52 protein-coding genes and 4 pseudogenes (1 of these 56 cut by a window edge) are annotated in these 55546 nt (G+C 68.6%); 26 read left to right on the top strand and 30 right to left on the bottom strand.

Annotated elements, in window-relative coordinates; all coding sequences use genetic code 11:
• The 4 genes in view from EJK15_RS29295 to EJK15_RS29280 are tightly spaced (at most 17 nt apart) and all read left to right on the top strand, a layout consistent with a single transcriptional unit that may run on beyond the window.
• On the top strand, positions 1-782 hold the 3' portion of the coding sequence (locus tag EJK15_RS29295) for an AAA family ATPase (protein ID WP_138713699.1). The gene continues 208 nt to the left of window position 1, outside the view; only the last 782 of its 990 coding nucleotides appear in the window; its start codon lies off the left edge, out of view; its stop codon occupies positions 780-782.
• Positions 783-785: 3 nt separating this feature from the next.
• Positions 786-1670 (top strand): DUF58 domain-containing protein, encoded by an 885-nt coding sequence (locus tag EJK15_RS29290; protein ID WP_138713698.1) that lies wholly within the window; start codon positions 786-788, stop codon positions 1668-1670.
• 17 nt (positions 1671-1687) lie between these two features.
• Complete coding sequence (locus tag EJK15_RS29285; protein ID WP_240777281.1) at positions 1688-2617, top strand: VWA domain-containing protein; 930 nt, start codon at positions 1688-1690, stop codon at positions 2615-2617.
• Positions 2618-3658 (top strand): vWA domain-containing protein, encoded by a 1041-nt coding sequence (locus tag EJK15_RS29280; RefSeq protein WP_138713696.1) that lies wholly within the window; start codon positions 2618-2620, stop codon positions 3656-3658.
• A 268-nt stretch (positions 3659-3926) separates the two neighbouring features.
• Here the strand turns inward: EJK15_RS29280 and EJK15_RS29275 are convergent, their stop codons facing one another.
• Positions 3927-4970, bottom strand: coding sequence for a saccharopine dehydrogenase family protein (locus EJK15_RS29275; protein ID WP_138713695.1), 1044 nt, complete (start codon positions 4968-4970; stop codon positions 3927-3929).
• 101 nt (positions 4971-5071) lie between these two features.
• Between EJK15_RS29275 and EJK15_RS29270 the strand changes: the two genes are divergently transcribed.
• The 3 genes from EJK15_RS29270 (at position 5072) to EJK15_RS74880 (ending at position 7976) form a co-directional block, all read left to right on the top strand.
• Positions 5072-6019, top strand: a complete 948-nt coding sequence (locus EJK15_RS29270; RefSeq protein WP_138713694.1) for a helix-turn-helix domain-containing protein — start codon at positions 5072-5074, stop codon at positions 6017-6019.
• A 98-nt stretch (positions 6020-6117) separates the two neighbouring features.
• Positions 6118-7143 (top strand): ATP-binding cassette domain-containing protein, encoded by a 1026-nt coding sequence (locus tag EJK15_RS29265; protein ID WP_138713693.1) that lies wholly within the window; start codon positions 6118-6120, stop codon positions 7141-7143.
• Positions 7140-7976 (top strand): ABC transporter permease, encoded by an 837-nt coding sequence (locus EJK15_RS74880; RefSeq protein WP_138713692.1) that lies wholly within the window; start codon positions 7140-7142, stop codon positions 7974-7976. The genes EJK15_RS29265 and EJK15_RS74880 overlap by 4 nt, the downstream gene beginning before the upstream one ends.
• A 2010-nt stretch (positions 7977-9986) precedes the next feature.
• On the opposite strand, the pseudogene EJK15_RS74875 reads toward EJK15_RS74880, so the two are convergent.
• From EJK15_RS74875 to EJK15_RS29235, 4 genes and pseudogenes are all read right to left on the bottom strand, one after another.
• Positions 9987-10889: pseudogene (locus tag EJK15_RS74875) on the bottom strand (BTAD domain-containing putative transcriptional regulator); the annotation flags it as partial.
• Positions 10890-11325: 436 nt separating this feature from the next.
• Positions 11326-11493: pseudogene (locus EJK15_RS29250) on the bottom strand (SbtR family transcriptional regulator); the annotation flags it as partial.
• A 424-nt stretch (positions 11494-11917) separates the two neighbouring features.
• On the bottom strand, positions 11918-12544 hold the full coding sequence (locus EJK15_RS29240) for a TetR/AcrR family transcriptional regulator (protein WP_171074597.1): 627 nt from the start codon (positions 12542-12544) through the stop codon (positions 11918-11920).
• Positions 12545-12588: 44 nt separating this feature from the next.
• Complete coding sequence (locus EJK15_RS29235; protein ID WP_138713690.1) at positions 12589-13785, bottom strand: cytochrome P450; 1197 nt, start codon at positions 13783-13785, stop codon at positions 12589-12591.
• A 497-nt stretch (positions 13786-14282) separates the two neighbouring features.
• On the opposite strand from EJK15_RS29235, the gene EJK15_RS29230 reads away from it, so the two are divergent.
• Positions 14283-14702 (top strand): group I truncated hemoglobin, encoded by a 420-nt coding sequence (locus tag EJK15_RS29230; protein ID WP_138713689.1) that lies wholly within the window; start codon positions 14283-14285, stop codon positions 14700-14702.
• An 81-nt stretch (positions 14703-14783) separates the two neighbouring features.
• On the opposite strand, the gene EJK15_RS29225 is transcribed toward EJK15_RS29230, so the two are convergent.
• On the bottom strand, positions 14784-15473 hold the full coding sequence (locus tag EJK15_RS29225; RefSeq protein WP_138713688.1) for a DUF899 domain-containing protein: 690 nt from the start codon (positions 15471-15473) through the stop codon (positions 14784-14786).
• A 641-nt stretch (positions 15474-16114) separates the two neighbouring features.
• Between EJK15_RS29225 and EJK15_RS29220 the strand changes: the two genes are divergently transcribed.
• Complete coding sequence (locus EJK15_RS29220) at positions 16115-16591, top strand: SRPBCC family protein (RefSeq protein ID WP_138713687.1); 477 nt, start codon at positions 16115-16117, stop codon at positions 16589-16591.
• A gap of 72 nt (positions 16592-16663) precedes the next feature.
• Here EJK15_RS29220 and EJK15_RS29215 read toward each other — a convergent pair whose 3' ends face one another.
• Together EJK15_RS29215 and EJK15_RS29210 are read right to left on the bottom strand one after the other, a co-directional pair.
• On the bottom strand, positions 16664-16921 hold the full coding sequence (locus EJK15_RS29215) for an SET domain-containing protein (protein WP_138713686.1): 258 nt from the start codon (positions 16919-16921) through the stop codon (positions 16664-16666).
• Positions 16922-17318: 397 nt separating this feature from the next.
• Complete coding sequence (locus EJK15_RS29210; RefSeq protein WP_138713685.1) at positions 17319-18359, bottom strand: LacI family DNA-binding transcriptional regulator; 1041 nt, start codon at positions 18357-18359, stop codon at positions 17319-17321.
• A 212-nt stretch (positions 18360-18571) separates the two neighbouring features.
• Here EJK15_RS29210 and EJK15_RS29205 point away from each other — a divergent pair, with 212 nt between their 5' ends.
• The 4 genes from EJK15_RS29205 to EJK15_RS29190 are packed head-to-tail and all read left to right on the top strand — an operon-like array spanning position 18572 to position 23571.
• A complete protein-coding gene (locus tag EJK15_RS29205; protein WP_138713684.1) occupies positions 18572-19894 on the top strand; it encodes an ABC transporter substrate-binding protein in 1323 nt (440 codons plus the stop codon).
• Between the two features lie 12 nt (positions 19895-19906).
• Positions 19907-20890, top strand: coding sequence for a carbohydrate ABC transporter permease (locus EJK15_RS29200; protein ID WP_138713683.1), 984 nt, complete (start codon positions 19907-19909; stop codon positions 20888-20890).
• Positions 20887-21801, top strand: a complete 915-nt coding sequence (locus EJK15_RS29195; protein WP_138713682.1) for a carbohydrate ABC transporter permease — start codon at positions 20887-20889, stop codon at positions 21799-21801. The genes EJK15_RS29200 and EJK15_RS29195 overlap by 4 nt, the downstream gene beginning before the upstream one ends.
• Positions 21802-21843: 42 nt before the next feature.
• Positions 21844-23571 (top strand): glycoside hydrolase family 13 protein, encoded by a 1728-nt coding sequence (locus EJK15_RS29190; RefSeq protein WP_138713681.1) that lies wholly within the window; start codon positions 21844-21846, stop codon positions 23569-23571.
• A gap of 48 nt (positions 23572-23619) precedes the next feature.
• On the opposite strand, the gene EJK15_RS70940 is transcribed toward EJK15_RS29190, so the two are convergent.
• Positions 23620-23790 (bottom strand): hypothetical protein, encoded by a 171-nt coding sequence (locus EJK15_RS70940; protein WP_171074596.1) that lies wholly within the window; start codon positions 23788-23790, stop codon positions 23620-23622.
• Between the two features lie 284 nt (positions 23791-24074).
• Positions 24075-25439: an ankyrin repeat domain-containing protein gene (locus EJK15_RS29185; RefSeq protein ID WP_138713680.1), complete on the bottom strand. Its 1365-nt coding sequence runs from the start codon at positions 25437-25439 to the stop codon at positions 24075-24077.
• 304 nt (positions 25440-25743) lie between these two features.
• Between EJK15_RS29185 and EJK15_RS77730 the strand changes: the two are divergent.
• A pseudogene (locus EJK15_RS77730) lies at positions 25744-26076 on the top strand (hypothetical protein); the annotation flags it as partial.
• Here EJK15_RS77730 and EJK15_RS29175 read toward each other — a convergent pair.
• Entirely contained in the window at positions 26029-27006 is a 978-nt protein-coding gene (locus EJK15_RS29175; RefSeq protein WP_240777280.1) for a TetR/AcrR family transcriptional regulator C-terminal domain-containing protein, read from the bottom strand. The pseudogene EJK15_RS77730 and the gene EJK15_RS29175 overlap by 48 nt on opposite strands.
• Positions 27007-27092: 86 nt before the next feature.
• On the opposite strand from EJK15_RS29175, the gene EJK15_RS29170 reads away from it, so the two are divergent.
• The 3 genes from EJK15_RS29170 to EJK15_RS29160 are packed head-to-tail and all read left to right on the top strand — an operon-like array spanning position 27093 to position 29400.
• Positions 27093-28037, top strand: a complete 945-nt coding sequence (locus EJK15_RS29170) for an ATP-binding cassette domain-containing protein (RefSeq protein ID WP_206061159.1) — start codon at positions 27093-27095, stop codon at positions 28035-28037.
• Positions 28034-28852 (top strand): ABC transporter permease, encoded by an 819-nt coding sequence (locus EJK15_RS29165; protein ID WP_138713677.1) that lies wholly within the window; start codon positions 28034-28036, stop codon positions 28850-28852. Before EJK15_RS29170 ends, EJK15_RS29165 begins: the two co-directional genes overlap by 4 nt.
• The gene (locus tag EJK15_RS29160) at positions 28849-29400 is read left to right on the top strand and encodes a DUF1707 SHOCT-like domain-containing protein (RefSeq protein ID WP_138713676.1); all 552 of its coding nucleotides are present in this window, start codon (positions 28849-28851) and stop codon (positions 29398-29400) included. Before EJK15_RS29165 ends, EJK15_RS29160 begins: the two co-directional genes overlap by 4 nt.
• Before the next feature lie 94 nt (positions 29401-29494).
• Here the strand turns inward: EJK15_RS29160 and EJK15_RS29155 are convergent, their stop codons facing one another.
• The 3 genes from EJK15_RS29155 to EJK15_RS29140 form a co-directional block, all read right to left on the bottom strand.
• Positions 29495-29959 carry a hypothetical protein gene (locus EJK15_RS29155; protein ID WP_138713675.1) on the bottom strand — a complete coding sequence of 155 codons (465 nt, stop codon included), beginning with the start codon at positions 29957-29959 and terminating at the stop codon, positions 29495-29497.
• 318 nt (positions 29960-30277) lie between these two features.
• A complete protein-coding gene (locus tag EJK15_RS29145) occupies positions 30278-30718 on the bottom strand; it encodes a YybH family protein (protein ID WP_138713674.1) in 441 nt (146 codons plus the stop codon).
• 120 nt (positions 30719-30838) lie between these two features.
• On the bottom strand, positions 30839-31468 hold the full coding sequence (locus tag EJK15_RS29140; RefSeq protein WP_138713673.1) for an LUD domain-containing protein: 630 nt from the start codon (positions 31466-31468) through the stop codon (positions 30839-30841).
• Between the two features lie 156 nt (positions 31469-31624).
• On the opposite strand from EJK15_RS29140, the gene sigJ reads away from it, so the two are divergent.
• Entirely contained in the window at positions 31625-32563 is a 939-nt protein-coding gene (gene sigJ / locus EJK15_RS29135) for an RNA polymerase sigma factor SigJ (protein ID WP_138713672.1), read from the top strand.
• Between the two features lie 56 nt (positions 32564-32619).
• Here sigJ and EJK15_RS76460 read toward each other — a convergent pair whose 3' ends face one another.
• Positions 32620-32754 carry a hypothetical protein gene (locus EJK15_RS76460; RefSeq protein WP_276615439.1) on the bottom strand — a complete coding sequence of 45 codons (135 nt, stop codon included), beginning with the start codon at positions 32752-32754 and terminating at the stop codon, positions 32620-32622.
• Positions 32755-33172: 418 nt separating this feature from the next.
• Between EJK15_RS76460 and EJK15_RS29130 the strand changes: the two genes are divergently transcribed.
• Positions 33173-35860, top strand: a complete 2688-nt coding sequence (locus tag EJK15_RS29130; protein WP_138713671.1) for an ATP-binding protein — start codon at positions 33173-33175, stop codon at positions 35858-35860.
• On the opposite strand, the gene EJK15_RS29125 is transcribed toward EJK15_RS29130, so the two are convergent.
• Complete coding sequence (locus tag EJK15_RS29125) at positions 35853-36851, bottom strand: nuclear transport factor 2 family protein (RefSeq protein WP_171074595.1); 999 nt, start codon at positions 36849-36851, stop codon at positions 35853-35855. The two genes, EJK15_RS29130 and EJK15_RS29125, sit on opposite strands and share 8 nt — an antisense overlap.
• 278 nt (positions 36852-37129) lie before the next feature.
• Here EJK15_RS29125 and EJK15_RS29120 point away from each other — a divergent pair, with 278 nt between their 5' ends.
• Positions 37130-37330 carry a DUF6891 domain-containing protein gene (locus EJK15_RS29120; RefSeq protein ID WP_138713669.1) on the top strand — a complete coding sequence of 67 codons (201 nt, stop codon included), beginning with the start codon at positions 37130-37132 and terminating at the stop codon, positions 37328-37330.
• Between the two features lie 45 nt (positions 37331-37375).
• Here EJK15_RS29120 and EJK15_RS29115 read toward each other — a convergent pair whose 3' ends face one another.
• From EJK15_RS29115 to EJK15_RS29100, 4 genes are all read right to left on the bottom strand, one after another.
• The gene (locus EJK15_RS29115) at positions 37376-37714 is read right to left on the bottom strand and encodes an arginase family protein (RefSeq protein ID WP_138713668.1); all 339 of its coding nucleotides are present in this window, start codon (positions 37712-37714) and stop codon (positions 37376-37378) included.
• A 541-nt stretch (positions 37715-38255) separates the two neighbouring features.
• Complete coding sequence (locus EJK15_RS29110; protein ID WP_138713667.1) at positions 38256-39539, bottom strand: hypothetical protein; 1284 nt, start codon at positions 39537-39539, stop codon at positions 38256-38258.
• Positions 39518-40540 (bottom strand): ThiF family adenylyltransferase, encoded by a 1023-nt coding sequence (locus tag EJK15_RS29105; protein WP_171074594.1) that lies wholly within the window; start codon positions 40538-40540, stop codon positions 39518-39520. The genes EJK15_RS29110 and EJK15_RS29105 overlap by 22 nt, the downstream gene beginning before the upstream one ends.
• A 698-nt stretch (positions 40541-41238) precedes the next feature.
• Positions 41239-42027 carry an SDR family NAD(P)-dependent oxidoreductase gene (locus EJK15_RS29100; protein ID WP_138713665.1) on the bottom strand — a complete coding sequence of 263 codons (789 nt, stop codon included), beginning with the start codon at positions 42025-42027 and terminating at the stop codon, positions 41239-41241.
• 72 nt (positions 42028-42099) lie between these two features.
• On the opposite strand from EJK15_RS29100, the gene EJK15_RS29095 reads away from it, so the two are divergent.
• Positions 42100-42714 carry a TetR/AcrR family transcriptional regulator gene (locus EJK15_RS29095; RefSeq protein ID WP_171074593.1) on the top strand — a complete coding sequence of 205 codons (615 nt, stop codon included), beginning with the start codon at positions 42100-42102 and terminating at the stop codon, positions 42712-42714.
• Positions 42711-43514, top strand: a complete 804-nt coding sequence (locus EJK15_RS29090) for a maleylpyruvate isomerase family mycothiol-dependent enzyme (protein ID WP_138713663.1) — start codon at positions 42711-42713, stop codon at positions 43512-43514. Before EJK15_RS29095 ends, EJK15_RS29090 begins: the two co-directional genes overlap by 4 nt.
• Before the next feature lie 194 nt (positions 43515-43708).
• Here the strand turns inward: EJK15_RS29090 and EJK15_RS29085 are convergent.
• The 5 genes and pseudogenes from EJK15_RS29085 to EJK15_RS29065 form a co-directional block, all read right to left on the bottom strand.
• Positions 43709-44101, bottom strand: a pseudogene (locus EJK15_RS29085) (SDR family oxidoreductase); the annotation flags it as partial.
• A 90-nt stretch (positions 44102-44191) separates the two neighbouring features.
• Complete coding sequence (locus EJK15_RS29080) at positions 44192-44866, bottom strand: antibiotic biosynthesis monooxygenase (RefSeq protein WP_138713662.1); 675 nt, start codon at positions 44864-44866, stop codon at positions 44192-44194.
• 259 nt (positions 44867-45125) lie between these two features.
• Positions 45126-45875 carry an SDR family NAD(P)-dependent oxidoreductase gene (locus tag EJK15_RS29075; RefSeq protein WP_138713661.1) on the bottom strand — a complete coding sequence of 250 codons (750 nt, stop codon included), beginning with the start codon at positions 45873-45875 and terminating at the stop codon, positions 45126-45128.
• 19 nt (positions 45876-45894) lie between these two features.
• Positions 45895-46485: an NADPH-dependent FMN reductase gene (locus tag EJK15_RS29070; protein ID WP_138713660.1), complete on the bottom strand. Its 591-nt coding sequence runs from the start codon at positions 46483-46485 to the stop codon at positions 45895-45897.
• Complete coding sequence (locus EJK15_RS29065; protein ID WP_138713659.1) at positions 46475-46861, bottom strand: hypothetical protein; 387 nt, start codon at positions 46859-46861, stop codon at positions 46475-46477. Before EJK15_RS29065 ends, EJK15_RS29070 begins: the two co-directional genes overlap by 11 nt.
• 85 nt (positions 46862-46946) lie before the next feature.
• On the opposite strand from EJK15_RS29065, the gene EJK15_RS29060 reads away from it, so the two are divergent.
• Together EJK15_RS29060 and EJK15_RS29055 are read left to right on the top strand one after the other, a co-directional pair.
• Entirely contained in the window at positions 46947-47690 is a 744-nt protein-coding gene (locus EJK15_RS29060) for a TetR/AcrR family transcriptional regulator (protein WP_138713658.1), read from the top strand.
• A gap of 34 nt (positions 47691-47724) precedes the next feature.
• Positions 47725-47943 (top strand): multidrug efflux MFS transporter, encoded by a 219-nt coding sequence (locus EJK15_RS29055; protein WP_138713657.1) that lies wholly within the window; start codon positions 47725-47727, stop codon positions 47941-47943.
• On the opposite strand, the gene EJK15_RS29050 is transcribed toward EJK15_RS29055, so the two are convergent.
• From EJK15_RS29050 to EJK15_RS29040, 3 genes are all read right to left on the bottom strand, one after another.
• Positions 47918-48178, bottom strand: a complete 261-nt coding sequence (locus tag EJK15_RS29050; RefSeq protein ID WP_171074592.1) for an AAA family ATPase — start codon at positions 48176-48178, stop codon at positions 47918-47920. The two genes, EJK15_RS29055 and EJK15_RS29050, sit on opposite strands and share 26 nt — an antisense overlap.
• Positions 48179-48224: 46 nt before the next feature.
• Complete coding sequence (locus EJK15_RS29045) at positions 48225-49454, bottom strand: Kelch repeat-containing protein (protein ID WP_138713655.1); 1230 nt, start codon at positions 49452-49454, stop codon at positions 48225-48227.
• A gap of 237 nt (positions 49455-49691) precedes the next feature.
• The gene (locus EJK15_RS29040) at positions 49692-50549 is read right to left on the bottom strand and encodes a helix-turn-helix transcriptional regulator (protein WP_138713654.1); all 858 of its coding nucleotides are present in this window, start codon (positions 50547-50549) and stop codon (positions 49692-49694) included.
• Between the two features lie 86 nt (positions 50550-50635).
• On the opposite strand from EJK15_RS29040, the gene EJK15_RS29035 reads away from it, so the two are divergent.
• Positions 50636-51418 (top strand): SDR family NAD(P)-dependent oxidoreductase, encoded by a 783-nt coding sequence (locus EJK15_RS29035; protein ID WP_138713653.1) that lies wholly within the window; start codon positions 50636-50638, stop codon positions 51416-51418.
• A gap of 36 nt (positions 51419-51454) precedes the next feature.
• Here the strand turns inward: EJK15_RS29035 and EJK15_RS29030 are convergent, their stop codons facing one another.
• Positions 51455-52462, bottom strand: a complete 1008-nt coding sequence (locus tag EJK15_RS29030) for a phosphotransferase (protein ID WP_171074591.1) — start codon at positions 52460-52462, stop codon at positions 51455-51457.
• 1545 nt (positions 52463-54007) lie between these two features.
• Here EJK15_RS29030 and EJK15_RS29025 point away from each other — a divergent pair.
• Entirely contained in the window at positions 54008-54808 is an 801-nt protein-coding gene (locus EJK15_RS29025) for a helix-turn-helix domain-containing protein (RefSeq protein WP_138713705.1), read from the top strand.
• Positions 54809-55078: 270 nt separating this feature from the next.
• Here the strand turns inward: EJK15_RS29025 and EJK15_RS73010 are convergent, their stop codons facing one another.
• Entirely contained in the window at positions 55079-55333 is a 255-nt protein-coding gene (locus EJK15_RS73010) for a thioredoxin family protein (protein ID WP_206061157.1), read from the bottom strand.
• Between the last annotated feature and the right edge of the window lie 213 nt (positions 55334-55546).

Raw genomic sequence — 55546 nt, 5'->3', positions numbered from 1 at the left:
AGCGCGTCCAGTTCACCCCCGACCTGGTGCCCGCCGACCTCGTGGGCACGCGGGTCTACCACCAGCACTCCGGGGAGTTCAAAACCGAGCTCGGCCCGGTGTTCGCGAACCTGCTGCTGGCCGACGAGATCAACCGCGCCCCCGCCAAGGTGCAGAGCGCTCTGCTGGAAGTGATGCAGGAACATCAGGTGACGATCGGACGTGAGACGTTCCGGGTGCCCGAGCCGTTCCTGGTCATGGCGACGGAGAACCCGATCGAGTCGGAGGGCACCTACCCGCTGCCCGAAGCGCAGGTCGACCGTTTCATGATGAAGGTGGTCGTCGACTATCCGACGCAGGCCGAAGAGCAAGCGATCGTCGAACGAGCGCTGCGTCCGCCCGAGCCGCCACAGCCGATGGTGACGGCCGAGGACCTGATCGCGATGCGGGCCCGCGCTCAGAAGGTGTACGTCGATCCGGCGATCGTCGACTACGCGGTACGGCTGGTCGCCGTGACGCGTTCCCCCGCGACGGCAGGGCTCGGCGAGCTGGAACGGTACGTCACCTACGGGGCGAGCCCGCGGGCGTCCATCGCGCTCGTCACGGGCGCCCGGGCGGTGGCGTTCCTGCGCGGCCGCGACTACGTCCTGCCGCGCGACCTGTCCGAGCTCGCGCTCGACGTGCTGCGCCACCGCCTCGTGCTGTCCTACGAGGCCCTCGCGGACGACGTCGACGCCGACACGATCATCACCAGGGTGCTCGGGGCCGTCCGGGCGCCCGACGTCGTCCTGCAGAATCGCTGAGCCATGGCCACCGCCCCCGAGAGACTCCTGCTCCGCCTGGAGTGGAAGGTCGTCCGCAGGCTCGACGGCCGGCTCCAGGGCATGCACCGCACCGCGCACCGCGGCTCCGGGATCGACTTCACCGGGTTGCGCGCCTACAGCGACGGCGATGACGCCCGGCACATCGACTGGAACGTGACCGCACGGCTGGACGAGCCGCACCTGCGAGTGTTCACCGAGGAACGCGAGCTGACGGTGTGGCTCGTGTGCGACCGGTCGGCGTCGATGGCGGCCGGTCGGCCGGGGCGCGGCAAGCACGACGTGCTCGCCGAGCTCGCGCTCGTCCTGACTCGGCTGTTCGGCCGGGGCGGCAACCGCGTCGGCGCCCTGCTGTTCGACAGCGGGATGCTGCGCGTCGTGCCGCCCGGCACCTCCCGGCGGCACGCGCTGCGGATCGGCGCCGAGCTGGAACGTACCGCCGAGGCGCGGGGCGGCGTCACCACCGACCTGGCGGAGATGCTCGATGCAGCCGGACGGCTCGCGCGCCGCCGCGCACTCGTCGTCGTGCTGTCGGACTTCATCGGCGACGGCGACTGGGAACGCTCGCTTCAGCGCCTGGCCCGGCGGCACGAGGTGGTCGCCCTGCGGATCGTGGACACCGCCGACGATGTGCTGCCCGAAGCCGGGCTGATCGTGGTCGAGGACGCCGAGACCGGCGAGCAGCTCGTCGTCGACTCCGCCGACCCCCTGTTGCGGGTACGCTTCCGCGCCGCTGTCGACGCCCGCGACGCCCGGCTCGCGGCGGGCATGCGCCGGGCCGGGGTGCCCGTCCACCGCATCGACACCGACCGCGATCTGGCCGAGGCGCTCGTCGAGGTCGTCGCCCGAACCCGGGACCGGTCGGCATGACCCTGTCGTCCCCGCTGGTGTTAATTGTTGGACTGCTCGTCACAGCGGCGCTCACCTGGGCGGCCGTCGTCTCGGCGCGCCGCCGGACGGCCGCGCTCGCCGCGGCCGGTGTCGCCGTGCCGGGCGGACGCCGGGCGTACCTCGGAATCGGCCTGACGATCGCCGGCGTCGGGGTACTCGCGATCGCCACCGCCGGACCGGCGGCCATGGTGCCGGTCCCGCGGACCGGGGGCACCGTCATCCTCGCCATCGACGTCTCCAACAGCATGGGTGCCGACGACGTCGCGCCCACCCGGATGGCGGCCGCGCAGCGGGCGGCCCGTGCGTTCGTGGCGGCGCAGCCCGACAGCGTCGACATCGGAGTCGTCGCGTTCGGGCGGGGCGGGTTCACCACCGCACGGCCCGACGCCGACCACTCCATCGCGCTCGCGGCCATCGACCGGCTGAAGATCACCGGTGGCACCTCGCTGGGGGCGGCCATCATGGCCTCGCTGACGGCGATCACCGGCAAGCCGGTGGCCGTCGGCGACGACGGCGCCGCGCCCGACATCGGCTACTGGCCGTCGGCGACGATCGTGATGTTCTCCGACGGCCAGAACACGAGCGGGGACGTCGAACAGGCCGCCACCGTGGCCCAGCAGGCGGGCGTCCACATCCACACCGTCGGGGTCGGCACCACGGCCGGGGCGACGGTGAAGGTCGACGGCTACCACCTGCAGACCTCGCTCGAGGAGGACACCCTCACCGTGATCGCGCAGACCACCGGCGGCGCCTACCACCCCGCCTCCGACGCCGCGCGGCTCGACGGGATCGCCGACACGATCGATCTGCGGCTCACCGTCTCCGACGAGCCGCTGCCCCTCGCCGGCGGGCTGATCGGGCTCGCCCTCGCACTGCTCACCGCAGGAGCGGCGCTCACCGTGCTCCGGTCTGGACGGGTGATCTGAATGTCGTTCTCATGGCCGTGGGCGCTGCTGTCGGTCCTGATCATCCCGCTGATCTTCGCCATCCGCGAGTGGGCGCGGCGCCGCCGCCGGCGGGCCACCGTGCGCGTCACCTCGATCGCGCTCGTACGGAGCGCCCTGCCGGGCGGTACGCGCTGGACGCGGAAGATCCCCGCGGCACTGCTCATAGCCGGGCTCGCGCTGCTCGCGGTCGGGGCCGCGCGACCGCAGGCGTCGGTGCCGGTGCCGCAGACGTCGGCGACGATCCTGCTCGCGCTCGACACCTCCGGCTCCATGTGCTCCACGGACGTCGACCCCAACCGCATCACCGCCGCGAAGAAGGCCGCCGCGGAGTTCATCGAGTCGCAGCGGGGTGGGCCGCGCATCGGCTTGGTCACCTTCGCGGGCACCGCGGGTCTGCTCGTCCCTCCCACCGACGACACCGACTCGCTGATCGAGGCGCTGGACAACCTCACCGTGTCCCGCGGCACCGCGATCGGGCAGGCCATGCTCACCTCGATCGACGCGATCGCGGAGGTCGACCCCTCGGTCGCCCCCACCGGGGCGAACCCCGGCGGCGGCGAAGGCTACGCCGGTGCCGCGATCATCGTGCTCACCGACGGCGCCAACACTCAGGGCGTCGACCCCCAGACCGCCGCCCAGGAGGCAGCCCTGCGCCGCGTCCGCGTCTTCCCCATCGGCTTCGGCACCACGAACCCGGCTCCGATGGTGTGCGACAACTCACAGTTCGACGGCGGCTTCGGCGGCTGGGGTGGCCGCGGCAGATTCGACAGCGGCCGCAACCCCCGCACCATCGACGAGCCGGCACTCAAACAGATAGCCCAGACCACCGGCGGCTCCTACCACCGCGCTGAGAACGCCGACCAGCTCCAAAGCGCCCTCAACGCCCTCCCCGGCAGCTTCACCGTCATCCGCCAGCGGGTCGACACAGCCGCCGCCTTCGCCGCAGGCGGCGCCATCCTCATTACCGCGGCCCTGTCCCTCTCCCTCTGGTGGAACCGCCCCCGGACCCCGGCCCGCTGACGGTACCTGTGGCCGGAACGCCTCGGCGGTCACCGCCGGTTCGCGGCCGTCCACGTCCGCTGGTGGGGCCTGGACCACACGACAGGACACGTCGGCCTCGGCCCCAGGAGGCCGGCGGGCACACAGCGCTCAGCAGCCGATCTCCTCGGCACCGGCCCTGCGGACGAGGCGCAAGCAGCTCCTCGGCGTGGACGGCCGCCCCGCACGGGTGGTCGGCCTGCTCATCGACCGCACGGGCCACGGTCTGGATCCCGGCACGGGTCGCCGGTCAGCCGCGTGTGCCGAGCGGGACGTGCAGCGACAGATGCGAGGACAGGGCGCGGAGGAAGTCCGGGGCGTCGAAGACCGCGCCCGCGGAGGCGACGCCGGTCGTCCTGGTCCGGCCGGTGAGGATGCGGTCGACGGCCTCCACCGCGAGCGGCGCACTGATGGCGTAGATGTCCTGACCGGCGGCGACCACGCGGCGTTCCGTGCCGCCGGAGCGGACGAGGACGTCGATGACGAAGGTCTGCGCGGAGCGGCCGCGCTCGTCGACGGCGGTCGGTGCCGAGGCGTCAGGAGCGGACAGGTCTGCGGCCGCCTTGGCGGTCATGTAGGTGCGCACCTCCGGGACGGCCAGGTGGCTGGGAACGGTGACGACGTCGGCCATGGTGAACTCTGCGATGACGCTCTGGAGGCCGAGCGGAGCCGGGAAGGGCCACTCCAGGGTCGGCAGAGCGTCGTCGTGGTACTCCAGCCGTCCGCCGGTGTAGCGGACACGGCGGCCACCCCGTCGCTGCCCCGAGACCGCGCCCGCAGCGAGCGTTCCGGCAGTGGGGTGCCAACTGCTCAGGCCATAGGCGATGTGCGCCTCGTCCGCCGCCGTCCAGTCGCCCATCGCGGTGGTGACCAACAGGTCGCCGAGGCCGCCGTAGAAGGCCATCGCCGGGACCACCACGGTGCCCGCGGCGCGGGCGCGCTCCGCGAAGTGCGCGAACGTGTCAAGGTTCGCCTCGATCTCGGCCGCCACGTCGACATACGGGATGCCGGCGCGCAGCGCCGCCTCGACCAGCGGGGCGGCGGTCGTGGCAAAGGGCCCGGCGCAGTTGATCACGGCGGCCGCGCCGTTCAGCGCGCGGTCGAGCGAGGCCGGATCGTCGACCGACGCCTGCCGCGCCTCCAGCCCGGGGTGGGCCTCCACCAGCGCCAGCAGCTTGTCCTGGTCGCGGCCGAGAAGCAACGGGACGTATCCGCGCTCGCGCAACTCCGCGACCACGAACCGCCCGGTGTGCCCGTAGGCGCCGAACACCGCCACGTTCTGACCCGATCCCATGCCTGCTCCCTCGTGCTCGAAGTGCTTCACTGCGTGAATCCTGTCCCCGTTGCCCATCGGCGCCCAGTGTCCGGAACGACACGACCCGTACAATTCCGGACATGAGCTCTTTCCCACGCTCCGTCGCGGTCGCCGCTACCGACGGGATGCTGCACTTCGAGCTGGCCCTGGCCTACGAGGTCTTCGGCTCCGCCCCGGACGCCGTGCCAAGTCCCTGGTACGACGTCAGGGTGTGCGGCACGCACGCCGTCCGGGTCGGCCGGTTCCTCATGGAGCCGGACTGCGGGCTCGACCGGCTGGCGCACGCCGACACCGTGATCGTTCCCGCCTTGGCGGACGTTGACGAGGACCCGCCGGCCGACCTGGTCGAGGCGGTGCGCGCGGCCCACGAGTCAGGCGCGCGGGTGGTCTCCCTGTGCACGGGCGCGTTCGTGCTCGCCGCCGCCGGCCTGCTGGACGGGCTGCGCGCGACCACGCACTGGGCCCACACCGAGGAACTGGCCGCGCGCTATCCCCGGGTGAAGGTCGACCCGGACGTGCTCTACGTCGACAACGGCAGCGTGCTCACGTCTGCGGGCAAGGCCGCAGCGATGGACCTGTGCCTGCATCTGGTCCGGCGCGACCACGGCTCGGCGATCGCCAACGTGGTCGCCCGCCGCCTGGTCGTGCCGCCCCACCGGGCCGGTGGCCAGGCCCAGTTCGTCACCACACCGGTGCCCGCCCAGGACGGCCATGCCCTGGCTGAGCTGCTCCCCTGGGTGATGAGGCGGCTGGACCAGCCGCTCACCGTTGAGGACCTGGCCCGTCAGGCGAACATGAGCTCGCGCCACCTGGCCCGCCACTTCCGCTCGGTAACCGGCACCACCCCGCTGCAGTGGCTGCTGACGCAGCGGATCCGCCGCGCGCAGGAGCTGCTGGAGACCACGGACGACAGCGTCGACACGATCGCCTCGTCCGCGGGCATGGGCACGGCGACGACACTGCGCCGCCACTTCCACCGCACGATCGGCGTACCGCCGGATGCCTACCGCCGCACGTTCCGGGCGTGAGGCTGTGGTCCTCGCCACTGCTGTCACAAGCGTCGCTCCCGGCAACCGGTGAAACCGGCTGAGGGTGCCGTGAAACCGGCGCCGCCGAGAGTGAAGCCATGAGCATCGCAAAACTCGGACGCACCGGGGGCGGCCCCGCCTCCGACGGAGCCACAGATCTGGCCGTACGTGCGGAAGGGCTGGTGAAGACGTTCGGCGGGCACCGTGCCGTCGATGGGATCGACCTGGATGTACGTCCCGGTGAGGTCTTCGGCGTCCTCGGCCCGAACGGCGCCGGCAAGACCACCACGCTACGGATGCTGGCCACGCTGTTGAAGATCGACGCCGGTCGTGCCGAGATCTTCGGGGTCGACGTGGCCGCCAACCCGCACATGATTCGCCAGCTGGTCGGCGTCACCGGACAGTACGCGTCGGTCGACGAGAACCTGACTGCCCGCGAGAACCTCTGGCTCTTCAGTCGCCTGCAGGGCATCGCCGCATCGCGCGCCCGGCGCATCGCCGTCGAATTGCTGGGCCAGTTCGGCCTGGAGGAGGCTGCCGACAGACCGATCGCGCAGTTCTCCGGTGGCATGCGCCGGCGCCTCGACCTGGCGGCCAGCCTGATCACCAGGCCACCGCTGATCTTCCTCGACGAGCCGACCACCGGTCTCGATCCGCGCACGCGCGGCCAGATGTGGGACACCATCCGCGGTCTGGTCGCCGATGGCTGCACAGTGCTGCTGACCACGCAATATCTGGACGAGGCCGATCAGCTCGCCGATCGCGTCGCCGTCATCGACCACGGCCGCAAGGTCGCCGAGGGCACCCCCGACGAGTTGAAGACCGCGGTCGGCAACTCCGCCCTCCAGTTGCTGCTCGCCGAGCCGGGCGAGGTGCCCACCGCCGTGGGGGTCGTGCGGCGCGTCCTCGGCTCCGACCCGGTTCTCGGCCCGGAGCAGGGCCGCCTCAACGTCGCCCTCGACCAGGCCGACCTGGCCGCGGACGTACTGATCGCGCTGCGCACCGCCGGGGTGTCGATCTCTTCGGTCAGCGTGGCCAAGCCCAGCCTGGACGAGGTGTTCCTCGCCCTCACCGGCCACGAGACGGACGGGGACGACAAGACCGGCACGGAGGAGAACCGATGAGCACCATGATCGCACCCGCCCGCGAGGCGGTCCGGGCCGCCGATCGCGTGGCGGCCGCCCGGCGGCGCGTCTCCATGAGAGAGACGCTCGGCCAGACCCTGACGATGGCGTGGCGGGCGGTCAAGAAGATGCGCCGCAACCCGGAGCAGTTCTTCGACGTGGCGCTGCAGCCCATCCTGTTCACCGCGATGTTCGCCTTCGTCTTCGGCGGCGCCATCGCAGGCGACGTACAGAGCTACCTCCCCCTGATGATCCCCGGCATCCTCGCCCAGACCGTGCTGACGACGTGCATGGCCACGGGCACGCAACTCCGCGAGGACCTGGAGAAGGGCGTCTTCGACCGGTTCAAGTCGCTGCCGATCGCCCGGATCGCGCCGCTCGCCGGCCCAATGGTGGCCGACCTGCTGCGCTACACGATCGCGGCCACTCTGACCTTCGCCATGGGCCTGCTGATGGGCTACCGCCCGGGCGGCGGAGCGGGCGGCGTGCTCGCCGCGATCCTGCTGGCGATCATCACGGGCTGGTCGCTGGCGTGGGTCTTCACCTGGGTCGGCACGATCGCCAGGAGCGCCCAGGCCGTCCAGGGCATCTCCATGATGATCTTGTTCCCGCTGACGTTCCTGTCGAACGCGTTCGTCCCCGTCGAGACCCTGCCCGGCTGGCTGGCCGCGTTCGTACGGATCAACCCGGTCTCACACCTGGTCACGGCCGCCCGCGACCTCGCCAACAGCGCCCTCGTCAGCGGAGAGGTGGCCTGGACGCTCCTGGCGTGCCTGATCGTCATCGCGATCTTCGCGCCACTGTCGGTACGCAGTTACAAGCGGCACATGTGACCTCCGCCCGTCACGGCCGGAGACCTGCTCAACGAGACCGCGCGCCTCGTCGAGCAGGTCAGGGCCGCGTCGATCGCCGTACTCGGCCCGCACAGCTGCGATCAGCCCCGGCTCGGCCCGCTCCGCGTACGGTTCGATCCGCTCGAAGGTCATGCAGGGCATGCTGCTGTTGTACGCGAACCGCTCGGCCAGCACCAGCAACCCGATCGCGTCGCGGGGAGCCATTGCTCCCCGCAGCAGCCCCCAGGCGCCGAGCGCGAAGAGCATCGAGCCGCACAGCGGGTAGTCGAGGTTTTCCGCGGCCAGCAGGTCGCAGCCCCGGACGGTGGAGAACAGCTCCTCGCCGTACCGGGCGTCTTCCGGCGGGGCGTGGTACGCGTACGCCGTCAGGGTGACCGACTCCGCGATGATCGTCCACGGCATGAGCTCCGCGCGCGGCACCCCGGGCACGCGCAGGTCGCGCGCCCGCTGGACGGCCAGGCGGTATTCCGCGAGCGCGGCGGCCGTCTCGCCGCGGGCGAGGGCGAGCTCGGCCGCGCACAACGAGACGATCGCCACCCCGCCGAGCACTGCCTCGTTGTCGTTGATCCGGGCGATCTCGGCGAGCTCGGCCTCCGCGGTGTCGAGGTCGCCGTCGGCGAGCGCGGAGATCAGCAGCACCGCGCGGAGCTGGGTCTCGTCATCGGTGGCGCCGAGCCGGCTCAGGACCGGGATGGCGGTCCGCGCGTGTCCGACCGCCCGCCTGCGGTCGCCGAGCTGCATGACCAGGTTGGCCAGCGTGGCGTGCATGATCGCGGCGACCCACGGCCCCTCGTCCTCGCGGAGCATCGTCAGAGTTCGCTCGGCGGCCTCGATCGCCTCGGTCACGGCTCCCGCGTTCTCCAAGACGTGGACGTTCGTCTGCGTCGCCGCCAAGGCCACGTCACGGTCGGCGCTCCGGGACAACTCCGCCAGCCGGTGGCGCACGTCGGCGTCGTCGGCAGCGTCGCACGCGATCAGCACCGTGGCCATCGCCGCCAGGCGGGGATCCGTGGTGTCACTGGTGGGCAGCGTGCGGAGGAGGTCGCGCAGCGGATCGTCGCGGTGGTCGGTGATGATCATGATGTTCATGAGCATGATGAGCATGGCGGCCCTGGTCACCTCGACGAGGTACGGCGGCGGAACCCAGCCGGTGATCGCCTGGTTGATCGCGTCCCGGTGAACGAACACCCGGGAGTGGTCGCCACGGATCGACCACAATGCGCCGACGCCGGCCAGCAACTGGACCGTCGTGACGGGATCGGCGTCGCCGAGAGCCTGCCGGAGCAGTTCGGCGAGATTGCTCTCCTCGGCGTCCAACGCGTCGGCCGCCGCGAACTGCGCTGGGCCGAACAGCCGGGAGGCGTGTTCGAGGGTGTACGCCGTCGCCCAGGCCCGCTGCGCCGTCCGGGCGGGCGCCTCCTCGCCGGCCTCGTTCAGCCGCATCCGCCCGAACTCCCTGACGGTCTCCAGCATCCGGTAGCGCAGGCCGTACGTCGTCTCGCGGACGCTCAGCATCGACTGCTCGGTCAGCGCGTCTATGACGTGCAGGGTGTCCGGGCCGAGTACGTGCTCGGCCGTGGCCAGCGTGAAACCGTCGCCGAACAGAGACAACCACCGCAACGCCTGCCGTTCTGGCTCCTCCAGCAGATTCCACGACCAGTCGATGACCGCGAGCAGCGTCTTGTGCCGGTCGGGGGCCGTACGGTTCCCTCCGCGCAGCAGGGCGAACCGGTCCGCCAGGCGCCGCGCGATCTCCTCCACCGACATCACCCGCACCCTGGCCGCGGCCAGCTCGATCGCGAGCGGCAGCCCGTCGAGGCGGGCGACAACCTCCTCGACCACTCCCTCGTCGATCCGCACACCCGGGCGGGCGGCCGTGGCGCGCTGGCGGAACAACTCCACCGCGTCGCCCGTGGGCAGCTCGCCGAGCAGGTAGACGCGTTCGGCGGGGATCGACAAGGGGGCGCGCGAGGTGATGAGCACGCGCAGGTCGCGGGTCGTCACGGTCAGGAACGCCACCAGGTCGGCGACGGCCTCGATCACGTGCTCGCAGTTGTCCAGGATCAGCAGCGCCGGAGCCTGGTCGAGATGCTGGGCGATCCGGGTGCGTACGTCGGAGCGCTGCTCAGCGGTCAGGGCACGACGCCCACTGATCGAGTCCCGAACCCCGAGCGCCGAGCCCACCTCGCCCACCACGCCCTCCGGCGAGGAGACGCCGACGAGCTCGACGAAGTGAGCGATGGGCTGAGTGGCGTTCCTGCCGACGACATGGGCCAGCCGCGTCTTGCCCAGTCCGCCAGGGCCGATGATGGAGACCACCCGGTTGGTCTGCAACAGGGCGTGCACCGCACGGATGTCGCCGTCGCGGCCGAGCAGCGAGGAACCGTCGAACAGGATGCCCTCACGTACCGGCCGATCGGCGACGAGGAGTTCGGCGTACACGCGGGCGAGCTCAGGCCCTGGTCCAGTGCCGAGCCGCGCGACCAGGCCCGCGCGATACCGCTCGTAACGCTCCAGAGCGGCGGCGGCACCTCGTACGGCGGCCTCGCTGCGCAGCAGGCAGGCGAGCAGCTCCTCGTCGTGTGGCCGATCGGCCGCGGCCTCCTCCAACAGCGGCAGCGCGCCCTCGTGAGCGCCGCTGCGGCTCCGCGCGATAGCCGCCACCCGTCGCGCCTCAGCCACCCACCCTGCTGCGACGCCCCTCAGCTCAGCGAGAGGGCCCGTGGCACCGTCCAAGCCGCCGGCCACGAGACCCATGGCCTCCTCGGCGCGGCGACGCGCGAGCGCCATGTCGTCCTCGCCCAGTGCGGCCCGCGCCTGCTCCACCAGCGCGCCGAGCAGCAGCACGTCCACCTGACCAGCGGGCAGTCCGAGCCGGTAACCATGCGGCATCCTCACCGCGACGTCGGCGCAGGTCGCCGCCCTGGTCCGCGAGATCACCACCTGCAGCGCCTTCGTCGGGTTGGCCGGCGCCTCGTCGGGCCACAGCTCATCGACCAGGCGCTCGACACTGACCCCTGCGCGCCCGTGCATGGCGAGTACGGCCAGCAGGGTTTGCGCGCGATCGCCGACCACGCGCACGCCCCGCCAGCGGACGTCGTCGAGCAGGACCAGTGGGGGGGACACACCTTCAGCTTACGGACGAGTCGCAATTGGGGAGCGAAGGCCTTCCGCGACACGGTGAACAAGGGGGCGGGATCCCGCCACGCAACCACGTCGTCGGGCGACTTTGTAGGTCAGTGGTGCCCGGCCTTGATCGTGGCGTTTGCGAATGACGGTTGTCGTCCGCAGGATCGTGGATCCTTCGGTATTTGGGAGTGTGCGTTGCTTACCGGGGCTGGGGTCGTAGCCCGTCGAGGATGAGCTGGGCGATGTGCGCGGAGCGCTTGCGGCTGGTTTCTGCGCCGGCGTGGCGGATCGCGGCGAAGGCGCCGGCGACCAGTGCCATTACCTCGTCGACGGTGAGGTCGGGGCGCACCGCGCCGGCTTCGTGCGCGCGATACTGGAGACGACAAGGGTGTCGACGTCCTTATCCGGCCCAGGTCGAGGAGCGTAACGACCTTCCACGCCCTCCAGTTTCCATCCAATGTTGATGATCAGTAAGTTCGTGCCGGCGAAGCTTCAGCGGCACGAAGTGCTGGTGCGTCAGGGGAGGTGCGGATGAGTTTGGACTCCGATCGCCGATGTCGCTTGCCTGCGCCGGTCATCGCTGGTCGACATCGGCCTCGCCCTGGCGCAGACCGTTCCGGCAACCGGCCACGTTGCTCCCGTCCCAGTCGGCGGCCTGATCCAGCATTGAGGCCACCACCAACATCTACCTGGCCTGCTCGACCGCCGTGTGGCCACGTGATCGGCAAGACAGGCATGAGAACCACGCTGAGCACGATGTCGAGCACGCCGCTCCGGCATGGCCGGTCCCTTTACCGCCTGGGGTGGTGGCTGGTGTCCGCGTCCGGGATCAGGTGGATGTGCGAGGGGGCGGGCAAGTCGTCGGCCGATGGCCGCAGGCTGGACAGCAGCAGGGCCAGGTAGCGCCGGGGGTCGTTGTGGGCGGAGTCATCGGGGTGCGCGGTGGCCAGCACCATGACGACGATCGCGGCCAGGTCGCGGACGATCAGGTCGGTCCGCACTTGGCCGTGCCGCTGGGCCCTGGCCAGCACGGCGCCGAGCGGCCCCATGAACCGCGCGGTGATGTCGACGGTGAACGCCCCCGACTCCTTGGCCGCCTTCAGGAGCCCTTGATGGGCGGCCAGGGTGGCGACCGTGGCGGTCAGCGCCTCGGTGAGCGCTTGCCCGGCGTCGGGGGCGTCATGCGCCGCCAGCACGAGGGGTTCGACCTCTTCGGCGAAGTACGTCTGGAAGGCGGCCCGGATCACCCCGTCGCGGTCGCCGAACCGCCGGTAGATCGTGGCGCTTCCGGTCCCCGCGAGGCGGGCGATCTCCTCGAGGGAGGCCTCGGGGCCGTGCTCGCGCAGGATCGCGATCGCCGCTCTGACGATCTTGTCGGCGTTACGCAGCGCGTCGGCTCGCTGTCGCTGCTCGTGCACAGGCTGAACGCTAGCAAGCCACGCGGAGCGGAAGGAATGCAGATCTACCAGGCGACCTCGAAGGTGGTCAGGCCGTACACGAAGTGGAAGGAGCGGAACTCGGCCGGGGTGCCGGTCTCGCGCAGGCCGGGGAAGCGCTCGAACAGGGCGGGGAAGGCGATGCGCATCTCCATCCTGGCCAGCGGGGCGCCCAGGCAGTGGTGCACGCCGTGGCCCAAGGCGACGTGGCCGAGGTCGCCGCGGGTGATGTCGAGGCGATCGGGCTCGGAGATGAACGCGGGGTCGCGGTTGGCGGCAGCCAGGGCGCACATGACCAGCGCGCCGGCCGGGATGCGCGTACCTGCCAGCTCGACCTCGGTGGTGGTGAACTTGACCACGCCGGAGTGCACGATGCTGAGCCAGCGCAGCAGCTCCTCCACCGTGGCGTTGATCCGCTCGGGCTCCTTGCTGAGCAGTTCCAGCTGGTCGGGGTGGCGCAGCAGCGCCAGGGTGCCGAGCCCGAGCATGTTCGAGGTGGTCTCGTGGCCGGCCAGCAGCAGCAGGCTGGCGATGCCGGCGAGCTCGTCGGCGGACAGGTCGTCGCCGTGCTCGCGCACGAGCATGCCGAGCATGTCCTCGCCCGGCTCGGCCTGGGCACGGGTGACCAGACCCGCCATGTAGGCGCGCGACTCCATCTGCGCCGCCATCCGCTCCTCGACGGGCAGCGAAAGGTCCAGCAGCGTGCCGGTGCGCCGCTGGAAGTCGTCCCGGTCCTCGTACGGCACTCCGAGCAGCTCGCAGATCACCAGGGAGGGGATCGGCAGGGCGAAGGCCGTGACCAGGTCGACCGGCGAGCCGGTGCGCTCCATGGCGTCGAGGTGGTCGGCGACGATGTCGTGGATGCGCGGTTCCAGGCGGCGCATCCGGCGCATGGTGAATTCGGGCGTCAGCATCCGGCGCAGCCGCGTGTGCTCGGGCGGGTCGAAGCCGAGCAGGTTGCCCGCCCGCATCGCCTTGATCTGCTCGTCGGTCATCTCCGGCGCGCCCGGCGGGTGAAATTGCAGGGGCAGGGCGTTGCTGAAGCGTTGGTGGTCGCTGAGCACCTGCCGGACGTCGGCGTAGCGGGTCACGAGCCAGGCGTCCATCCCGAACGGGGTAGACGTCCGATGCACGCCTTCCCCCTCGCGCACCGACGCGAGCTCGGGGACCGGGTCGAAGGCGGTGCGCCGCATGTGCAGGGGCAATGTCACAGAATCGCTCATGTCATCTCCTGAAGAAGATGGGCCTCGGAACAGACTTGCCTTGCGCGCTACAAGTGACAGTAATCCATCACTTAGCCCGCCGCGCACTGACGCAACCGGGTGTTCACCGCGCGGCCGATGAACAGTCTCGGACTCGGCGGCGGCGTTGCAGGATGATCTGCCCTAGTGCTGAGGCCCTCGCGCTGTGCGTCTTCATGAGCCGATGTGAGGCACCCACCGATCCCTTCTTGTGCGAGGGTGCGGTTCGGTCACTCGGCCTTTACCCGCCGCGTCGCTGATGCGTCGTGCGAGCCGACCCACATGGGCATGTCGACACCGCTGGCGGTGGCCAGTTCAGCCGATGTACGTGCCGTCCCCTTGTGTGTCCTACATGGCACCGGTCAACTGTTGCCATGGCCCGTTAGGCTCGGCCGAAATCGGACAGCAAGACCAAAAAGTCCGGTGGCCGTCCAGCCCAGAGCGGACGAATCTTCATCGCGAACGCAACGGGAGGGCCCATGCAGCCTGACCAGGGTCCGTCGCTGTACGACCGGCTCGGAGGCGTCTACAACATCGCCACGGTCGTCGACGACTTGATCGACCGGGTCATGAGCGATCCGCGGCTGAACAAGAATCCCGCCGTGGAGGAGGCACACCATCGTGTCTCCCCGGCGGGCTTCAAGTTTCTCGTCACGGAGATGATCTGCGCGGCAGCGGGCGGCCCGCAACAGTACTCGGGGCGGACCATGGGGGATTCCCACCGCCACCTGGCCATCGCCGAGGACGAGTGGGAGTCCTTCATGGATGACCTGCACCAGTCGTTGGCGAAGTATCAGGTGCCGCCCGCGGAGAAGAGCGAGATCGTCGCCATCGTCGAGGGCACCAGGGACGCCATCGTCATGGTGCCTGCGCCTGGAGCGGGCCCGCCGAACCCGTAGAGAAACGCAGGAGCCGGTCTGGCCGAACTCCACATCGCGGGCATCTTCCTCTGGTCCGCTCGATGAGCCGAACGAAAGTCCCTAGGCGGTATCCGGGCCGTAGAGCGCGGCGATGTCCTTGGCGGTGGCCCACCGGCTGTAGGTGGGCGACTGTGGCCAGCCGTCGGGCGAGTCCTGCCACTCCTCCTGCCGCCCGTACGGCAGCAGGTCGATCAGCGGGAAGGTGTGGCTGAGCTGCTCGGTGCCCCGGCCGTTGGTGTGCCAGGTGCGATACACGGTGTCGCCATCGCGCAGGAACACGTTGACGGCGAAGCCTCCGCCGGCCGGTGCGCCGACGTCGGTGCCAAATGGGCTGTTCGCGGTGGAATACCAGGCCATCTTGTTCCCGACCCGCCGCTTGTAGGCGAGTGCCTCGTCGATCGGGCCCTGGGTGACGATGACGAACCGGGCATCGTAGTTGTCCAGGAACTCCAGCCGGGTGAACTGCGAGGTGAACCCCGTGCAGCCCGGGCACTGCCACTCCTTGCCCGGGAACCACATGTGGTTGTAGACGATCAGCTGCCTCCTGCCTTCGAAGACGTCCGCCAGCCGAACCGGTCCGTCCTCGCCCTCGAGGGTGTAGTCCGGCATCCTCACCATGGGCAGGCGGCGGCGCTGGGCGGCGATGGCGTCGAGCTCCCGGGTCGCGGCCTTCTCCCGGGCACGCAGTGCTTCGAGCTGACGCTGCCAGGTGCCGGCGTCGACGACGGGCGGTAGTGCATTTGTGCTCATGGTCCCTCACTGATCATGTGCGCAGTTTGCAGTGTGCAGAGGTAGACCTGGCCCGGTCGTCGAATTCATCGGTGGCCGGCCAATCCGTTCGGGAAAGCCACGGAACGAGAGCGCACACAGCCGCCCCCGAAACGCGTTCGCCGTGCACCGAGCGCATGTCAGCCGCCAGGCCGGCGCATGATCCAAACGAAACGCCCTAATACCGGTGGCTCGGCGATCTCGAGCTGCCACGGGCCGCTATGGCGGTACTGGTTCCGTCGGCCGGTCGGGTCTGGGGGAGTGCTGGCACCCTCAAAAGAGTGCGAACACGCCAACTGGAGTGCTCACTCACGTCCTGTGACTGAGCGCCCTAGCCGGCGGATGGGCGCTTCATTGGCGGAGGCGTGCGGCTGTGGCCCGCCCCTAGCAGAATACGAACTGCTCCGCAGCCGAGTCGCCGCACGCCTCGGCGCCCTCTGCGAAGTCATCGCGATCAACGGACCCAGCTACCGGCTCAAGAACCGACTCGCCGTCGTCGGAACCGAAGCCGCCGCCAGCTGACGACACCTCAGACTTACAGCTCGACATGCGGGCCCGAACCGATCAACAGAGTGCCGCACCCGCATGGCGACGCCCTTTCACGCGACAGTTAAGATCCGCGCATGTCCCGCTTTGAGGTGGCCACCTTGGTTCTCGCGCCGCCGGCGGTCGTCTTCGATGCATCCTTGTCGGTCGAGCTGCACGCCTCCTCTATGCACGGCTCGCGCGAGCAAGCAGTCGCAGGGGTCACTTCCGGACAACTCTCCCTGGGCGATCAAGTCACGTGGCGAGCACGGCACTTCGGCTTCATTTGGCACCTGACCTCGACGATCAGCGCCTACATCCGGCCCTCGTACTTCGTCGACGAACAAGTAAGCGGCCCCTTTCGGTATTGGCGCCACGCGCATACCTTCGAATCGACACACGACGGCGACAGCGGCATCGAAGCGACCCTTATGAAAGACATCGTCGACTTCGTCGCGCCCGCTGGCCCATTGGGCACCGTCGCAGAGGCTCTTGTCCTGCGGCGTTACATGACCAAGCTAATCTTGCTGCGTAACGCGCACATCAGGGAGACGACCGAAACCGCCATGCGGTGACAACCCCGTTGTCGTCGGCTCGGGATTAGCGGTGGCCGCGCAGGAAGGAGTACGCCGACACGGGGCTTTGGGTCAGCCCTCGAGGAGCGCGGCGATGGCGTCGGCGCCGCCTCGATTCAGCCAAGTGGGGAAGTCAAGCAGGTCGGGGTGGCAGTGGCGCAGGGCAGGGATGTCGGCGCGCCACAGACCGCGTTGGGCGGTGAAGGCACGCGAGACGTCCTCGTTCAGGTTCAGCTCCTCACCGGTGACCTGCTGGTAAGTGATCTGGCGCCCGAGGTGCCGGCCGATCAGGCGCACAGTGGCGTCGGGGGCGAACAGGTGGCCCAGCACCCCGTCGGGGGAGATACCGCCCAGCCCCAGCCCAGGGATGGCGTGGTCGCGGGCTTCAGCGGGGGAGCGAGCAGCCCGAACCCGGCCAACAGCGCGGCTGCCGAAAACCTTGCGTAAGTGGCGTTACGGTCGCTCGCCTGGGTTGTCGACGACCATGTCCTCCAGCTGGGTGGTCCATTTCACAGGGGTGCCGGGGCGATGATTTCGCCGTACGTCCCCAGGAAGCGGTAGCCCTTCAGGCTCAGGATGATCTCCAAGTGCCCTAGCGACCAAAGATCGCTAGGCGGTGTGAAGCGACAGAGCCCAATCATGCTCTCTCAGCGCTTGGCCGGCGGCGCGAACCCCCTGGTCTGCGAGTCGCGGTGCACGGCACTCGCCAGGCCCGGGAGCGCGCCTGCTATCGCCCCTTAGCACGTACTCGGCCGTTCGGGCGGAAGGCGGGAGCCGTGCTCTGCCGTTCGATGAGGAGTGCCGGCAGCAGCCGCTGTGCCGGTGGGGCGTCGGGAGCGGCTAGGTGGTCGATGAATGCTTCAACTGCGGCACTCGCGATCTCGGTTGCGGGCGGGGTCGCTGATGTCAGTTCGGGGTCGGTCGACTCCGGTTCGCCGTTGGAGCACAGGACGAGCGAAAGGCGTTCGGGGATCGGCCGGTCGAGGGCGCGCGCCTCGTGCATCGCGCCGAGGGTGGCCTCCCAGTTGTAGCCGATGACGGCCGTGGTCTCCGGTGCGGTGTCCAGGAGCTGCCGCAACGCTTCCCGTCCCGCGCGGACGGTGTGCTCGCTGGCCACGATGGTGCAGTCGAGGTCGAGGTCGGCGCAGGATCGCTGGACGGCATCGGCGAAGCGCACCGCCGCGCCGATCCCTCGCGTGCCGTCCTCGCGTGAGGCGTTGAGCATGCCGATCGTCCGGTGTCCCAGGCTCGCCAGGTGCTTGACCACCATCTGGGCGATCTGCCCGAAGTCGGCGTCGGCGTAGGGGAGGTCGCCGGGCTCGCTGGTCCGCCCGATGAGGCCGACGGGGATGCCGGCCTCCTTAAGGAAGCTCACCCGCTCGTCCGAGAGCGCCACCTGCATCAGCAGGAAGCCCTGGACCAGCCCCGCCCGGGCCAGCTGGCGCAGCTCGTTGAGGTCATCGGCGCCCGAGGTCCAGAGCACCACGTGGAAGCCCCGTTTGCGTGCGGCTTCGGCCGCGGCGAGGACGTATTCCAGATCCGAGCCGACGATCGTGCGCGGCTGGGACGGGAAGACGATCGCGATGATCCGGCTCTGGCCTCCGGCCAGGGCGCTGGCCATCGCGTTGGGGATGTAGCCGAGCTGCTCCATGGCGTCGAGCACCTTGCGGCGGGTCTCCGGGCGGATCGAGCGCGCCCCGGTGAGCACATGCGAGACGGTGCCGGTCGAGACGCCGGCGAGGCGGGCGACGTCAGCTCTGGTGACCATGCGTGAAGTGTCCTGAGGGTCGGGGACAGGAACGATCGATTACCACATGTTACGGAAATGTTACCGGCTGACCAGTTCAACCTTTCCGTGAATCATACCTATGTTTGACTCGCGTCAATTCCTCATCGGTGGATCGGCCCCGGCCGCCCCCGCCACCGGGGAACGCCGGGGTCGCCTACGACCCCGCGCGCCATTTCAAGGGAGTCACACAGATGCGACGGTCCAACCTGTTCACCAAGCTCACGCCGCTCACCGCGGTCGCGCTGCTGGCCACCGGCTGCCTGAACGACGGAGGCTCGACGACGACCGGTGAAGCCGGAACCGGGAACACCAGTAAGACCGTCGAGATCATGACGGGAATGACGGGGGACGGCCTGAACGCGGTGAAGGCGTCGCTGGAGCCGTACGCCAAAGAGCAGGGCATCACGATCAAGTGGTCGCCCTCGGACAACTTCAACCAGCTCATCGTCACCCGGGTGCAGGGCGGAAACCTGCCCGACATCGCGCTGTTCCCGCAGCCCGGGATCATGAGGGACCTTGCGGCCAAGAACCGGCTCGCCCCGCTCGACGACGTCCTCGACATGCCGGCGCTGAAGAGCAGCATGACGCCGGGGACGCTGGAGGCCGGCAGCAAGGACGGCAAGCTCTACGGGCTCATGATGAGCATGAACGTCAAGAGCCTGGTCTTCTACCCCAAGCAGGCCTTCGAGTCCGCCGGATACACCGCTCCGAAGTCCATCCCCGAGCTGCTCGCGCTCACCGACAAGATCCGCGCCGAGGGCAAGACCCCGTGGTGCCTGGGCATCGAGTCGGGGCCCGCCACCGGCTGGCCCGCGACCGACTGGATGGAGGAGCTGGTGCTGAAGTACGGCGGCCCCGCCAAGTACGACGACTGGGTCAACCGCAAGATCAAGTTCGATTCGCCGCTCGTCCGCCAGGCCGCCGGCACCTTCGAGAAGATCGCCTTCACCGAAGGCAACGTCTTGGGCGGGCGCAAGTCCATCTCCAGCAACAACTTCGGCACGGCCGGCAACCCGATGTTCCGCAACCCGCCCGGCTGCTTCATGTACAAGATGGGCAACTTCGTCGCCGCCAAGGGCTTCTTCCCCGACGACGTGCTGGCCGACATCGACAACCGCGTCGGCATCTTCGGCTTCCCGCCCGCCACCGCCGGCGGCGAGAACCCCGTAGAGGGCGGCGGCGACCTGGCCGGCCTGTTCAGCAAGGACAACGAGTCCGCCAAGAAGATCCTGCAGTACATGAGCAGCAAGGACTTCGGCGCGGCCGGGGCCAAGACCGGCGCGTGGCTGTCGCCCCGCAAGGACTTCGATGTCGCCAACTATCCCTCCAAGACGATCCAGGACATCGCGAAGATCGCCTACGGGTCGACCTCGCTGGCCTTCGACGGCTCGGACGCGATGCCGGGAGCCGTCGGCTCCGGCACCTTCTGGAAGGGCATGACGGGGTGGATCAGCGGCCAGCAGAGCCTCGACCAGGCGCTCAAGGGAATTGATGACAGCTGGCCGGCGAGCTAGGGGAGCGCCGCCATGCTGATCAAGACGATCAACGCCGTCCTGGCCGTTGTCGCCGGAGTGGGCGGCGCCCTGATCCTGTTCTGGGTGCTCAACCGGCTGGTGGGGCTGCTACCGGGCAAGTGGGAGGGCCGCCTGAAGCCGTACGTCTACATCGGCCCGGCCTTCCTGGCGATCAGCCTCTATCTCATCTATCCGGCGATCCAGACGATCAACTTCAGCTTCGCCAACGCCGACAGCACCGGGTACGTCGGGTTCGACAACTACATCTCGCTGCTGGGGTCGGCCGGCTTCCGCTCCACGCTGGTCAACACGCTGCTGTGGATCGTCATCGTGCCCGCGGTGACGATCGCGCTGGGGCTGGGGATCGCGGTGCTGGCCGACCGCCTGCGGCCGCGGGCCGAGAAGCTGGCAAAGACGGCCATCTTCATGCCCATGGCCATCTCGGCGGTCGGCGCCGGGACCATCTGGCGCTTCGTCTACGCGGCCAACCCGCCCGGAGAGCCGCAGATCGGCGTGCAGAACGCGATCGTCACCGGCCTCGGCTTCGACCCGATCAACTGGCTGCAGATCACCGACTTCAAGTTCAACAGCCTCGAGCTCATGGTGATGCTGCTGTGGGCACAGGTCGGCTTCTCCATGGTGCTGCTGTCGGCCGCCATCAAGGGTGTGCCGGCCGACACGCTGGAGGCGGCCAGGATCGACGGGGCGAGCGAGCGGCAGGTCTTTCTCAAGGTGATCGTCCCGCAGATCCGCGGGACCATCATCACGGTCTTCGTCACGGTGACGATCGGCGTCATGAAGCTGTTCGACATCGTCTACGTCATGACGAACGGTGACTTCGACACGAACGTCATCGGCGTGCAGTTCTTCAACGAGCTCTTCACGAACTTCGACAACGGCAAGGCGGCCGCCATCGTGGTCATGCTGATGATCGCCATCATTCCGATCATGATCTACCAGGTGCGCCACTTCCGCGCAGAGGAGGCCGGGCGATGAGCGTCACGGAACGTCTCCCGGCCCCTCCCGCGGCCGAGAAGCCCGCCGCCTCGCGCGGCGCGCTCCGCCGCCAAGGGCAGGCCACCCCGGTCGCCAAGGCCACAGTGATCTTCGTCTGCACGCTGTGGATCATCCCGACGCTGGGCCTGCTGATCACGTCATTCCGCACCAAGGACGACGCGAACATGCTCGGGTGGTGGACCATCTTCACCGACCCGGCCTCGCTGGGGCGGCTCACGACCAGCGCCTACAGCGAGGTCACCGCACAGGCGAACCTGGACCAGGCGTTCGTCAACAGCTTCGCCATCGCCCTGCCGGCGACGTTCATCCCGCTGCTCATCGCGGCGTTCGCGGCGTACGCGTTCGCGTTCATGAGCTTCCCGGGGCGTAACACGCTCTTCATCGTGATCGTCAGCCTGCTCGTCGTGCCGAACTACGTGGCCCTGGTGCCGATCCTGCAGTTGTACGGCGACTTCGGCATCACCGGGACGTTCCCGGCGGCCTGGCTCGCGCACATCGGCTTCGGCATGTCCCTGGCGATCTACATCCTGCGCAACTACATGGCCACGCTGCCCAAAGCGGTGCTCGAATCGGCCAAGATCGACGGGGCCACCCACTTCACCATGTTCTGGCGGCTCATCATGCCCATGTCGGTGCCGGCGCTCGCGTCATTCGCGATCTTCCAGTTCCTGTGGGTCTGGAACGACCTGCTCATCGCCCTCGTCTTCATCGGACCGGGCGAGAACGAGCCGATCACCGTCGCCGTCAAAGGGCTCATGGGCCAGCAGGGCCAGGGCTGGCAAATGGTCACCGCCGGCGGCTTCATCTCGATGATCGTGCCGATCCTGTTCTTCCTCGCCCTGCAGCGCTTCTTCGTCCGCGGCCTCACGGCGGGCTCCGTCAAAGGCTGACGCCCGCCGATCCCATCCCCTCCGAGAGAAAGACCCTCTTTCATGCCCACACCTCAGGCCGCCTCCGGCGCCCGCTCCCACGAGGAGCCCTGGTGGACCTCGGCAGTCGTCTACCAGATCTATGTGCGCAGCTTCGCCGACTCCGACGGCGACGGCGTCGGCGACCTGCGAGGCGTGCTGAACAAGGTGGACTACCTGAGCCATCTGGGCGTCGACATCGTGTGGCTGTCCCCGATCTACCCATCGCCGCACGACGACGGTGGTTACGACATCAGCGACTACCAGGACATCGACCCGCTCTTCGGAACGCTCGCCGACTTCGACGAGCTGGTCGCCGCGCTGCACGCGAGAGGGATCAAGGTCGTCATCGATCTCGTCGTCAACCACACCTCCGACGAGCACCCGTGGTTCACCGCCGCACGGTCGAGCACGTCCAGCCCGTTCCGCGACTGGTACTGGTGGCGTCCGGCTCGCCCTGGGACGACCCCGGGAAAGCCCGGCTCCGAGCCGAACAACTGGAGGGCGGCGTTCTCGGGCTCGGCCTGGGAGTTCGACGAGAGCACGCAGGAGTACTACCTGCACCTCTTCTCGCGTCGCCAGCCCGATCTCAACTGGGAGAACCCGCAAGTTCGCCAGGCCGTCCACCAGATGATGCGATGGTGGCTCGACCGCGGCGTCGACGGCTTCCGGATGGACGTCATCAACATGATCTCCAAGGACGTCCTGCTGCCGGACGGCCTGCCGATCCCCCAAGATGACTTCGGCGATGGCAGCCCGTTCTACCTCTGCGGCCCGCGGCTGGACGAGTTCCTCATGGAGATGCGCAAGGAGGTGCTCGCCGGCCGAGACCACGTGCTGACCGTGGGCGAAATGCCGAACGTCACGCTGGAGCAGGCGCGGGCGATCACGGACCGCCGCTCGCCGCGCGTCGACATGGTCTTCCAGTTCGAGCACGTCCAGGTGGACCAGGGCCCGGCAGGGAAGTTCGACGTGCGCACGCCGCGCCCTGCGGACCTCAAGGCGTCACTCAGCAGGTGGCAGGAGGGGCTGGCCACCACCGGATGGAACACCCTCTACCTCGGCAACCACGACCAGCCGCGGAGCGTGTCGCGGTTCGGCGGTCCTGGCGAGCTGCACGTCCCCTCGGCGAAGGCGCTGGCCACGATGCTGCACCTGCATCGAGGCACGCCCTTCATCTTCCAGGGGGACGAGATCGGCATGGCGAACTACCCCTGGCGCGACGTGAGCGAGTTCCGCGACATCGAGTCGCTCAATCACTACCGGGACAGGGTGGAGCGCGGCGAGGATCCCGAGTCAGTCATGCGGATCCTGCGGGTCATGAGCCGGGACAACGCGCGCACCCCGATGCAGTGGGACAGCTCGCCGCATGCCGGGTTCAGTACGAAGATCCCCTGGCTGAACGCACATCCCGACCACACCGAGGTGAACGTCGAGCGCCAGCTGGAGGATCCGGACTCGGTGCTCAACTACTACCGCAGACTCATCGCCCTGCGACATGAGGAGCCGGCCGTCTCCCGAGGAGACTTCACTCTGGCCCTGCCCTCACACGAGCAGATCTACGCGTTCACCCGCCGCCACGAGCGGACCGAGCTCCTGGTCGTAACGAATCTGTCCGGCGACGAGGCCGACGCCGGATCGCTGCCCGAGGCCTCCACATGGCTCGAGGCCCGGCTCCTGCTCGCCAACTATCCAGGTGAGCCCACCTCGTGGCGGCTGCGCCCCTTCGAGACCCGGGTCTACCGCCGCTGACTCCGCAAATGATCCTCTGCGGGCCCGGTAAGGGCGACCATGTCGCCCTTACCGGCCGCCGGCCTGCCGGAGCGCCTCGCCGAGCGCCTCGGTGCTGGTCACACCGACGATCAGTTCGACGTCCGGTTCTGCACCGGCCGTGGCCACCGCGCGGTGGAACTGGTGCGTGCCGAGGCGGCACCACGGGCACGCGATATCGCCGTATACCTCTACTTTCATCCTGGGTCCTAATGAGTTCTGGGAGTAAGCCATCCGGCAGACTCCGTGGTGGATGGTGGCTGTCGGCAGGATCAGGTCGGCCCAGGCCGGGGATCGGCGCTCGCGGTGGGGGTCCCGCAGCACTCGGAGGGGCATGGGACCATGCGAGGAGTTCATCCAGCATGGTGATCAGGGCGGTTTCTTGGCGTTCGCCGGGGGCACAGACGCCGGCCTTGGAGTCGGTGAAATCGAAGTCGACGTACGGGTTGATCGCGACTTGGGCAGCCCGGACCCGCAGCGGCAACTCAGCGCGATCGAGACTCGATCAGATCGTGGAGCTGCTGAGCCACGGGATCGTGTGGGCGAGCGGCGAAGGCTATGTGCAGCCAGCCGTCGGCGTCGGTTTGGAGGAGATCGTCGCGGATGGATGGGTTGGCACCGCGCTCCAGGAGCAGGCGGATCACTTGGAGACGACCGCCCGGGATTGCCCAGTGCAGGCCGGTCCGCCCGAGGTAGGGCGCGACGTCGGGATGGACGCCGCGGTCGAGGAACCAGCGCACGACCTCGATCCGGCCGTGCTGGCAGGCATGGACGAACGCTTCTCCCACGATCTCCTCCGGATCGTCGATCGGCGGCAGCCGAGACGGAAAGCCTGCGCCGGTGTCGGCGAGGTCGGGGCGCGCCGACGCCGCATCCGGCCGGAGGCTGCCGTCCGCGTCGAAACAGGCCCGCACCAGATCCAGCCGGCCGCAGGCGGCATACGTCCAGAGCGCCTGCGGGACGATTCCGCGCTCGGCGAGCAGGTCGACGACCTCCGTGTTGCCGTGGTAGATGGCGTTCTCCAGCGGGGTGATGCCCCATTTCCGGATGCCAGGGTCGGCGCCGGCGTCGAGCAGCAGGCGCACGTAGTCGACCCGGTTGAAGCCGGCAGCCCAGGTGAGCGGGAGATCCAGGTTGGTGGCCTTGCTGAGCAGGACATCGACTGCGGCGCGTGGCACGCCGAGCTCCTTCTCGAGCCGGACACCGGGGATCGTCTCGGGGCCCGCGAGCATGTGCAGCAGGGTATCGGCCTGCTCGGCGGTCAGACCGGCCAGGCGATCGGTGTCGCCGGCCAGCAGGGCTTCGGCCTCGCGGTGCAGCTGCCGCCGCTTCTCCCGACGTTCGCCGAGATCGCGCCGGGATTTCTCGGTGAACGACACGAGCTCCTGCCAGGTCGGGAAGCCGAGCTCCCGCGCGATGATCAGCCGCGCGTCGCGAGGCTCGGCGGTGGCGGCGGAGGCCGCGGTGGCGTGCCGGGGTACGTAGGCCCGCAACCGTTGCAGCGCGCCGGGATCGTCGCGGCGCAACTCGACGAGGAGGGCGTCGGCCATCGAGGCGTAGATGCCCGGCCTGATTCCCATGAGGCGGGAGACCGGCCGTTCTTCGGTGGTGCTGCGGCTTTCGACGTGGGCGCGAAACTCGGCCCAGGTCCGGAATCCGTGTTCCTGAGCGAGCACGAACTGGGCGTCGCTGAGCAGGAACCGCTCGGCGGCTCGATCGCTCAGCACGTCGGCAACCCGGGCTTCGGCTGCCGCATCGCCCGCCGCGTACGCGTGATGAAGGTGCTTGGCCTGCTTGCGGTAGTACTCCAGGTTCGGATGAGCCGGCAGCTCGAAATGACGATCGGACATCGCAACCTCCTTCGTCGCCGAGGTCCGCTTGCCCGGCCGGAAAGAGGTTGGTCTTGTCCAGTGCGCTGACGTGCTGCTCGAGGTGGGAAACTCCCTGCCCGCGGACTGGCAGCGCCCTCGCACGCTCCTTTCAGAGTAGTAATCGGCTCTGCGTGGAGGCAACCGTTAGGAAGCGTCGAAGAGTTTTCCGGGGGTTCAGGTCTGTCACCACCTACGTACACGCTCTCCGAGTGAGCCAGAGCACCGTTCCGGTCCGGGCGCTCATCGACCTGTTCACCGGCTCTGGCCTTCCACGCTCGGCACCCGCATGATCAACGAGGGCGTCGCCCGGCATGTCGTCCAGCGTCTTTACGGCCACGAGAGCTCCGAAATGACGACCGTCTACGCCCGGGCTCACCGACAAGACCCTGCGCCAGGCGTTCGACGAGTGGAGCAGCGAACGCGTCAACATCCACGGCCACGTCGTCCTGCACGATCCCGGCGACGAGGCCGCCTGGCTCAAGGAACGTCTCGCCCGCGCCAAGCAGACGCCGCCCAACGGCTATCGGGGTGCTGCTCGGCCTGGCCCGGCATGCCCGCGATCGGTGGATCAAGCCCTTCTTCGAGTGCGGTAAGCGCTTTGTTGGCATGCCCGTGAGCAGTATTGGCGGGGCCGGCCGGTGACGGTTTTGGGGATGGCATTGCCGCACACAGGGCAGCGGGGGGCCGAGGTGAGATCGCCCGTCGTTTCGTCACGGTCGAAAGTCTTGCTGGCCGCCATGGCGGGGGTTTCGTCACAAGGGACGTTGGGCCGGTCGGGCTGCGCGATCGGGGCGCGGTTGCGCCGGATGACCTCTGCCGGAGGCTCGGCCGCCCGCGGGAGGGCCGCGGCGATGCAGTCGAGGACGCGCTCCAGCCCGTGCCGGAACTGGTCGTCGCGGCTCAGGTGCGGCTGGCGCGCCTCCATCACGATCTTGGTGAAGATCGGGTACTCCCCGCTCTTCACCAGCCGGTCGACGTACGGGTAGCTCCGCGCCATCCACTCCGACTCGCTGAGCCCGCTGCGGCGGACTTCCTCGGCCGAGCTGTTCTCCTCGCGGACGGTGCCCTCGACGTAGCTGTTCAGCATGGCCATGAGGCCGAGGTTCTCGTCGATGGAGACGAAGGCGTCGAGCACTCCCATCAGCCGTTCGATCAAGAGCAGCTGGTTGGGGCCGAGGCTGGGGAGTGACCGCTGCACGGTGGCGATCCACGGGTGCCTCAGCCACATGGCCCGCAGCCCGTCGGCGTAGCGGGTCAGGTCGGCGCGCCAGTCGCCCGAGGGCATGCCCGTGACGTCGATCTCGCCCATCAGCCGGTCGGCCATGAGCTCGACCAGGTTGTCGCGGCTCGGGACGTACCGGTAGAGGGACATCGCGCCGGCGCCGATCTCGGCGGCGATCCGCCGCATGGTGGCGGCCTCCAGCCCTTCGGCGTCGGCGATCCGGACGGCCGCTTCGGTGATCTGCGCGCGGCTGTAGGCCGGCTTCGGCCCGCGGGCGGGGCGCTCGGGTCGCATCCAGATGTTCACGTACTCGGCGTCGGTCACCGTTCCACCCTCCTGGTTGCGTACATAGTACCCAGTCCCTTAGTCTGGCCGCCATGACCGCGTACAAGGTACCCAGTGGAGGTTTCATGGCGGATCCGATCGTGGTCGCCGAAGGGCTGCACAAGTCCTTCGGCGGCACCCATGCGCTGCGGGGGCTGGACCTGAGCGTTCCGAGAGGAACGGTCTGCGGCGTGCTGGGGCCCAACGGCGCGGGGAAGACGACCGCGGTGCGCATCCTGGCGACCTTGTCCGATCCCGATGCCGGGCACGCCCGCATCGCCGGATACGACGTCGTCCGCGAGGCCGGCAAGGTGCGCGCCAGGATCGGGCTCGCGGGCCAGCACGCCGCCGTGGACGAGAAGCTCACCGGCCGTGGCAACCTGCGCATGTTCGGGCGCCTCTCCCACCTGTCCCGGCGCCAGGCGCACCGGCGGGCCGACGAGCTGCTCGACCGCTTCGGCCTGATGGACGCCGCCGACCGGCCGGTCGCCGGCTACTCCGGCGGCATGCGCCGCCGACTCGACCTGATCACCTGCCTCATCCTGCGCCCCGACGTGCTCTTCCTGGACGAGCCCACCACCGGCCTGGACCCGCGCAGCCGCGGCGAGATCTGGGACAGCATCCGCGAGCTGGTGGCCGACGGCACCACGGTGCTGCTCACCACGCAGTATCTGGACGAGGCCGACCACCTGGCCGACGACATCGCCGTCATCGACCACGGGCAGGTGATCGCCACCGGCACCCCCGACGAGCTGAAGGCCACGATCGGGGACCGCCTCGACGTCACCCTCGAAGACCCCGCCGCGATGCCTGAGGCGGAGACCGTGCTGAACGCCGTGGCCGGGACCGACCCCACGGTGACGGGCGCCGACCGGCTCAGCATCGCCCTGCCCGGCGGCGGCTTCCGGCTCGCCGACATCGTGCGCGAGCTCGACCGCGCCGGAGTCGCCGCTGCCGACGTGAGCCTGCGCCGCCCCACTCTCGACGAGGTGTTCCTGCGCCTCACCGACCGCAAGGAGCCCGTCCGATGACCGCCCTCACCTCGCCACTGGGTCGCCTGCGCTGGACGCTCACCGACGGACTGACCCTGGTCGGCCGCGAGCTGGGACGGCTGCGGCAAGAGCCCGGGCAGATTGTCGCCGCGCTGGTCTTCCCGGTCATCATGGTGGTGCTGTTCGGGTACGTCTTCGGCAGTGCGATCACCGTGCCGGGCGGCGGCGATTACCGCGAGTACCTCATGCCCGGCCTGTTCGCGATGGTGACCTTCTCCGCGTGGTTGGGGGTCATGACGCGGATGGCCACCGACGCCTCCCGCGGTGTGATGGACCGGTTCCGCTCCATGCCGATGGCGCGCTTGGCGGTGCCGTTCGGGCAGACCGGCGCCGACCTGCTGACCGGCCTGCTGATGCTGGCCATCATGGTGGGCGCGGGCCTGCTGGTGGGCTGGCAGCCGCACCGCGGCCTGATCCCCACGGCCCAGGCGTTCCTGCTGATGATCGTGCTGCGGTACGCGCTGAGCTGGGTGGGCGTCTATGTGGGCCTGGCGGTGAAGAATGACCAGGTCGCCGACGCGATGGTGCCGCTGGGCCTGCCGTTCACGATGCTGTCGAACGCGTTCGTCCCGACCGGCGGCATGCCGGGCTGGCTGCGCTTCCTGGCCGACTGGAACCCGGTGAGCGCGCTCACCGCCGCCTCACGGGAGCTGTTCGGCAACCCGGGCGCCCCGTCCGGAGACGTGGCCTGGCCGCTCGCGCATCCGGTGACCGCCGTCCTGCTCTGGTCGGCCGCGCTGCTGGTGATCTTCGTCCCGCTGTCGCTCCGCGCCTACATGCGCAGGGGGCGGTGAACGCCCAGGCCAGTGGGCCTGACAACCCGCCGCCACTGGTCAGCGAACGCGACCGCGACACGGCCGTGATGCGCCTGCAGGAGGCATACGCCGAAGGGCACCTCTCCCACGAGGCGCTGGACCAACGCCTCCACCAGGTGCTCACCGCCAAGACGCACAGCGACCTCATGCAGGCTCTGGCCTCCCTTCCGGTCGAGAACGCGGCCACCACGTCCACGATCGCCGCCGCCAGCGGACGGATCCGGCGACGCGGCGCATGGCGGGTACCGCGGATCCTCAAGATCGAATCCGCACTCGGACGGGTGCGCCTAGACCTGTCCCGGGCGGTCATCGAGCACCCGGTCATCGACATCGAGGTGCAACTCGGCACCGGCAGGGCCAGCATCACGGTGCCTCGTGACGCCATCATCGACATCGAGCATCTGCACACCGGATGGAAGGGCACGCTCTACAAGCCCCGGCGGCGCCCCCACCCCGGCGGGCCGACGATCCGCATCTCCGGGACCATGGGAATGGGACGCCTGAGGATCCGCCACGCGTGGCGTTGAGGCCCCAGCGGCGAACTTTTTCACGCGGCTCATGGACCTTTCGACGGCCCACTGACGCGACGGTCGCGGGCAGCCTACTTGCCTGGGCTCGCAGTCAGACGGTCTCACCCAACTGTTCGGCCAGCCGCTCCAGTCCACTCTTGATGAGCTGCCCATACTCGTCGTCGGCAAGTGCGCCGATCCCGGCCCGCGCCTGCTGGAGGTGCTCACGGGCGCGGCCGAGATCGCCCAGCTTGCGATAGCACTCACTCAAGTTCAGGTGCAACGACGGATACAAGCCGGCCACCGAAAGCGGCACCCCGGCTTGGGCCACCCGCTCATCAGTGATCAGGCCGACGGCGGCAAGCGCTCGCAGATCCCACATCAGCTCCTGGTGCACGTCGTCCTGCACATCGGCCATCGAGTGGGCAAGGACGCAAACATGCAGCGGGTCGCCTTGCTCGCCGCCGATGTCGTCCCAGATCTGCGCGAACAACTCGCGAGCGGCTTCACGCTGACCTTGGTGGTGATGCAACTCCACCCCCTGGCCGATCCGGGCCATCGTTGGGTCGGCGGTCATGAGCGGCTCCTTCACCGTCGCAGGCGATCGCGGTCAGCCTACTCGCCTGACGTGGCTTAACGACCTTCAACCGGCTGACCAGCAGGTTCGCTGGACAACCCCAGATAACGAGGCCGCCCCGCGCGGAGGCGGAACGGCCGGCTCCGGCTGCGCCGGACAACGCGATGAAATATCCACCGGACCGCCGGCCGGCAGCCCGCTCGATGATGACCGGCGTCCAGCCGATCTGCCGAAGCACCGCCACGCCCCCGGCCTGCGAAACCAGGTCAGTGGTTCAACGGGCAGCACCGCCCGCACGTCCCGAACTTCTGCGACTCGTCAGGGCTCGAGGTCGGTCACTCCTTTGCCGCTCAGAATATCGAGCGGCACAGAAACCTGATCGTGTGCGATCAACCAATTGCCGTCGATCTTCCGGAAGCAGAAAGTGCCCCGAACCCACATACCGCTCGTCGCCGTCCCGTTCTTCAGCGTGCCGCTGAGCCGGCCGAAGCAGTGCCCGAATGCCACATCATCGCCCACGGTGAGTGTCAGGTCGCGAACCTCATAAGTCATATTCTGGAAGAACGTGAACGCGTTCGCCCAGTTCTTCAATTTCGCCTCTATCCCTACATGCTGCAGCGGTGGCTCGACGTCGAAGGACACGACGTCCGTTGCGTAAAGCTTCTTCAGGCCCTCGAGATCCTTGGCCCGGATTCCTTCGACTATGTTGCCGACGTGCTGCCGAATCTTGGCTTCGTCTACCTCGCGTTGCGTAGGCATCTACCCATCCCTTCCATTCGGTGTGGCATCTTGGCTTCTCGCTAGTACGACGACACAGCACCCCGGAATGTCAGGCCCGCGGCGTACTAACTTGAGAATCGCTCGAAGTCATTGCATGGTTCAGAATCCGATGGCTTCGCGGAGCAGCAGGACGGTGCCGCGCCCGGGGTGGGGTTCTGCGTTGAGGATGAGAAGGCGGTTGATGGCGCTGGGCCACCCGTAGGCCACCTGAGTGCGTGCGCTTTCCAGCGGGAGGCAGTGGTCTTCGATGCGGCGCAGCGCGGTGCTCAGGTCGGGTACCACCTTCTGCGCCCCGACGATCCAGATCGCGCGGGCGGCGCCGCCGGCGTAGCTGGGTAGTTGGCTTCCGCTGCCCGAGGCGGCCACGAGGGAGCCGGTTTCGGTGAGCGCCGCGACGCTGCCCACGACGACGTCGGGGCTGGCGAGCAGCAGCCGGATGTCGTCGGCGCCGGTGGCGCGGTCCATGGCCAGGACACGTGGCTTGATGGCCTGGTACCGCCCGCTGGCGTTGATGTCCTCATCGATGCCAGACAGGCGGAGGGTCTCGCTGGCCCCGGTGAACACGCTGGCGCCCTCTGGTATCAGATCCTTGATGCGGGTACGCGCGGCGGCGGCGTCGTCGAGGATTTCCACGGTGAAACCATGTGCGGTCAGCGCAGTGGCCGCCCGCTCCAGTCGCCGCGCGGGTGCCGGGTCGGCGAACGTTGTTGCCGGCATCGGGGTGGTCATGGTGACTCCTGGGCTGGTCGTTTAGATGATGTATTCGTCTCAGCAGTACGACAACGCGGCCCTCCGGAATGTGAGGCGACACGTCGGCCTCACATTCCGGTGCGCTGTCTTGTCGAACTGGTGAGGGCAGATGCGACCGAGGGAGCCGTCGGCACCATGACCACCCGATCCGGGCCAGGACACGGCCGGCCCGATACGGGCCTGGACGCGATCATGAGCGAGCGGCGTCAGCTGATCAATCTCACGTACCGGCTCCTGGGCTCCCTGGCCGAGGCCGAGGATGCCGTGCAAGAGACCTACGCTCGCTGGTACGCCATGTCCCAGCAGCAGCAGGACGCCATCGAGTCCCCCGGTGCCTGGCTGACGACGGTCGCCAGCCGCATCTGCCTCAACCTGCTCGGCTCCGCCCGGGCCCGGCGGGAGACTTACGTGGGCGAATGGATCCCCGAGCCGCTGCCCGAACGTACGGAGTGGATCATCGGGCGGCCGGGCGGCACCACCGTCGACCCGGCCGACCGGATCACCCTGGACGAGTCGGTCAACCTGGCCTTCCTGGTCGTGCTCGAATCCATGACCCCGGCCGAACGCGTCGCGTTCATCCTCCACGATGTCTTCCGCTACTCCTTCGCCGAGGTGGCCGAGATCGTCGGCCGTACCCCGGCGGCGTGCCGCCAGCTGGCCTCCTCGGCCCGCCGCCGCATTCGCGCGTCGCAGCCTTCCGCGACTCCGGCAGCCCAGCGCGCCGGCATCGTCAGGGACTTCAAGCAGGCATGGGAAGCCAAGGACATCGACGCCCTCATCGCCCTCCTCGACCCCGACGCCACGGCGATCGCCGACGGCGGCGGCCTCGCCACGACCTTCCTGCGCCCCATCGAAGGCGGCGAGCAGATCGCGCACGCCTGGGTCGAGATCGCCGGACGGGTGCCCGGCAACATGACGTTCCTGGAGCGTACGGTCAACGGTCAGCTCGGTCTGGTGGCTCAGCAAGACGGCGTCACCGTGACGGTGTTCGCGTTCGAGGTCGCGGGCGACCGGATCAAGCACATCTGGGTAGTACGCAATCCCGAGAAACTCCGTCGCTGGACGACGGGCTGACGCGCGTCCCCGTACCACCGGTCCGCTCACAGCCGCCACCCAGCAGCGGGACACCTTCAAGGAGCGGGAACGAAGCTGGGCTCGATGCCGATCATGGTCACGCCCGTCCGCACCTCGCCCACGAACTTCTTGACCGTCGCCGCTAGAGCGTCCCAAGGTAGCGGCGAGGTCCACGCCTCTGGTGCGAGCAACGAAGTGATGGCCCTTTTCAGCAGTTCGACAATGCGAAACTTCCTCTCGGCGGGGCGACCTCACGCTCGGGTGGGGGAACGGGCCGCCAGCGTCCGCGGAGCGAACTCCAGGGTGGCGAAGTAGTCCCGCTCGGTCACCGCCGCCCCTGTTCACCACCGGGCGAGCGGCAAGGTAGAGGAGGGTCGCGGCGAAGGCGACCAGGAAGGCGCCGACCGGCACGAGGAAGGCGGCGGGCAGGCCGAACATCGAGCCGAAGATCGCCGCGACGGTCAGGAAGACGAGGCCGTTGGCGCCCGACCCGACGGTAGTGCCAGGTCACGTTCACCCGCTCGCACGCTGGGCGGGCATTTCCAGCCCTGGCCTTCGCCGCCGCTGCCAGGCCGGAGGCATGACGCGCGTTCCGCTAGATTTTCGGCCATGTTGTACGGGCGGGCTGCGGAGCAGGCTCAGGTGGATCGGCTGCTGGCGGACGCGCGGTCCGGGCGCAGTGGTGTGCTGGTGGTGCGCGGGCAGCCGGGTATCGGGAAGACCGCCTTGCTCGGCCATCTGACGGAGCAGGCCGCGGGGGTGCGGGTGCTTCACGGGGTCGGCATCGAGTCCGAGGCGGAGCTGCCGTATGCCGCCCTGCATCTGCTCCTGCGTTCCGAGCTTGACCGGATCGACGCGCTGCCCGAGACACAGGCGGCGGCGCTGCGGGGCGCGCTGGGGCTGGGCGCGGCGGCTCCGGAGAACCGGTTCCTCGTCGGGCTGGCCGTGCTCAGCCTGCTGGCCGAGGTCGCGGGCGACGGGCCGCTGCTCTGCCTGGTCGACGACGCGCAGTGGTTCGATCGGGCGTCCATCGACGCGCTGGTGTTCGTGGCGCGGCGGCTGGACGCGGAAGGCATCGCGCTGGTGTTCGCGGGCAGGGAGGAGTTCCACCCGCAAGGGCTGCCGGAGCTGTGGCTGGACGGGGTGGACCGCGACGCCGCCGTCGCGCTGCTGGCCGAGTCGGCCAGGGATCTGGCGCCGAAAGTGCGTGACCGCGTCCTGGCCGAGGCGGGCGGCAATCCCCTCGCGCTCATCGAGCTACCGTCCACGCTTACCGCGGAGCAGCAGGCCGGGCAGCTGAACCCGTTCACCACGATTCCGGTCGCCAACCGGGTGCAGGAGGCCTTCCAGCAGCAGATCAGGGCGCTGCCCAGCACGGCTCAGGCCCTGCTCGCGGTGCTCGCCGCCGACGACACGGGCGACCTGGGCATCGTGCTGCGCGCCGCCGAGTCCTTCTCCGCCAGGCTGGCGGACCTGGAAGCGGCGGAGCAGGCCAAACTGGTCACGGTGAACGGAGCCGCGGTGGCCTTCAGGCACCCGCTCATCAGGGCCGCTGCCTACCAGAACGTGCCGTTGACGTCGCGGGTGGCCGTACGGCTTGCGCTCGCCAAGGTGCTCGACGGCGGCGAGCACGCCGACCGCCGGGCCTGGCATCTGGCCGCGGCGACGACCATGCCTGATGAGGAGGTGGCGCACGAGCTGGAGCTGGCCGCGGAACGGGCGCGCACCCGTTCCGGTTATGCGGCCATGGCCGCGGCCTACGAACGGGCCGCCGAGCTCACCCCCGACACCGCCAAGCGCTCGGTACGGCTGGCCGCGGCGGCCGTGGCGGCCAGCGACGCGGGCCAGCCGACTCGCGCGGGCACGCTGGCTGACCGGGCCAGTGAGGAGATCCAGAACCCGCTGGCCCTCGCCCGCCTGATCCAGGTGCGTGCCCATCGGGAGTTCGAGCAGGGCAGCCAGGCCGCGGCCGGCGAGCTCATCATCGCCGGCGCGGAGCGGGTCGCCCCGCTGGACGCCGAGCGGGCGGCCTACCTGCTCGTGGAGGCGGTGCGCTGCGGGTGGTACGCCAGTGACCCGGGCCTGACGGAGCAGGCGGCGAAGCTGCTCAGGGCCCTGCCCGAGATCGGCTCTCCGTTGGCGAGCGGTGCGCTCGGGCTGGCCGCACTGATCAACGGCGAGCTGCAGGATGCGGTCACGCTCATGCAGGGGCTGGTGCTCGCTCCGGATCTGTCCGCGCTCCAGGTGCCGGGTCTGCTCCTCGTGGCCCAGCTGTGCGCGCCGACCGGGCGCTACGGTCAGGGCGAGGCTGTCGCGGCGCGCGTCGAGGCCGAGTGCAGAGCCCACGACATGGGTGGCTGGCTGACCGTCGCGGTGGAGACCCGGCTGCAAGCGCAGATGCTGCTCGGCAGGTATCGCGAAGCGGCGGCCAGACTGGAGGAGATCATCCCCATGGTCGGCGACCTGGGGCAGCGGAACGGATCGGTCGCGCTCACCGCACTGCTCGCATTGGCCCGCGGCGAGCTGGGTGACGAGCAGGGTTGCCGGGCGGCGGCCGCGGCCGCCTTGGAACAGGCGGGAGCGCGCGGGCTCCGAGCGGCTGAGGCGGTCGCGGTGGCCGGGCTCGGGCGGCTGGAGCTCGCGCTGGGCCGTCCAGAGGCGTCTCTGGGCATCCTGGAGAGGATTTCCCCCGCCATGGCGCCGGTGTCCGTCTTCTCCGCCCCCGACCGGATCGAGGCCGCGGTCAGGGCCAGGGAACCCGAGCTGGCGCTCGAGCCCCTGGCGTACTACCTGGACTGGGCGGCCGGCGTCTGCATGCCGTCCGCCGATGCGGTCGCACTGCGCTGCCGTGCCCTCGTCGAGGACGACGAGGATCTGTACGACGAGGCCGTGCGGGTGCACGAGCAGGGCGAGCAGCCGCACGAGCAGGCCCGCACGCGGCTGCTCTACGGCGGGTGGCTGCGTCGTGCGCGCAAGCGCGCCGCCGCCCGCGCCCAGCTGCGCGCCGCCCTGGAGACGTTCGACCGGCTCGGCATGGCGCTGTGGGCCGAGCGGGCCCGCGCGGAGCTGCGCGCCACCGGCGACGTTCCCGCAGCCCCACGCCAGGCGGACGACCCGCTCAGCGTCCTCACCGCGCAGGAGAGGCAGGTGGTACGGCTGGCCGCCACGGGCGCGTCCAACCGCGACATCGCGGCCCAGCTGTACCTCAGCCCGCGCACCGTCGGCTACCACCTCTACAAGGCCTTCCCCAAGCTGGGGATCTCCTCGCGGGCGGAGCTGGCCGCGATCGTTACCTGAGCCTGCCGTACAGCTCGATGATCTTCGCTTCGTCGGCGACGAGCGGCAGCCGGTCGAAGGTCAGGGTCCAGTCACTCGAGATGCCACTGGTGTCGCCGACGCGCTCGATGATGCCGAAACTGACCGATTCGGTCTGCCCCTTGGGCAGGAGCGTGCCGTGCCATTCCAGGTATGTCGCGCCGTCGACCTTGACTGCCTGGCCCGGCTGCAGCTGGACGTCGCTGACCTGGTCGAAGAACCTCTTCAGGTAGTCGAGCTTGCCCTGCGTGGTGCGCAGCGTGCCGCCGTTCAGGCCAGGGGCGGACAGTGGCGCGCCGGTGAGCCGTCCCACCAGGGCCTCCGCATCCTCGTTGTTCCACGCCTCGCCGCGGGCGACGAGTTCGTCGGGGTCGAGGACGGGCTTGCGGCCCTGGTCGGGGGTGCTGCCGTCGGCGACGTCGGCGAAAGGGTCGGGCAACTCGGGGTCGAGCGGCTTGAACCAGGTGTGCCGATCGTAGTAGCGGCGGCCCTGGACGACCTTGCCACCGTCGGCCAGCTGGACCCGGTAGACCGCAGGGTAGGCGATCTCGTGTCCCTTGACCGTGGCCTCGTTGTGCGCTTCGAACATCACGGCGGGACCGTTCACAGCGATGCGCGTGCCGCGGAAGCGGAAGTCGGGGACGAGGCCGAGCGTTTGGCTGATCGCCTTCCTGATGGCCTCCTCACCCTGGAGCGGCAGCCTGCTCGCCTTCGCCGGCTCCCACAGCGTCGCGTCCTTGGACCAGATGTCGACGTAGGCGCTCACCCGGTCGGGCGTGGTGACCTTGCCGAACTTGATCTGCCGCTTGATGAAGGTGCACGCGTTGGGCGACACCCAGCCGCTGATGGAGGTGACCTCCGGCCGCGCCTCCGCGCAGCCCGCTCTGTCCCAGCCCTCGTCGGTCGCCTGCGCCGGGCTCACGATCGTGCACAGCGCAAGCACCGCCCCGACCGCGAGACCCATCCCTGCCATCCGCGTCGCCTTCATGACCTGCCCTTTCGATGTTCTTTCAGGTGACACCGAAATTAGGCCGATCCTCTTCGCGGCGAATCTGTCAACGTGACGGTAGTCAGGCGTGCCGCACCAGGTATGTCACGGGAAGCGCCACTGGGTCTGGCTGTACTCGCCCTTGCAGGAGCCAAGGTTTGTCCGGGGCGATGGCCGTCCGTTGTCAGCGATCAAGTCTGGCGTGGTCTCAGGGCGGCGAGGGGAAGCCGCTAGGGGGTCCTTTCTCCACCCGAATGTGATCGATGAGCGTGCCAAGACGCTCGATCACCTGGTCGAGCTTGACGATCTCGGGACGGCTAGCACCCGCCTCGCGAACCCTCGCCGTCGCCTCCGCGTACACTTCCGCGTCGGCCCGGGCCGGCCTCCCCGCCGAAGGGAACGGCGATCCGGATCAGGCCATCACCGTCACACCGATCGACTGGCGCAGACGTCTCATCGCCTGACATCAGCCCGGCGGGTGCGAGGTCCACCGGGCAGGTGAGGCCGCACTACGACGCGGCGCGCGCGGTGAACGCGTCGATCAAGCAGCCGGTGAGGTTACGCCGTGCCTCGCCGTCCGGGTCGAGCAAGGGATTGTAGATCGTTACGTCGACACACACGACCAGGGCATCGGTGGCGGACAGCGCCACGCCGGTGTCCCGCCACTCGTCAGAGTCACGGTGGCCGATCAACGCTGCGGCCCGAGGAGTGACCAACGGCCGTACCCCGTCCACGTTCGCGATCACATCCGCACCGTAGCCGAACGCGAGATACATCTCGGAATCCGACGCCTGACCTGTCGGCGAGTCGCTGGGCGGATAGAAGTCGATGTGCGCGTCGAGAAACACACCAAACCGTAAGTGCCTCGCCGACGCAGCGCCAGCAAACTACCGAATATCACGCTGTCGTCCCCACCGAGAACCACCGGCAACCGGCCGCCCTCGATCGCGTCCGCCACCACGTCGGCCTGGCGCAGCGCCACCTCGGCCATCGCCTCGGCGTTGAGCAGCCGGCTCGGGTGAGCGCGGTCCCCGAGTACGGCGGCGCCTCCACCACCGGCCCGACACTCGCGCCGATGCCCTCGGCCAATCCTTCATCCAGCAGCGCCGTACCGAGCCGTTCGACGCCGGGTACCAGGCCCAAATTCGTACGTACGTGAATGACTTCCGGGGCGATGCGCCATCCGAATTCCTCCCTGCCGGCCGACGACCACACCCGTAGATGCCCGCCACATCCATCCCCCGTCAGACACGAGCCGATGCGGTGGTGGAGTCGTCCCAGCGACACGCTGACCTTGGCGGCCGGCCCGTCTCCTGGGCCGAACTCTCGCCCAAGGCATGCCCATGGAACCGATTTGCTACTCCAAGTAGCAAACGGCCGATCCCTGCTCTATGCAGAGCCTTGATCGGCTGAGCGGCGCCACCTGAACCAGTGCCGATGGTTTCGGACGAAGGTCACCACGAAGAGCGCCTGAATGGCGCCCTCGATGAGGAGCAGTAGCCCGGAGTCCAGCGCCAGCAGTGCCGAGCCGCCGTTGAAGCCGTCGACGATGGCACCGATCGCGCGGAACAGCGCGACGATCGCGATCGGGGCGGCGAACAGCGCGAACGCGGTGAGCGAGACTGTGGCGCCGATGATCAGGAAGACGGAATAGACGCGGGTTGCCCGCCGCTCGTGAGGTGCGAGCTCACTGGTCGGGTCCTCGATCGGGCAAGGGCGTCGGCGCAGGCGCGCGACGGTCCTCGCGCGTAGGTAACGGGCGAAGGCGAGCCCGTCGTCGAAGAGGTTGCGGGTACGCAGCAGGTCGCGAAGGACGTAGTACAGGTCCGTGCGCATGTAAACCTGGAGCTGGAAGGGGATGGTCATGAGCACTGCCACGACCAGCGCCTGGAACAGGGCCTTCGTCAGTGGCGGCAGAGCCACGTGGGCGACCAGCAGGGTCAGCGACGCCATGAGGAAGAAGTCCCAGGCCATCCCCGCCAGGTAGACGCGATACCGGGATCGTCTGGTCACGCCCCACACCCCGGTGACGTCGGTCTGGACGACGAGGTTATGCAGCCGGGTGCCGAAACCGATGCGCCCCGGCACGCCGAGTGACCGGGCCGCCATGAGATGCATCATCTCGTGCGTGCTGAGCGTCAACGACACCATCACGGTGTTGACCAGCACCGTGAGCCCGACGTACTCGCCCCAGAAGAAGTCCGTGTAGTGCGGCAGCAGGTCCGGCCTGACCGCCAGCGTGATCAGTGCCGCCCCCACGACCAGCAGCCATGCGAGCTTCATCGGCCGGCTGAAGATCCAGCTCACGTGCCGGTCGGTCAGCCACGGGAAGTGGCTGCGCGGGGCGTCCGTGGCGGGATCGGGCAGCCGGCGCTTGTCCACCGAGTCGACGAAGCCGAGCTCTGTCAGCGCCTCGACGAGTTCGGCGACGTCCATCTCCACGTCCTGCTCGGCCGCCAGACGCTGCTCCACAGCGCTGACCGGCAGCCTCTCGCGCAGGAGCCGGATCGCCTCACCGTACACGGCGGGCAGTTCGATGAACTCCCCGATCTCCGCCCTGCCCACCACCACGACATCCGGATCGTCGTCGTCCGCGCGGGTGATCAGCCGGTGGAAGCCGATGAGGCTCTCGGCGCTGATCGGCACGGCGGTCACGACGGTCCGGCTCCGCACGCCGGGCAGTCGTCGTAGTGCGGGATGTCGATGTAGTAGGAGTGGTCCCACATGCCGTAGTTCCAGTGGAAGACGCGGCCGCGGGCCTGTGCGGGCAGGCCGCCGAGGTGGTACATCACCTCGAGGGCGCACAGGTGCCCGCTGATGTTGGCGCTGGCCGCGATCACGGCGTTGGGCCGTTCCTCAGTGAGCGAGCGGCCGTGGGCCTTGAACTCGCGCTGGTCCTCCTGGCGCCGCAGGCACATCCAGCACCCGGTCTGATACGGGATCAGGGATCCGACGACGGCCATCGGCCCGGTGTAGAAGCTGACGAACCACGGCGTACCTGTGCGCAGCGCCGCGTCGTTGGTCCAGAACATGATGTCCGGGTGAGGTTCGTCCGCACACAGGATGAACACATCACACTCGTCCATCAGCCTGGCGATGTCGTCGGATCCGCCGGCCTTCACGGTGCTTCCGGTGACCTTGACCAGGCTGTTCATCTGACGTAGGCGCGCGACAGCGGTATCTATCTTGGGGCGGCCGATGTCCGCCTCGGTATAGAGGAGCTGGCGCGTGAGGTTGGCTTCCTCGATGGTGTCGAAGTCGGCCAGGTGGAGAGCCCCGATGCCGCTGGAGACCAGCCCCGCCGCCACAGCCGAGCCCGTGCCGCCGACGCCGAGCAGACAGACCGTGGCATCCTTGATCTTGGACTGGATCTCGTACGGCGAGCTACGCGGAACCGGGTCGATCCAGGCGAAGTAGTTCCTGGCCGGATCGTAGCGCTTGGCCTCGCGATCGGTGAGATTCACCGGCAGCGGCGCGCCGGCCTCCTCGACGAACCCGTTGGCGATCAGCCCCGAGATGACCTCACGTACGTCGTGCTCATCGACGTCGGGATCGGCTTCGGCGAAGGCGGCGCAGACCTCGTCGACCGTACGTGTGCCGTCCATAAGGACGATCACGCGGGCTATCGAGCCCTCCTCGTCATCCTGGATCTCGGAGGATATGCCCTGCTGCATGAGGCCGATCATGATGCGATCACCAGGCAAAGCCATGGGCTGATGAACGCGTTTGATGCGGGGGACGCGCACAAGAACCTTCCAGGTCGCAAGAGAAAGGAAGCCGGTCAGGTGTGCCCTGACCGGCCGGCGAACCCGTTAAAGATCAGCCGCCCTCACGCAGCCCGGTGGTCTCGACCTTCTCAAGCCGCTTGATCTCGAGCTTGATCTTCTTGGTGGCCTTCTTGTCGTCGGTTACCTGATCACGCTTCTCCATGCTGCCTCCCGTAAGGGTCGGAGGTCGGCTGTTGATCAGTGATCTTACCTACGCACCGATCCAGATGTAAGATCGCATTTGACACGGATCGAACGCGTTCCGTTACTCGATCCCATTTCGGCAACCTCGGGAGAGGCGTAGATCGCCACCTGTGGAACCGTTGAAACCATCTCCCCGGGTTGGAGTCGTCCTGGCTGTGCCGGGGGGGCGCAGGGCCCACGATCCGTCACACGATGCGGCGCACTCAACCTGGCCGGAACGGGTATTGCGGAATCGGCGGCATTGGAGTCTCGTGCCCGGTGAGTGTCGCGCCTGCTGGCGAGTGATCTGACTCGGCACTTTAACCGAAGCGCTCCGCGTCCGTGGGCTGTGGGGTGACTTCTGTGATGGTCATGATGTTGTTCCTTTGCTGCTGGTGGGGGTGATGGAGGAGCAGTGCCGGCTAGCGGCGGGCCATCCGGCCCATGAGGCGGACGGTCTGGCGGCGCGGCAGGAACTTGCTGGCGAGGGCGAGCGGGCGGCCATTGGTGATCACCGACGGGGGCGCGGAGCGGCGGTCGAGCGTGTCGAGGGCGGTCCTGACGACGTGGGCAGGGGTGGCTCGCTTCGTGCCGTAGTCGGCCGTCTGGCTGCCGGCGGCGTCGTAGAACTCGGTCTGCGTGGCGCCGGGGCACACGGCGAGGACGCGTAGGCCGGTGTCGTGGTTCTCCTCCCAGAGCGATTCGGTGAAGCTGAGGACGAAGGCCTTGGTGGCGCCGTAGACGCTCAGGTACGGGGTCGGCTGGAAGCCCAGCAGGCTCGCGACGTTGATCAGGATGCCGGTGTCGGCGGAGGTCAGCGGGTCGATGTAGGCGCGGCTGAGGTCGACCAGCGCGCTGATGTTCAGCGCGATCATGCTCTGCAGGCGGTCTGGATCCTCGTCGGTGAGGGCGTTGTGGGTGGCGAAGCCGGCGTTGTTGACGAGTCCGGTGGCGTAGATACCGCGGGATTCGAGTTCGGCGCGCAGCGTGCGGCCGGCGTCGGGCAGGCCGAGGTCGCGGGCGATGACGGTCACCGTGACGCCGTGGGCGCGGGTGAGTTCGTCGGCCAGCTTCTTGAGCCGGTCCGCCCGGCGGGCGACGAGTACGAGATCCGAGCCGCGACGGGCCAACTGGCGCGCGAATTCCGCGCCGAGCCCGGAGCTCGCTCCGGTGACGATGACGGTCTGGCGGCGATAGTCGATTTCGCTCATGGCTGCACTCTACGCACGCCGTTGCACTGAATGCAAGTTGTTGCATCGCATGAAGAAATGTACCATCGGTGCATGGCTCAGAAACCGGCACCTCTTCGGGAGCAGACCCGCTCGGTGGTTCGCGCCCTACTCGCCCGGACCGCCCTCGAACTGTTCGCCGCCAAGGGGTGTGACGACACGACACTCGAGGAGATCGCCGCCGCAGCGGGTGTCTCCAAACGGACCCTGTTCAACTACTTCCGCAACAAGGAAGACCTCGCGCTCAACGGCCTGTCCGAGCAGGGCGAATCGATCGCCGCGCGGCTCGCCGAGCGCCCGGCCGACGAGGACCCGTGGACGTCGCTGCGTGCGGCGTTCCAGGTGCTCGAGGAGATAGACCTCACGGCCGAGCGCCGGCTCGAGATGATCACGCTGCTGTTCGGCAATGAATCCCTGCGCGCCGGGCACGCCGAGAAGCAGGCTCGCTGGCAAGACCTGTTCGCACCGCTGATCGAGCCACGACTGCCCGACTCCGACCGCCGCGCCCTGCAAGCGCGCGCGATCGCGGCCGCGGCGATCACCTGCCTTCAGGCAGCAACAGAAGAGTGGATGCATCTGGGCGGACAGGTCGACCAGTTCGACCTCTACGACGCGGCCGTGCAGGCGATCCGCCGTCCCGCCTCACAACCAGAGAAGAAGATGACATGACCGATCGCCTGCCCGCGGCGGATCTGCCGAACATGGCCGCCGCCCTCCGCGCCGAACGCGCCGAGATGCTGAACCTCACCGGCAGCCTCACCGACGACGAATGGACCGCGCCCAGCGCCGCAGCCGGATGGCGCATCGCCGACATCGTCGCCCACATCGGTGCGACGGCGCGGAGCTTCTACACACCCGCCGGGCTGCGCACGATCTTCGCCGCCAGCCTCGAACAGGTGAACCAAGACCCCGTCGACCGGCGGCGAGACTGGAGCCGTGCCGATGTGATGGCCGAGTACCAGCGCGCCAGCCGGCGAGCCACCACGCTCCTCGACGTCGTCAGACGCACGCCCGCCACCCGAGTGCGGATACCGCTGGCCGAACTCGGTCGCTACCCCATGGGTCTGATGATCGGCGGCGCACTCGTCTTCGACCATCACACCCACCTGTGCCACGACATGGCCCCAGCGCTCGGCCGGCCCGTGCCGCCCACCGATGCAGACAGGATGCGCGCGGTCCTGACGTGGATGATCGCCGTACTGAGCAATCAGGTCGCGCAGGCGCCAGTCGCCGGGCTCGACGCCCGCGTCGCACTGACTCTCACCGGCCCCGGCGGCGGGACCTGGTGGATCGACGAGGCAGGCGGCCTGGCTCCATCCACCGGCGCGGTCGCCGCGCACGTCACCGCCCCCGCGCTGACCTTCCCCGACTGGGGCACGCAGCGGTCGTCCTGGCGGGACAGCGACGTGACGGTCACCGGCGACACCGAGCTCGCCGCCCGCTTCCTCGACACCGTCAACGTCATCTGATCAGGGCACGGGAAGCCCGCCTCCCAGACAGCCCCGGACCGCTTGTCCGCTACTTCTGGTGGTGCGTGTACCGCTACGGCCGCGAGGTCCCGCTCGTGGAGGAGGGTCATCGCCGCCTCTCCGTAGGCGCCACGCACGACGTCGCCGGCGCGGATCTGGGTCAGCCATCGCCGGGTGTTGGTCGCGAAACTATGTGGTCGCAAGAACGTCCATTCCACTCCGGAATGCTTGATCGCCCGCTCCACATCGGCGTGGAGCTGGGCAATCGGTCCGCTCTGCTCGGCGAGGTCGTCGCGAATCGCCCCCGAGGAGAGGAACACGACCCGTTGCGCGTGCTTCTTGACCACATCCATGGCCGCGGGCGCGAGCTCGGCGGTGGGGAGAGGCCACATCATGAACACCGCGTCGACATCGCGCATCCCGGCCTCAAGGGTCTCGGGCGCGCTAAGGTCACCGCGCACGACCTCGACGCCGTCGGGCAGGTGAGCCGACCTGGGGGGATCGCGGGTCAACGCCCGTACGTTCACGCCGATGTCCAGGAGTTGGGACAAGACCTGCCCGCCGACGTTGCCGGTTGCCCCTGTCACCAAAATCACGATATCCACCCCATCGTTCCTGTCAGTAGCAGGTGAAGGGCCCGCTCGGTTCGAGCCTGGGACGCTGAGTTGGTCGGTGTCTCATCCATGCGCGGGCTGTCCCGTCGAAGGCGAGCCGGCGGCGCTGCGCAGCAGGCGGTACCTCGTGAATCCGCCGGACTTCACGCCCGGGAACTCCTGAACGGCGCGCCATTCGGGCGCGGTCCCCACCGTGCCGCGCCCGGATCTCGCCAGGGCGTCGCGATGGGAGTCCTCATCGATCCACTCGGCGTAGTTGAGTATCCGGGTGCCATCGGTGCTCAGGTGGAAGTGGGCGGAGATGCCGCCGGGGTGCGGCTCGGTCTCGGCCGCCATCGCGTCGAGAACGGTGTCGACCCATCGCTGCTGCCGCTGCGGGTCCGGCCCTTCGAGCTCGACGCTCACCACCACGATGCACCCAGGGACCGGCCGGTCGTCTCGGCCGATGCTGCGGTACGGCCGATACTCGATCGGCTCGGTGTCGGTGATTGCGGCGACGAACCGGCTGTCAGCCTCTCCTGCGCACTGTGCGTAGGTCAGGACGGTATCGCCGTCGGTGCTCACCAGGGCGTTGAACGAGATGGTCTGCGGTGGCCACGGCAGGCGCTCCAGCCGGGCGAACATCTGCTCCACCTTGGTTTGCCGGCGCCCGGGAACGTCGGCGTTCCATTGGGTGACCAAAACGGCGCCCACGTCATGTCTGGCGAGGTCGGGCATCCGGTCGCGATCGTGGATCATTTCTTCTCCTCACTTGCACGCATGGGTGAATCAGGCCACGTACGGGTGGCCGGACGGGGCCGATCGCAGCGCGCGGCCCGTTTTCGGAGGAACCCTGAGCAGCCGGCGGGCTGCACCTGATTTGAGCGCAGCCCGCTCGGCCGACGCGACGCGCGTTGGCCGGGCTCTCAGCCTGTTCACCGGCCCGTCATGGTCGCGGCCGGGTCGGCCGGGACGATTCCAGAGCCGCTGACGCGTCCCTTTCCCATCGGGTGATGGATTACATGGTCGTCCCGCCCGAGACGTCCAGGCGGTGCCCGGTCACGTAGCGGCTGTCGTCCGAAGCCAGGAAGGCCACCGTGCCGGCGACGTCCTCCGGCGTGCCCAGCCGGCCCAGCGGCGTCAGCGACGATAGCCAGGCCAGGGCCTCTCCGACGAGGCGTCCCTGGTGCATGTCGGTGTCGATGACGCCGGGCGCCACGGTGTTGACCGTGATGCCACGCGGCCCGAGCTGCTTGGCGAGCGCGGTGGTGAGCACGTCGAGCGCCGCCTTGGACATGGCGTAGTCGATCGCCCCGGGCATGGCCGCGCCTCGGGTCAGCATCGTGCCGACGGTGATGATCCGGCCGCCGTCCCGTAGCCGCGGCAGTGCGAGTTGCGTGATGAAGAACGGAGCGGTCGTGTTGACCGCGAACAGTCGCTCGAAGCCCTCTCGCGTCACGCCGTCGATCTCGGCCTGGTCGCCGAGTATGCCCGCGTTGTTGACCAGGATGTCCAGCCCGTCGGCGTGGGCGTCGAAGCCGGCCCACAGCGTTTCGGCGTCTGCCGGTACACCCAGCGCGGCCTGGACGGCGAAGGCCTGCCCTCCGGTCTCTTCGATGGCCGAGACCGTCTCCTCGGCCGCCGCCTCGTTGGTGCCGTAGTGGATGGCGACCCGGGCGCCCTCCCGGGCGAGCCGGGTGGCGATGGCTCGACCGATTCCCCTGCTGGCGCCGGTCACCAGCGCCGTCTTGCCGGTCAATGTCGTCATGCTGATCATGCCTTTCCCGTTATGCGTTGTAGGGGGTGGTGGTCTTGGCGTCGCGAAGCACCCGTGCCCACCAGCTCACCTGGTCGAGGAGGGTCTTGGCGGCCGTGGCGGGCCCGTGCGGATCCTTGGGCCGGCCATCGGGACCGAAGCACTCCCACGTGCCGTGAAAGCTCACCGTGTCCCGGGTGGTGACGGCATGCAGCTCGGCGAAGACCGCCCGCAGGTGCTCCACCGCGCGCAGGCCGCCCGACAGGCCGCCATAGGACACGAACGCCACCGGCTTGGCGTGGAACTGCGCGTTGTGCCAGTCGATCGCGTTCTTCAACGCCGCCGGGTAGCTGTGGTTGTATTCCGGAGTCACCACCACGAACCCGTCGGCGGCCTCCAGCCGCGGCGTAAGGTCGCTCAGAGCCGTCAGTACCTGCGCCGGCGGGGACATGGACGGGGCAGCGGCGCCGATCGGCACGTCCGCCAGATCGATCAGGTCGACCTCGAGGTCCGCGCGGCGGGCCGCCTCGTCGGCGAACCAGGTGGCCACGGTGGGCCCGAACCGGCCGTCACGGACGCTGCCGACGATGACGGCCAGCCTCAGCGTCGTGCTATTGGACATGGTCTCTTCCCTTCTTCTGCGCGGCCTCTTTCAGGGCCGCGAACAGCGTGTTCTCGGTCTGGGATCCGGCCAGCGGAGGCAGTCCCTCGATCAGGAAGACCGGGACGCCGGTGACGCCGAGTCTGCGTACCCGGTCGAGTTCGGCGCGCAGTTCACCGGTCGGAAGCCGTCCATTAGAGATCGCCAAGCTTCCCCATATCGGCGTCGCGGCGGCCATGCAGATCAGGTAGGCCGTCGCGACCCAGGAGAAGTACTCCAAGCCACCCAGGTCACCCACGATCGTCGGCAGGGCAGGCCCGAGCATCATCCCGTCCAGCGGGGCTGTGATCATGCCGAGCATCACCCCCATCAGGCCGATACCAAGAGATCGGTTCACGCGCTCCTCCAATCGCGTACTGCGTACTCGAAATAGGACCATAGCCATTCAAGTACGATGTACGCAAGAGAGCGGAGGATGCAGGATGTCCGATGAGGAACTGATCAGCATCTGGATGCGGCCGGAACGCGTGGAGCGCTCGGGGCCCGGGCGGCGGCCCGGCTACAGCCGGGAGCAGATCACCCGGGTGGCTGTCCGGATCGCCGACGCCGAAGGGGTGGAGGCCACGACCATGCGCCGGATCGGGGGCGAACTGGGCACCGGTGCCATGTCCCTCTACCGCTACGTCCCGAGACGAGACGACCTGCTCGACCTCATGATCGACATGGTGATGGGCGAGCTCGATCTCCCCGAGAAGCCGTCCGACGACTGGCGCTCCGGCCTCTCCCTGGTCGCCCACCAGATCCGGGCCGCCGGCCTGCGCCACCCCTGGCTGATCGCCCTCCTCAGCGGCCGCCCGACCCTGGGTCCGAACCTGCTGCGCGTGCACGAGTTCGCCCTGGGCGCCCTCGACGGGCTCGGCCTCGACGTTGACGAGATGACCGGCTTCGTCGGCATGGTGAACGACTACGTCCACAGCGCGATCCGCCGCGAGATCGGCTGGCTGGAGGAGGCTCGCCGTACCGGCCTGGACCCGGAGCGCTGGAAACGCGACTACATCGGCCCGTACGTGCGCCAGATCGTCGCGTCGGGCGCCTATCCCCTCTTCAGCCGATCCGTGCTGGAATCCAGGACCGCGCACCTTGCCCCCGCCGAGCGCTTCCAGCACGGGCTGGATCGTGTGCTCAACGGAATCAGCGCGCAAATCACGTCTGACATCCCTCGATGATCGGGAAGGCTCTGCTCCTGATCCCCTTCGACGAATGGCCGCGGCCGCCGGGACGGCGTTCGCCATCGTCGAATGGCGACAGTCCAGGCCGGTGCTGCCCGTCCGGCTCTTCGCCGACGCCCGCTTCGCGACCGTGAACGCAGCTTCGGTCCTGCTCGGCTTCGGCGCGAACGGCGCCTTCACCCTGCTGTCGCTGTACTCGGGCAGGCGGGTCTGGGGCCCGTGCTTTACGCGTCGATGGGACGCAGTCTGAGTTCTTGGTCGGCGGCGAGTGCGAGGAGTTCGTCGTCGTGGCTGATGAGGACGACGACCGCGCCGTCGTCTGCGAGATCGCGCATGACCTGGGTGATGGAGTGGAGGTGGCGGCGGTCGACGCCGGAGCTGGGCTCGTCGAACACGACGATCCGGCGGGCGCTGAGCCGGGCCGCGGCGACGACGAGTCGCTGCTGCTGGCCACCGGAGAGGGAGAGCGGGTGGCGGTCCGTCAAGGCGGCGACCCCAGCTCGACGACTCGGGCGGTCAGTCGCTTCACGCTCAGGCCGCAAGAAGCTCCACCGTCATCCCCGTCGCGTCATCTCCGCTGACGGAGCCGTCGCAGCCACGTCCGCCCCACATCAGCAGCTGGTTCCCGGCGATCGCTGGAGTCATCCCGGTGGGGCATCCGCCCGCGAACGCGACCGCCCTCGACGCCGACCGCAATCGAGCTGTGCGAGAGTCGTAGACGGCGACACCGTACGACGATGCCGACCAGATGCGGTTACCTGCTATCCACAGGCGCTTCGGTGCCTCATCTCCGTGCAGTTCGGCTTTCGAGCGGAAGACCGGGGAGGAGAACCGGCCCACCTCGCGCCATCGGGTGCCGTCTCCCAGCTCGACGATGCGGCTTCGGCGGCCTTCGTTGAAGACCCCTACCAGCCCGGTCCCGCCCTGCAGCAGCCCCGCGGAATTCACGCTTGAACCCAGTGGCAGCGTCGTTGCCGGTTCGAGGCGAGCCAGGTCGCGGTCCAGTCGTCGCGTCGCCAGAACCCTTCTGGAGGGGTCGAAGGTGAGCACGACGACCCCTGCGCTGTCGGCCACTATGTCGACGACGTGCACCCCGCCAGCCTTGATGGAGCGCCACCGCTCGTGCTGCCGGTCGAAAACCAGCAGCAGCGGCGTGGCGGGTTCGCCCACCGGGATTTTGTATCGAGCGGGGGCGAAGATGATGCTGCCGCCTTGGACGAGCGGCTCGGCCGCAGACAGCTCCGAAGGCGCGTCTGGGAGGGCGCGCCACGCATTCCTCCGAGGGTTGTACGCGGCGCCGTCGTGCAACCGCTCTGGTGCGCTCCCGCCCCAGATGAGCAGCTCCGCGCCGCTCCACACCGCCAGGTGATCGCTGCGAGGCGAGAGTGGCGCCTTGGCCATCACCCGCCACGACCGGGTGCCCGGACTGTACAGCGCACCGTCGGCGAGATACCGGGATCGCGCCTTGTCGCCGTTCCATCCGCCCCATACCGCCAACTCGCTGCCCGTCCAGGTGGCGGAATGGCCGGTCCGGGCGGCGAGCGGCGCTTTCGGAAGCGGAGCGGGGGTGACGTGCAGTTCGTCGCCCTCAGAGGGCTCCTCACCCTGATCGAGGAAGGCGGCGCCACCGACGAGAATGCCTCCGGCTGCCGCGGCGCCAACGGCCAAGAGCTGGCGACGGGTCATCGGTCCGCGCATATGTCCCACCTCCAGGCCGCGCGAGGTCCATCCAGGATCGTTATCGTCCGTATCCAGATGCATTCACCAGGTAACCGCCGTGGGTCTGCCAGACTGGCCGCAACGGACTGATCCACCGCGTGCCCGGCCGCAACCGCTACACCCTCACCCGCGACGGCCTGATCTTCGCCCACCTCCACCCAAGGTCTACGACCGGGTCTTACGACCCTTGATGGCCATCGACCGGCCCAACGCCCCACCCGAACTCCGCGACGCCCTCGCCACCATCCTGGAGAGAGGCATCCGTCGTGTCCGGCTCCGTCAGAGTGACCTGCTCGCCTTGACGTACTCGGCTCCGAGGACATTCAGAAGAGCAAGGGCCTCGGCGCCAGGGGATCCTGGCGGCGCGCTGTAGAGCACGAGGTGCTGGTCGCGGTCCGTGAGCGTGAGCGAGTCGCAGTCGACGGTGATCTCCCCGACGACCGGGTGACGGAAAGTCTTCGTGAGCATCGGCGCAGCCTGCACGTCGTGCCGCTCCCAAAGTCTGGCGAACTCGGGGCTGGCATCGCGGAGCTCCTCGACGAGGCCGGTCACCGCGGGGTCGGACGGGTACCGGGCGAGGGTGGATCGCAGCTCCATGACGACGTGGTGCCGGAACTCCGCGGCGTCGGAGATGCCGTAGAGCGTCGCGTCGGGGCGCGCCAATGGGAGGAAGGCGCGGCGCGCGAGATTGCGGTCCTTGGGGGCGAGCTCGGCGAAGTCCTCCATGAGCGCGGCCGCGAGGTCGTTCCACGCGAGCACCTCGAACGCGGCGGAGATCACGAAGGCGGCCGTCTGCGGCAGCCGTTCGAGGAGCGTGAGGATGCTCGGGCGGACGTCGCGCCGATGCAGTCCGGTACGGCTCGGCGCCGTGCCCGCGAGGATGTGGAGGTGATCGGACTCGGCGTCGGTGAGCCGCAGCGCGCCGGCGATCCCGGCGAGGACCTCGCCTGAGGGTCGCGGCGCCCTGCCCTGCTCGAGCCGGACGTAGTACTCCGTGGAGATGTGCGCGAGGACCGCCACCTCCTCGCGGCGAAGACCCGGTGTCCGGCGTCGTGGGCCCGAAGGGAGGCCGACGTCCTGCGGCCGGAGCCGCTCGCGTCGGCTACGGAGGAACGCCCCGAGTTCCTGTTTGTCCATACCCCAAGTGTGCACGCTGCGCGGCGTCGGATCCTGGTACAGCCTGTGCCTGCATCCGGCCTGGAGGCCGGCCTGACACTGTCGTCATGACGAACAACATCGACATCACACCCATCGGCCTGCTCACCGGCAAGGTGGTGTTCATCACCGGCGCCAGCCGCGGCATCGGGGCGGCCGCGGCCCGGCTCTTCGCCTCCGAGGGCGCCGCCGTCGTGCTCGCCGCCCGCAGCACCGACGCCCTCCAGCGGATCGTCACCGAGATCCGCGCCGGCGGCGGCGTCGCGGATGCCGTGACCGTGGACCTCGCCGACCGTGCGAGCATCCGCGCCACGGTCGACCGCGTCGAGGAGTTGCACGGACGGCTCGACGGCGCGTTCAACAACGGCGCGGCGATCCAGCAGCCCGGCCCGCTCGACACGACGAGCGACGAGGACCTCGAGGAGCAGTTCGCGGTGAACTTCCGGGCGCACTGGACTGCCATGACGGCCGAGGCCGCGCTCATGCGCCGGGGCGGTGGCGGGGCGATCGTCAACACCTCCAGTATCGGCAGCCGCCGCGCGAACCCCGCCCTCCCCGCGTACGGCGCGATGAAGCGCGCGCTCAACAGCATCACCGAGACTGCCGCCGTGACCTGGGGGCGGCAGGGGATCCGCGTGAACGGCATCACCCCCGGAGGCACCGCCACGGAGATGATCGACAGGTGGGAGGCGGTATCCCCGGGCATCGTCGAGCGCAATAACGCGGCGACCCCACTCGGCCGCCTGGCCGAGCCCCGCGAGGTGGCCGAGGTGGCCGCGTGGCTGCTCAGCGACCGGGCCTCGATGGTGACCGGCGCGATCGTGCCGGTCGACGGCGGCGCCGGCGCCTGACAGGGAGAGCCCGGGCAAGCCGTCGCCGTAACCCCGTCAATCGTCGAGAGGGCCGGCGAGATCAGTATGCGGCAGCAAAGAGGTGCCTGAGATGGGCGGCTGGCGGACTGTCCCAGGCGCCAACCATTCCAACGGGTAACGCGTGATGTCCACGGTGAGAAGATCCGCGAGGAAGGCCGCTTGCCGCGGATCGTCCCAGTCGCCGACCTCGCCCCCGTTGACGGCCGTCCACACTCCCCACTCCAGCAGCATGTACGTGAGAGCGGCCGGCCACAGTTCCCGCTCTCGCACCGTCAACCGCACGTGCCCAAGGTAGGCATCGCGGAAGGCGGCCCATTCCATCTCGTCGAACAGCCTCGCCGGACGATCTGGCAGGTCGTTGTGGAACAGCAGCACGGCCAGGGCCAGGTCGAGCAACCTCGGCGCCCGTTCCCCGTTATCGGGGTCGACCAGTACGGGTCCGGCCTGGCTGTACACGAGGTTGACGGCCTTGAAGTCCATGGTCACATCGGCCACTGGCAGGTCGGCGTCGCGGATGGCCGGGAGGGTGGTCGCCATGAACGACCGCAGCAGCGGCTCGAACCGACCGAGCACCTCCCCTTGCAGGTCCGGCCGGTAGGCCTTGAGTACCTTGTCGAGACCCGTGACGTCCTCCTCGACCGACTCCTCGTCGTGATCAGGCCACTCGAAGCCGGGCAGACCGGTTGAGCCTTCGGCGTTACCGGCTACATGCAGGCGCCCCAGCAGGTCGCCGGCGGCGCATATGTCCGCCGGGGAGCCGTCGTAGGTGCGCCCATCGATCCACGGATAGGCGACCCAGTCGTACCCGCCGATCCGACGTGGCCCGGCCAGCGGCGTCACCACTGGCACCCCCACGCCCGCAAGGTGTCGCACCCACCTGCCCATGGCCTCGGGCGAGTGGGTGCGCTTGACGGCGACGGCCACTCCGCCGATCACACCGCGGAATACGGGTGCGTAGAGATATGTCGACTCCTGCGGCTCGATCCCGAACCGCCGGAACACCTCGGAGTAGTCGTCCGTCACAAGCTTCGATCCTAGAGGGGGCGTAAGCATTTATTCGACGAATTTTTGGAGCACCACACTAGCGTTAGTCCGTTGAATCAAGGTGGGTGGTAGAGGTGTAGGCCTTGGCCTGCGGTAACGGCGTCGATGAGGGCTTGTAACTCAGGCGGTGGGGGCGCTTTCGACCATGCGGAAAGCGACAACTTCATCCACGCCGACGACCAAGGGCTGATGCGAGCCATCGTGGCCGGGCGGCGTGCACCCGGACCATTACCGCCCGGTCCTATGTGCCCGCCCTGTAACCGCTCAGACGCATCACGCACTCCTTGAGCATGGCGGCTGTGACTTGCGGCCGCCGCGGTCCCCTTGCCGTTGACATAGAAGTCATCCCCTGACGATGGGCGTTATTCTGGGCGGGAGCCGTCCTCGGGAAATCCCGGCCTCCACGGAGTCGGAGATCCGGTGCGTTGAGGTGTGTGCGGCGTGGCTGCCGAGGCTCGTCGCCGTCGGGTCCTGTTGTGGTGCCCCGGCTTCGGCCACCTGCTCATCGACCTGGCCGTGGCGACCGGCAAGCGGCGCGAGCAGCGCTACTGGGACGCCGCGTACGACTACGCGCTGTGTGGCCGATGCCACCGCCGCATCGGCCACACACCACGTTCACCGATCAGGACCTGTTACATGTCTTCACGAAGAAGATCGGGCCCCATTTCACAACGGGCTTCCCGCCGGGCGCGATGCTGCGATCTACGCTCTGATTCCTGTCGAGGAGGTGCACCCGCAACGATCCGTGATTGTGCGTGTGGAAGCGCCCCTGGAAATCGTGGAGTCTGAACGTGCCGCACCCGAACATCTTGTATGCCCGATACGTATTCCTCGGCGGATAGTATTGGATGGTGCAGAACGAATCACCGCAGTTGCCGCGCCGGTGAACCCATTTTCCCGCACGTATGAGACCCAGACGGGTGTGCGGGAAGTCCGCGTGCTTTACTGATCCTCCTCTAATAGGTTTGACGTGCGGGACGCGGGCCGCCTGGTTTCGCTCGGCCGGCTGCGCCGCGTTTCGCTCGGCCGGCTGCGCCGCCGCCGGATGCGCTCCGGCCGAAAGAGCCGAGAAGAGGGCGGCAATCGCCGTCGCCGACGCCAGCACCCCCCTCAGAGGCTGTCGTCCTGCTTTGATCGCTGTACGCATTAAACGGTACCTCTTTCTTGCTGAGCTTGCGGACGTCCAGCATTGTCGCTGGCGAATTTCCTTTTCCTCGAAACGTCCGAAATCATTCGCCTTTCGATTGGGAATCTTTCTCCACCTGTGACTCTCCAAGCACCTGCGACTCTCCAAGTCACAGGGCTCCTTCTCAAGTCGCAGAGATCCTTCCTCGGCGCTTGCCGTTTCCCTGCAACAGGTACCTTCGCAACTGCGAAAAGCGCCTTGCAAGAAAGCGCGTCGAGATGGGATGGTGGGATTGGTTTCCGGCTGTAACCTGTGTCTTCGCCGACCGGCTGGGATACGGGTGGGACGCTGGAAACGGTGCTGATACGAAGGTCGCATGGTCGTACGGGGGTCACGTGATGCGATCAAAGGAAACCGAGCGGTTCGCCGCCCAGATACGGGCACTCAAAGATCGCGCCGAGATCAGCTTCGAACAGCTGGCCCAGCGCACCGGAATCAGTAGTTCAAGCCTTCACCGCTACTGCTCAGGAACCAAGATTCCGACCGGCTACGGCGCGGTTCACACATTCGCGAAGGCATGTGGCGCGAGTAACGAGGAATTGCGGGAGCTACATCGACTGTGGGCACTCGCCGATGCGTCACGATCATCATTAACCGCGCCCGACGAAAGAGCAACGAACGTCACCGACAATGAGCACATCGCAACATCATCAGCATCGTCCGCGGACACACCCGTACCGCCACAACACCCGCACCGCCGTCGCCCACTAGCGCTCGCGACCGCGACGGTCACCGTCCTGACGGCGATGGCCGCAATCGTGATCGCCTCGCTGAATTTCGTTGACGGACCGGACACGTCCGTGGTCTCGGACTCCGGCGCCACCGCCCGCATGCGGGTCTTCAACATCGAGGAACGCTGCAGGAACCGCAGCGACAGAGCCCCAGGCTGCAGCATCGGCCTGGCGATCAACCCACGGCTGAACTATGACGCCCAGAATGTGGTGAGCTACCGCGTGTGGCATGACGACACGTTGAACGCCGACTGCGTCCTCTACGACGGCGACGAGGTCACCGACGAAATCGGCACCAAAAGCACCCGCTGGTACCGAGTCCAGTTGAACGACGTACCCCGCGGCCACGCATGGCTGTCCGGTATACGCACCCGCGACAATCCGGCACTGCCGACATGCGCCCTATGACCTCGCTGAGCTGAGCGGTTGCGGACACGGACCTTGATCGGCCGGCCGTTCTCTGCCCTGGTCGATGCGTCAAGCGGTGCTGAATCAGCAAGTCGTGTGGGCTCTGCTCCTCCGGCCGAAGACCATTTAGCTAAACTGCCGGCTCGGGGCGGTGGATGCCGCGTGGGCGGTAGCCGAGGGCCTACCGCGCGGACGAGCCGCCCACGTACCCGAACTGGCGCCTGGCCTCCTCCGCAAACCGGGATGCGCCGGCTCGCTCAAGCGCCGACATCAGTCCCCAAACCGTTCTCGGGTCGCGTTGAAGATCACCAACGCGTCAGCGCCCGCACACACGGCGACGGCCAGCTCCGGTGCGTTCTCGAGCTGCACCGTGCCCACCTTGAGCCGGTCCGCCTGCTCGGCTGCGACCTCCTCCAGCACCGGGGCCAGCGCCTTACACGGGCCGCACCCCTGCACCCGGAAGTCCACCAGGAACGGCTGTGTTCCTGCGCCGGCCAAGTCATCATCGAAGCTGTCCGTGATCAATGCGATGGGTGTGGCCGTGTGTCCTGAACGCGAAGGAGAGTTCGATGTAGGAGAGCGATCTGGAGCGATGCTGCTCGGATGATGAAGGTCGTGGCCCTTCGAAGTCGCCCTGCGGAGGGAGGCTTCAAACCGCCTCATGCTGCGTTGGCTGAAGACCGTCGTGGTGAGCGATGAGGAAAAGGCGTCCGTGATGGCGTCAGGTGGGGACCGGGA

It is taken from the genome of Nonomuraea basaltis, assembly GCF_005893125.1.
Lineage (GTDB): Bacteria > Actinomycetota > Actinomycetes > Streptosporangiales > Streptosporangiaceae > Nonomuraea > Nonomuraea basaltis.
Note: the sequence above shows the minus strand (reverse complement) of the source record. Positions and strands in the feature narration are given on the sequence as shown.

What these genes read in the sequence shown, in the direction of transcription:
- EJK15_RS29200 (WP_138713683.1), top strand. Translation starts at nt 19,907, where the DNA reads ATGCTGATCAAGACGATCAACGCCGTCCTGGCCGTTGTCGCCGGAGTG.
- EJK15_RS29045 (WP_138713655.1), bottom strand. Translation starts at nt 49,454, where the DNA reads ATGCATCTGGATACGGACGATAACGATCCTGGATGGACCTCGCGCGGC.
- EJK15_RS29230 (WP_138713689.1), top strand. Translation starts at nt 14,283, where the DNA reads ATGCAGCCTGACCAGGGTCCGTCGCTGTACGACCGGCTCGGAGGCGTC.
- EJK15_RS29040 (WP_138713654.1), bottom strand. Translation starts at nt 50,549, where the DNA reads ATGGACAAACAGGAACTCGGGGCGTTCCTCCGTAGCCGACGCGAGCGG.
- EJK15_RS29095 (WP_171074593.1), top strand. Translation starts at nt 42,100, where the DNA reads ATGGCTCAGAAACCGGCACCTCTTCGGGAGCAGACCCGCTCGGTGGTT.
- EJK15_RS29055 (WP_138713657.1), top strand. Translation starts at nt 47,725, where the DNA reads ATGGCCGCGGCCGCCGGGACGGCGTTCGCCATCGTCGAATGGCGACAG.
- EJK15_RS29190 (WP_138713681.1), top strand. Translation starts at nt 21,844, where the DNA reads ATGCCCACACCTCAGGCCGCCTCCGGCGCCCGCTCCCACGAGGAGCCC.
- EJK15_RS29075 (WP_138713661.1), bottom strand. Translation starts at nt 45,875, where the DNA reads ATGACGACATTGACCGGCAAGACGGCGCTGGTGACCGGCGCCAGCAGG.
- EJK15_RS29025 (WP_138713705.1), top strand. Translation starts at nt 54,008, where the DNA reads ATGCGATCAAAGGAAACCGAGCGGTTCGCCGCCCAGATACGGGCACTC.
- EJK15_RS29225 (WP_138713688.1), bottom strand. Translation starts at nt 15,473, where the DNA reads ATGAGCACAAATGCACTACCGCCCGTCGTCGACGCCGGCACCTGGCAG.
- EJK15_RS29220 (WP_138713687.1), top strand. Translation starts at nt 16,115, where the DNA reads ATGTCCCGCTTTGAGGTGGCCACCTTGGTTCTCGCGCCGCCGGCGGTC.
- EJK15_RS29060 (WP_138713658.1), top strand. Translation starts at nt 46,947, where the DNA reads ATGTCCGATGAGGAACTGATCAGCATCTGGATGCGGCCGGAACGCGTG.
- EJK15_RS29205 (WP_138713684.1), top strand. Translation starts at nt 18,572, where the DNA reads ATGCGACGGTCCAACCTGTTCACCAAGCTCACGCCGCTCACCGCGGTC.
- EJK15_RS29185 (WP_138713680.1), bottom strand. Translation starts at nt 25,439, where the DNA reads ATGTCCGATCGTCATTTCGAGCTGCCGGCTCATCCGAACCTGGAGTAC.
- EJK15_RS29125 (WP_171074595.1), bottom strand. Translation starts at nt 36,851, where the DNA reads ATGGCAGGGATGGGTCTCGCGGTCGGGGCGGTGCTTGCGCTGTGCACG.
- EJK15_RS29090 (WP_138713663.1), top strand. Translation starts at nt 42,711, where the DNA reads ATGACCGATCGCCTGCCCGCGGCGGATCTGCCGAACATGGCCGCCGCC.
- EJK15_RS29275 (WP_138713695.1), bottom strand. Translation starts at nt 4,970, where the DNA reads ATGGGATCGGGTCAGAACGTGGCGGTGTTCGGCGCCTACGGGCACACC.
- EJK15_RS29140 (WP_138713673.1), bottom strand. Translation starts at nt 31,468, where the DNA reads ATGACCACCCCGATGCCGGCAACAACGTTCGCCGACCCGGCACCCGCG.
- EJK15_RS29105 (WP_171074594.1), bottom strand. Translation starts at nt 40,540, where the DNA reads ATGCAGCAGGGCATATCCTCCGAGATCCAGGATGACGAGGAGGGCTCG.
- EJK15_RS29080 (WP_138713662.1), bottom strand. Translation starts at nt 44,866, where the DNA reads ATGATCCACGATCGCGACCGGATGCCCGACCTCGCCAGACATGACGTG.
- EJK15_RS29070 (WP_138713660.1), bottom strand. Translation starts at nt 46,485, where the DNA reads ATGTCCAATAGCACGACGCTGAGGCTGGCCGTCATCGTCGGCAGCGTC.
- EJK15_RS74880 (WP_138713692.1), top strand. Translation starts at nt 7,140, where the DNA reads ATGAGCACCATGATCGCACCCGCCCGCGAGGCGGTCCGGGCCGCCGAT.
- EJK15_RS29270 (WP_138713694.1), top strand. Translation starts at nt 5,072, where the DNA reads ATGAGCTCTTTCCCACGCTCCGTCGCGGTCGCCGCTACCGACGGGATG.
- EJK15_RS29170 (WP_206061159.1), top strand. Translation starts at nt 27,093, where the DNA reads ATGGCGGATCCGATCGTGGTCGCCGAAGGGCTGCACAAGTCCTTCGGC.
- EJK15_RS29195 (WP_138713682.1), top strand. Translation starts at nt 20,887, where the DNA reads ATGAGCGTCACGGAACGTCTCCCGGCCCCTCCCGCGGCCGAGAAGCCC.
- EJK15_RS29130 (WP_138713671.1), top strand. Translation starts at nt 33,173, where the DNA reads ATGTTGTACGGGCGGGCTGCGGAGCAGGCTCAGGTGGATCGGCTGCTG.
- EJK15_RS29265 (WP_138713693.1), top strand. Translation starts at nt 6,118, where the DNA reads ATGAGCATCGCAAAACTCGGACGCACCGGGGGCGGCCCCGCCTCCGAC.
- EJK15_RS29035 (WP_138713653.1), top strand. Translation starts at nt 50,636, where the DNA reads ATGACGAACAACATCGACATCACACCCATCGGCCTGCTCACCGGCAAG.
- EJK15_RS29235 (WP_138713690.1), bottom strand. Translation starts at nt 13,785, where the DNA reads ATGAGCGATTCTGTGACATTGCCCCTGCACATGCGGCGCACCGCCTTC.
- EJK15_RS29165 (WP_138713677.1), top strand. Translation starts at nt 28,034, where the DNA reads ATGACCGCCCTCACCTCGCCACTGGGTCGCCTGCGCTGGACGCTCACC.
- EJK15_RS29290 (WP_138713698.1), top strand. Translation starts at nt 786, where the DNA reads ATGGCCACCGCCCCCGAGAGACTCCTGCTCCGCCTGGAGTGGAAGGTC.
- EJK15_RS29120 (WP_138713669.1), top strand. Translation starts at nt 37,130, where the DNA reads ATGAGCGTGCCAAGACGCTCGATCACCTGGTCGAGCTTGACGATCTCG.
- sigJ (WP_138713672.1), top strand. Translation starts at nt 31,625, where the DNA reads ATGACCACCCGATCCGGGCCAGGACACGGCCGGCCCGATACGGGCCTG.
- EJK15_RS70940 (WP_171074596.1), bottom strand. Translation starts at nt 23,790, where the DNA reads ATGAAAGTAGAGGTATACGGCGATATCGCGTGCCCGTGGTGCCGCCTC.
- EJK15_RS29280 (WP_138713696.1), top strand. Translation starts at nt 2,618, where the DNA reads ATGTCGTTCTCATGGCCGTGGGCGCTGCTGTCGGTCCTGATCATCCCG.
- EJK15_RS29100 (WP_138713665.1), bottom strand. Translation starts at nt 42,027, where the DNA reads ATGAGCGAAATCGACTATCGCCGCCAGACCGTCATCGTCACCGGAGCG.
- EJK15_RS29145 (WP_138713674.1), bottom strand. Translation starts at nt 30,718, where the DNA reads ATGCCTACGCAACGCGAGGTAGACGAAGCCAAGATTCGGCAGCACGTC.
- EJK15_RS29155 (WP_138713675.1), bottom strand. Translation starts at nt 29,959, where the DNA reads ATGACCGCCGACCCAACGATGGCCCGGATCGGCCAGGGGGTGGAGTTG.
- EJK15_RS29210 (WP_138713685.1), bottom strand. Translation starts at nt 18,359, where the DNA reads ATGGTCACCAGAGCTGACGTCGCCCGCCTCGCCGGCGTCTCGACCGGC.